Below are 41,955 nucleotides of genomic sequence, written 5' to 3'. Positions count from 1 at the left end.
AGACTGATTCCAACGCCTGAACAAGAAAAAGTGCTTAGAAACCATGCTGGTGCTGCAAGATTCGCTTATAACTATTGTAAAAGAATGAGTGATAGATACTATAAGCTATTTGGAAAATCTGTTTCACAGTTAGCTTTACAGAAACGATTTACAAAGATCAAGAAGCGAAAGAGATATGAGTGGTTACAAGACATTAATGCACAAGTTCCCAAACAGGCTTCAAAAGATTTTGATACGGCTAGAAAACATTCGTTCAAAAAGTACAAAAATGGTTCTCACACTTCTTATAAATCCAAAAAAGATTTGATCCAAGGATTTTATGCCAATTATGAAAGACTGATTATAGGAAAAAAAGTCGTTCATATTCAGTCTATTGGAGAAGTGAAAACAAGCCAACAACTACCAAGAAATAAAAAACCATCCAATCCAAGAGTTACATTTGATGGTCGTCACTGGTGGATTAGTGTGGGGTTCCAAGAAGACTTTGAATCACAAGAACTAACCAATGAGTCAATCGGTGTGGATGTTGGTTTAAAAGAGCTGTTTGTAGCTTCTAATGGTACGAAAGAACGAAATATAAACAAAGACGCCAAGGTTAAAAAACTTTTGAAAAGGAAAAAGTCAGCGCAAAGAGATATGTCTAGGAGATTTAAAAAAGGTGTGAAAATTCAATCTGCTGGATATGAAAAAGCGAAAGATGAGCACCTGCGGTTATCTAGAAAAATTACGAATATCCGAAATAACCATATCCATCAAGCAACAGCTAAATTGGTGAAAACCAAACCAATGAGAATTGTTGTGGAAGACTTATCTATCTCAAACCTGTTAAAAAACAAAAAACTATCGAAAGCATTTTCATTTCAAAAATTAAACTTCTTCTTTCAATGTTTGTCATACAAGTGCGAGAAGTACGGCATTGCGTATGTAAAAGCTGATAAATGGTTCGCTTCAAGCAAGATTTGTTCATGTTGCGGAGTTAAATACGAACATTCAGTTCAACCAGAAGGACAGTGGAGTTTAAAAATACGTGAGTGGTGTTGTGTTTCATGCAATAGCTATCACGATAGGGATGTAAATGCTGCGATAAATTTATCAAGATGGGTAAAATAAATGCTTGATAATAAGAGGTAACGATACTGCCTCGTGTGGAGTGTTATACCCCTCGTCCCTTCGGGGTTGCGAGAACACGATGAAACACTAACTCGTGTAAATTTGATTGAATTGTATAGATTTAGTTAAGTTTATCGTATCGGGACATATAGAATGGAATTTCATGAACAGAAGATTTTGCCGGCAGTGAGGCAAATTAAAGATTTGGAAAAGCTATTACATAGTTCGTATGAATATATCGTTATTTTAGATATTCATGTCGGCCAATTGAAGAGTGTTATATCACTTGCGAAGCAATATTGTAAAAAGGTGTTTTTACATGTGGATTTAATTCATGGCTTGCAGAGTGATGGGCATGCGACGGAATATTTATGTCAGGAGTTTAGACCGTACGGGTTACTTTCGACAAAGGCGAGCGTTATTATGAAGGCGAAGCAAAAAGGTGTTGTGGCAATACAACGCATCTTTTTAATTGATTCGAGTGCGATGGAGAAGAGCTGCAATCTTTTAGATAAGACGAAACCGGATTATATTGAGGTGCTTCCAGGAGCAATGACGGATATTATCGCTGAAGTGAAAGAGCGTACTGGTGTACCGATTTTAGCAGGTGGTTTTATTCGTACTGTAGAAGATGTGGAAAGAGCTTTAAACGCTGGTGCGACAGCAATTACGACGTCAAAACGCGAACTATGGAAACATTACCAAAAAAAGTGACGAAAATGTGAAAAAATTCTGTTGACACCGCTTTCATAAGAGGTTAACATTATAGACAAGTTAATAAACGTGACGGAGAAAAGAAGAGATCCACATTTCATTGTTTCTATATAAATTTATATAGAAGCGTGCAAAGCTGTGGGTCTTTTTCTTTTGACAAAAACGAATGGCCATTCATTTTACCTCTATCACATTTGGAAGCGTTTAAATTGATTGTGGAGGGATACTATGTCAGCATTTTTAGGAGAGTTAATAGGGACTGCGTTGTTAATCGTACTTGGTGGCGGCGTTTGTGCTGGTGTAAGTTTAAAGAAATCGTTTGCGAAAGATTCAGGTTGGATTGTTATTACAATGGGCTGGGGCTTAGCAGTAGCGGTTGCAGCGTATGCGGTTGGATCAATTAGTGGGGCACATTTGAATCCAGCTTTAACGATAGGACTAGCATTTAAGGGAGCGTTCCCATGGAGTGACGTACCAGGTTATATCGTAGCACAAATGATTGGGGCAATTATCGGGGCAGTTATCGTATATTTACATTACTTACCACACTGGAAAGAAACAGAAGATCCAGGAACAAAGTTAGGTGTATTTGCAACAGGTCCAGCAATTCCGAACACATTTGCAAACCTTTTAAGTGAAATGATTGGAACATTCGTTTTAGTATTTGGTATATTAGCAATTGGTGCAAATAAATTTGCAGATGGATTAAATCCATTTATCGTAGGTTTCTTAATTGTAAGTATTGGTTTATCATTAGGTGGGACAACAGGATACGCAATTAACCCAGCACGTGATTTAGGTCCGCGTATCGCACACTTCTTCCTTCCGATTGCAGGAAAAGGCGGTTCAAACTGGAAGTATGCATGGATTCCAGTAGTAGGTCCAATTTTAGGTGGATCACTTGCAGGTTTATTCCATCAAGTTGTATTTGAAGGAAAACAAAATTCAGCACTTATTTATGTGATTATCGCAACTGTGATTGTACTAGCAATCTCTTATATGACAAGTAAAAAAAGCGGAAGCAATACAAATAGTAGAAAAGTAGCATAAGGGGGAAACCGATATGAAAAAATATATTCTTTCATTAGACCAAGGAACAACAAGCTCACGTGCAATTTTATTCAATAAAAAAGGTGAAATTGTTCATTCAGCTCAAAAAGAGTTTACACAACATTTTCCAAAGCCGGGCTGGGTAGAGCATAATGCACAAGAAATTTGGGGATCTATTTTAGCAGTTATCGCAACTTGCTTAAGCGAAGCAGATGTAAAACCAGAACAAATCGCTGGTATCGGTATTACGAACCAACGTGAAACAACGGTTGTATGGGATAAAACAACTAGTAAACCAATTTACAACGCAATCGTATGGCAATCTCGCCAAACAGCTGAAATTTGTGATGAGTTAAAAGAAAAAGGTTATAGCGAAATGGTTCGCGAAAAAACAGGTCTTTTAATTGATGCATACTTCTCTGGTACGAAAGTAAAGTGGATTTTAGATAACGTTGAAGGTGCAAGAGAGAAAGCAGAAAACGGCGATCTATTATTCGGAACAATTGATTCATGGCTTGTATGGAAACTATCTGGTGGTAAAGCACACGTAACAGATTACTCAAACGCATCACGTACGTTAATGTTTAACATTCACGACTTACAGTGGGATGATGAGCTTCTAGACATGTTAACAGTACCAAAGAGTATGCTTCCAGAAGTACGTCCATCATCTGAAATATATGGAGAAACAATTGATTACCACTTCTTCGGTCAAAATGTACCGATTGCAGGTGTAGCTGGTGACCAACAAGCAGCATTATTTGGACAAGCTTGTTTCGGTGAAGGTATGGCGAAGAACACTTACGGAACTGGTTGCTTCATGTTAATGAACACAGGTGAAAAAGCAGTAGCTTCTGAGCATGGTCTATTAACAACAATTGCATGGGGAATAGATGGTAAAGTAAACTATGCATTAGAAGGAAGTATTTTCGTAGCAGGTTCTGCAATTCAATGGTTACGCGACGGAATGCGCATGTTTAAAGATGCAAGTGAGAGTGAAGTGTATGCTTCTCGCGTTGAATCAACTGACGGTGTATACGTTGTACCAGCATTCGTTGGACTAGGAACACCTTACTGGGATAGTGAAGTACGCGGCGCTATGTTTGGTGTAACACGCGGTACGACGAAAGAGCATTTCATTCGTGCAACGCTAGAATCTTTAGCTTACCAAACGAAAGATGTATTATGCGCAATGGAAGCAGATTCAGGTATTGAACTGAAAACATTACGCGTTGATGGCGGAGCGGTTAAAAATAACTTCTTAATGAAGTTCCAAAGTGATATTTTAGATGTTCCTGTAGAGCGTCCAGTGATCAACGAAACGACAGCTTTAGGTGCAGCATACTTAGCTGGTCTTGCGGTTGGATATTGGAAAAACCAAGATGAAATTAAATCACAGTGGCATATGGACAAACGCTTTGAACCAACTATGGAAGCGGAAACAAGCGAAGAGCTATATGCTGGATGGAAAAAAGCAATTGAAGCAACAAAAGCTTTCAAATAATCATAAACAGTGTTATAATGGTGACAAGTTAATAATTCGGTAGGAGATTTGGAGAGACCACAACGCGCTATAGAGGCGAAATCTATAGCGGAGTTTGTGGTCTCTTTTTTCGTTATCAAAGGGAGGAATTACCATGAAATTTTCAAGTAAACAACGTAAAGACGTATTAAACGGAGTAAATAAACAAGAGTTAGATGTGATCGTAATTGGTGGAGGTATTACTGGTTCTGGTATTGCATTAGATGGAGCAACACGCGGGTTATCAACAATTGTGTTTGAAATGCAGGACTTTGCAGCAGGTACATCAAGTCGTTCAACGAAGCTTGTACACGGTGGTCTACGTTATTTAAAACAACTTGAAGTGAAAATGGTAGCAGAGGTGGGTAAAGAGCGTGCGATCGTATATGAGAACGGTCCCCATGTAACAACACCAGAGTGGATGTTACTTCCGTTCCATACAGGCGGTACGTTCGGATCATTTAGTACATCAATTGGTCTTCGTGTATACGACTTCTTAGCAGGTGTAAAACGAAGCGAGCGCAGAAAGATGTTTAACCGTGAAGAAACGCTAAACAAAGAGCCTCTTGTAAAAAAAGAAGGATTAAAAGGCGGCGGTTACTACGTAGAATATCGTACAGACGATGCGCGTCTTACAATTGAAGTAATGAAAGAAGCAATTGAGCATGGTGCGAAAGCTGTTAACTACGCAAAAGTAGACAGTTTCTTATATAAAGATGGAAAAGTATGCGGTGTACGTGTAATCGATTTACTAGACGGTGAAGTATATGAAGTTTACGGTAAGAAAATTGTAAACGCAGCTGGTCCTTGGGTAGATACACTTCGTGAAAAAGATAACTCGAAAAAAGGAAAAGTACTTCAGTTATCAAAAGGTGTTCACTTAGTAATTGATCAAAAACGTTTCCCACTCGGGCAAGCAATTTACTTCGATACACCAGATAAACGTATGGTGTTCGCGATTCCTCGCGGCGGAAAAACATACGTAGGTACAACAGATACGTTCTATGATAAAGACGCAGCTGTACCACAAATGACAACAGAAGATCGCACATACATCATTAATGCGATTAACTACATGTTCCCAAGCGTGAAAATTACAGAGAAAGACATTGAATCAAGCTGGGCTGGTGTTCGTCCGTTAATTTATGAAGAAGGTAAGAGTGCATCTGAAATTTCTCGTAAAGATGAAATTTGGACTTCTGAATCTGGTTTAATTACAATCGCAGGTGGTAAATTAACTGGATACCGCAAAATGGCTGAAATGGTAGTAGACTACGTAACGAACTTACTACAAAAAGAAGGTCATAGCGCATATCCGAAGAGCGACACGAAACATATGCCAATCTCTGGTGGACATGTAGATGGTTCACACGGATTCCCAGCATTCGTTGCGAAAAAAGCTGGCGAAGGTACGAAATATGGTTTAACAACAGCACAAGCAGAAGAATTCGCGAAATTCTACGGCTCTAACGTTGACGTACTATTTGACTTAGCGAAAAAACATAAAGACGAAGCGAAAGAATACAACATGCCACTAGACGTTCTAATCCCGCTTGTATACGCAATGGATTACGAAATGACAGCAAAACCAGTTGACTTCTTCGTACGCCGCAGAGGCGCTGTATTCTTCAACATCCACTGGGTATACGAGTGGAAAGAAGCAGTAATCAACTACATGGCTGCGAAACTAGGCTGGAGCAAAGAAGAACAAATGAAATACACAGCTGAACTAGAAAAAGCACTAACAGACGCTGTAATTCCTGTCGATCAACAAGAACAGGCGGCTGCTTTAGCGTAAAATAGAAAACCACCTGAAGGGGAGCCTTTAGGTGGTTTTTTTATGGAATATTCTTCTAACTATATTGCATAACGACATATGTTGTTATACGATGTATATAAGGTGGTGGTATTGTTGGACAAAGAAATCTTAAAGGGAAGTATAGATATTTTATTACTTTCTATCATTGCAAAACGTGATACATACGGCTACGAAATAGCTCAAAGTTTAAAGGATGCAAGTGAAGATTTGTATAGTATGGGGCAGGGAACTTTGTACCCTGCTTTAAAGAGATTAGAGAAAAAGGAGTTTCTTGAATCTTATTGGAATGAATCTGAGAATGGGATGAAAAGGAAATTCTATACTATTACAGATAAAGGGAAAAAAGAATTGCAGAAGAAAGTGAACTCTTGGGAGAGTGTAACAGCATTAATTCAAGCTTGTCAGAAAGGAGTTATTTATGAGTGAATTTGACGAGTATATTAAGTCTATTTTAGCCTATTCAGAACTTAGTGATATTGAACAGGATGAGTTATTTCTAGAAATGTATGATCACTTGAACAGTTTGAAAGAAGAATATATGGAACAAGGTATGAATGAAAAAGAAGCGATTTATAAAGCGATTCAAAGTTTTGGAGAATCAAAAGTTATTGGCGTAGAGATTAATAAATCGGTATACGAAGTTCCTAGGCCATTAAAGGTATTATCAAAAATTTTATGTATTCCTTATATAATCATTTGTTTTATTGTCTTTTTAGGAACATTTATTTCAACTTCTACATTTGACTCTGTTCGCAGTTTGACAGGTGGGACTGTCTATCATCCCATTGAATTTTGGCAGCAATTTTTACATATATCTGATTTAGAAACGTTATTACAACTTTTTGGAATAACACTTTGGCAAGTTAAAGATTTTATTGCACATCCAGGTCCTTGGGGAAACTCAACTTATTGGTTAAGCGTTTTACAACATATAATATTAGTAGTTCCATTCGGATTTTTCGTTCCAGTGCTGATTAATAAAGTGACTAACTATAAGAAAGCTCGTAAGTGGTATGTTATGACCTTTCTTGTTTGGGAGATATTACATTTACTAACTTTGTCTGATGTTTTTGATGTGTGGCGGATTGCTATAAATATGCTCGGTGCGTCGGTAGGATATCTTTTATTTATAAGCATGATACAAATAGATAATAAACTTAGGATAATGCGCAAGAAGATATTTGAAAATTAGCTTGCTATTCTGTAGTTTAAATTATACAAATTCAGTTTGATGGTAATAGAGTATTGCTGAAAACATAGGTACTATGTAGTGAGAGGATTTTTTATATTCGTAATAGGTGTTGTTCCTTGTTTATTCATCCTGTTATGAAACGGGTACATAATCCGTCTTTATTGGTGCTATAAATGATGAGAGCGGCACAGCTGAACTAGAAAAAGTCTAGAACAACAAGAACAGGCAGCTGCGTTAGCATAAAATAGAGAACCACCTGAAGGAGAGCCTTTAGGTGGTTTTTTCTCTTGACTAAAAATAAATAAAATGTGTTACAATGATGATAGAGTATATAGTATGAATTTTGCATAAAATAAAGAAGACAGAAGCCTGAGAAACTTCTGCCTTGTGTAACCTAACTTGCTATTGTGGTGGTAGTAGGTGCGGTTATAAGACAATTACATTAACGTTTTAGCCGAGAACCGCCCTTACCTTTTCCACGAAGCAGGGTGGTTCTCGCTTTTTTGTATACAGAAATTAGCCATGGACCGACGTATCTTCTACCGATGACAACGCCAGCTCCGGTTAGGATACCATACACTAATTTAATTACAAACATCGCGATCATATTATCACCTCCCCCTTTTTTTAAAAATGGAAGAGATGATTGCCACACCTACTAGTTATAGCTTATTAAGTTACATTTTAATTGTATTATGTTTTAAAATAGGGAACAAGATATATGGATGAAAATTCCTGTTTTTAAGCAGAGCATTAGTGTCAGGGGACAAGAAGTAAATAAATATTCATAAAAAAACGGTATGGACATTACCATCCGTATTTTTTTATGAATTTATAAAACTTTTCCATACAGTGCGTCGTCTAATATATGGGAAGGAGGAAATGATGTGGATGAATTAACGATAGAAGCGTTTGAAATAGAAGATAAGGAGGACCTTATCGACGAAATCATGAACAAGTATGGACAAGAAGTCCTGCAGCTTGTGTATTCATATGTGAATAATAAAGAGGTTGCGGAGGATTTAACGCAAGATATATTTGTAAAATGCTATAAATCTCTTCATACATATAAAGGGAATTCGAACTTAAAAACATGGTTATGGAGAATTGCAATCAATCATTGTAAGGACTATTTAAAAAGTTGGTATAACAAAAAAGTTATTGTGACAGAGGATGACTTTACGTATATGGGGAGTCAAAAAGAAAGTGTGGAACAAACTGTCATTCAAAATGCGGAGGATCGTGAACTGGCTTCTGCAGTAATGAATTTACCGATAAAATATCGAGAAGTGATTTATCTATTTTATTATGAGGAATTATCAATTAAAGAGGTTGCTACGGTAATAGAAGTGAAGGAAAACACGATAAAAACGAGACTGAAAAAAGCGAAGGAGCTTTTGAAGAAAGGATTGGAGGAATAATCAAATGGAAGATCGATTAAAAGGTTTGCGAAAATCAATGGAGAACACAACGTTTAAACATTTGAGTTTTTCTGATCAGCACCAAAAGCGGGTGCGCGAAAAAATCAATCAATCGTCCGAAAAGGAAGAAGACATCCTTTTAGCAGTGTTGCAACTTCTTATGAATGAAAAAACAGGTTATGAATTGATGCAGTTACTGCGGGGGAGGGGAATTCAAAAATTCGAAGGTGATGAAGGGTCTCTATACACTTTATTACATCGTCTAGAACAGAATCGCTTTATCCAATCTAGCTGGGATCACGCAGGAGCTAAATATTATCAATTAACTGATAAAGGAAACAAGATGCTGCGAAAGGCAGAGAAAAATGCTACGAAGGCACGATTTATATTAAAAGGATTAGTACAGGAGTGAGAAAAAATTGAACAAAAAAGGGGAGCGTTTTTTAAAAGAAGTTACGAACCATATTAAATCAAAAGAAGCGAAGGACTTAGTAGCAGCGGAACTAGATTTTCACTTGAAACAGACGAAGAATATGTGGATAGAGAAAGGCTTAAGTGAGGAAGTTGCTGAAGATAAGGCCGTTGAACAAATGGGAAGTCCGATTAAATTGGGACAAGAACTTAACAAACTGCATAAGCCAAAGGTTGATTGGTTCTTACTTATTTTATTAGTGGCTGCTATGGGGTTAGGATTTTTGCCGGTTTTAGTTTTTGGATATACGAATGATGTAATAATAAATAAGGTGATATTTGTTATTCTCGGTGTTGTAACAGCGATTGGAATGATGTTACTTGATTATCGGAAATTAGAGAGAATGGGATGGTTGTTTTATATAATCGGAGTAGTTGTCCTGTTAATGCTATACTGTTTTCCAAACGCTTCAATGATTGGAGAACCGTTAATACAAATCGGCCCAATTGCAATTGACTGTCTAATGGCAGTGCCTTTCTTTTTTCTAGCTTGGGCTTCTTTTTTTAATGATAGTAGGTTAAAGATTATACATCTTGTGGTTTTATATTTATTTTCTTTATATTTATTTTCTTTGTATTTATTTTTGATTGTATCAACCCTTTCGTCAATTTTTGTTTATATGACAATGGTATTCGTTATGCTTTGGTGGAGTAAGTTAGGAAAGAAAACGGCGTTGATTATTACGATTGTACCCATTTGTTTATTTATTATCAGGGCATCGGTATCCTGGTCTTCAGGATACCACTTAGATAGAATTTTAGGGTATTTAAATCCGGAGAGTGATGCAGGTGGTGCAGGATTTATGTATATACGTTTAAAAGAGGTAATGTCATCGGCTGGTTGGTTTGGTACATCTGGAGATACAAAATTCATCCCTGCTGCGGATACTGATTTTGTATTTGCAAGTTTGACTTACTATTATGGGTATGTGCTTGCGTTAATTCTGGTTTCTGTTCTTTCTCTTTTTGTAGCAAGATTAGTAATCATATCTTATAAAATAAATGACCGATATGGTAAATTGCTTCTCATTGGAGGAATGACTCTTTTTGTAGTCCAGTTTATTTATAACGTGGGCATGATTTTAGGCTTATTGCCGATTGCTGCTATATCATTACCTTTTATTAGTTATGGATTAACACCGACTGTATTTCATGCGCTTTTAATGGGGATTGTGTTAAGTGTATATCGACGTAAAGATATGCCATTTAGAATGAAGAGAACACCTTGATAATGATCAAGGTGTTTCTTTTATATGTAAAAAGAATTCACTATTATAATCAAGTACGGCATACTAAAAGAACAACAAAATGATATTTTAGCATCACTTACATATAGGAGGACAAATAAATTGAGTAACCTTACGCGTTTACGTACACAAATTTTAATAACGAACACTTTCATAGAACTATTAAAAGAAAAACCATTCTCAGCCATTACGATTAATCATATTTGCGAAAAAGCAATGATTCATAGAAGTACGTTTTACCGTTATTACGTTGATAAGTATGAGCTCTTTAGTGCCACGATAAATACTATTGCCATAGAGCTATTTGAACAAACGAAGCAAGGTTTGAATTTGGAACGTACATTTTTTGAAGAAGTAATTGACTACATAGATGTGAATCGTGCGTTGTTTTTTAATGTTACGAGTAAAAATAATAGCCGTGAATTATATGATAAGTTGATTCAACTTGGCGGGGAGTCCTTATATGAAAATGCAACGCAATATAACGACCCTCTTTCAAGACAAATCCAAAATTCAGATTATCCAAATGTGTTATGTGATTTTTATTGTAGTGGATTTTTTGAGATCGTAAAAAAATGGGTAAATAATGAATATCCGTATTCAAAAGAAGAACTCATCCATATCGTTAACAATTTTCTCATAAATGAACCAAAATAAGGCATATGTCTCATTTTGAGACGTATATTCATTTTTATTCATCGTTTTCCTCTAAAGCCTATGATAAATTATTGAGCATAGCAAAGGAGGAAAACGATGAATAAGGTTTTTGATACAATTGGACGGTTTATCATCAAGTACGCGAAGATGAATATTGCACTTATATTATGTTTAACGATATTTTTCGTATTTGGTATAACGAAAATTGAGATGAAGATGGGGAATGATGTATTTCTAAGTAATACATCTGATGTTTATAAGGATACAGAAACGTACCAAAAACATTTTGGCGGGGATGGTATATACGTATTGCTTAGTGGAGAGAGTGATACATTGCTTTCACAAGAAACAAATAAAGCAATTGTAGAATTCACTAAAAAAGCAGAAGGTATTAAAGATATTACCGGATCAACACATTATGTTGGCTTATTAAATGAAATGTTATCCGCTCCTGCTCCTTCATTTTCAACATTTGATACAGGAGTAGCAAATGAGAAATTAGAAACAGCTTTGAAAAACTCTATTTCAAGCGAAAAAATGAATGAAATTAATAATAACGTCAAAAGCAGTTTAACGAATGAGCAACGTGAAAAAATGGGAGTGTTTATTCAGCAACAACTTGCAGCTGAACAAATGCAAGAAATACAAAAACAATTAGTCGCGCTCGAACATACTCCTACAGTTGATGAGCAAGAGAAAATAACGCAATCTGTTTTAACGGAAAAGCAAAATGATGAAGTTGCAAAGTATACGCAAAGCATTTTAACAGAGCAACAAAAAGATCATATGCAACGAGCTATTTTGAAAGCTCTACCGAATGTTCAAAATATGAATAATGATTTACTTCATGAAATCGTCTTTTCTAATAAAGGGAAAGTACCAGACCAATTGAAACAACTCATTCCTGGGAATGGAAAACACGTTGTGATTCAGCTTCACACATCAAATAATACAGAGATGACGACGTATGTACGTATGAATAAAGAGCTAAATGAACTTATTAAAGATACGAATTTCAGTCAAGGTGTAACAGTAAAGGTAGCTGGAATGCCTGCGATTTTAGGGGATATTCAAGAAGAGGTCATAACGACATTAGGAATCATGCTCGGTTTAGCGGTTCTATTAATGATTGTTGTACTATTCTTCGTATTCCCTGTAAGACGTCGTATTATTTCATTAGCCTTTGTGTTAATCGGATTAATATGGACATTTGGTTTCATGGGATGGGCCGGAATCCCGATTACACTCGCAACAATGGCGACACTACCAATCATTATAGGGCTCGGCACTGACTTCGGTGTTCAATTCCATAATAGATATGAAGAGGAATATAAAACGAGTGGATGTAATGCGAAGCTTGCAACATTACATGCCGTTCGTCATATTGGACCTGGCGTGGGAATTGCAGTTGTGATTATGAGTTTAAGCTTCCTGACAATGTATTTATCGAAAGCGCCGATGATGCAACAATTTGGATTAACTTTAGCGATAGGTGTTATATTCTGTTACGTTGTTGAACTATTATTGATGTTCTCAACATTCTACTTATTAGATCGCAAAAAAGAAGTACCTACATTAAAAGGTGATGTAGATAAAAACACAATGTTATCACGTTTCTTAAATCAATACGCGAATCTAGCTATGAAACTCGCAATTCCTATTTTAATCGTTTCAGTTATTTTATCTGGTCTTGGATTTATAGCAGAAAAGTCTATACCAACTGAAACAGACTTAACAAAAATGATTCCGCAAAATATGGAGACATTAAAAAATACGAAACAATTACAAAAGATAGTTGGCTCTACAACATATATTACGTATTTAGTAGAAGCAGAGGACGTCACGGAACCGAAAGTAATGTCTTGGATGCATAATGAAAGTGAAAAGATTGAAAACAAATATAAAGATGTGAGTGATGTCATATCACTGCCTAAAGCTATTTTGCAAATCAATGGGAAAAGTGCGTTGCCAGAATCTACTGCACAAGTAGCAAATGAGCTTGAAAACGTGCCAAATTCTCTGAAAGAAACCGTTATAAGTAAAAACAAAAAATACGCAACAGTTCAGTTCCAAGTGAATCCAGATCTGTCTTCGGCGGATCAATTGAAGTTGATGCATAACATATCAAAGGATATGAAGCCGGTCGATGGTGTGAAAATGAAGCCAGCGGGCGCGCAAGTTATGATGCTGTATGGTATTGATAACATTGGTGCAAATAGTGAATTAATGATTTGCGCAGGGCTGCTCATTATTTTCTTATCTTTACTCCTTGTGTATCGCCGCGTAAAACATGCATTATATCCATTAATACCAATTGTTTTAGTATTAGGATTTTCGCCTGGTGCTTTAAAACTACTCGATATTTCATATAATCCGCTAACAACAGCGCTAAGCTGCCTTGTACTTGGAATTGGAACAGAGTTTACGATTCTCATTATGGAAAGATATCGTGAAGAAGAGGCGAAGGGACTGTCTCCCAAAGAAGCAATTCGCGTCTCTCTTTCAAAAGTGGGGCAAGCCATTACAGCTTCAGGATTAACAGTAATTGTTGGATTCTCAACGTTAATTTTTGTTAACTTCCCAGTCTTACGTGAATTTGGTATTACAACTGTTATTGATACAACACTTTCTTTATTCTGCGCTTTAACCATATTACCAGTCTTAATTGTGTTGTTTCAAAAACGTAAATAGATAGTTAGGAAAAATAACATTCTTATTGTAAAAAAACACCTTGATAATCATCAAGGTGTTTTAGTTATTAGTTCAAAACTATCCGAATCAGCCCCAAGCACAAAAGGACTAACCTCGCCAACACTATAAAGTTGCAACTCATGCATCGCGCGCGTACAAGCAGTGTAGAACAATCTACGTACGCTCTCATCACTGTACACAGCTTCAGAAGCATCGTAAATAATAACAGCGTCAAATTCAATACCCTTTGCTAAATAAGCAGGTATCACGACGATGCCTTGCTCATACTCGGCTGAGTTACTCTTCACGAGTTTAATATTCTCGATATGACGGAGTGCTTCGTATGCAGCGGCGCTTTCAGCTGCGGATTTACATATAATTGCGATCGTATTGTGATTTTGTTTTTGTAATTCAGTAACTTTTGCAGTAATGTGCTCGTGCAGTTCGCTGTAATCAGCTACTTTCATCACTGTAGGTTTCTCACCGTCACGTTCAAAGGCGTGAATGTTGTTGCCTTCCGGTACGAGAGCACGTGTAAATTCAATAATCGGTTTTGTTGAGCGATAGCTACGAGTTAAGTTGATGCCGTTCGTTTCATCTGGTCCGTATAAGCTAGTAAGTGTGTTGAAATTCACTGCTTCACTCGCGTGGGCAAATATCGCTTGGTTAAAGTCCCCGAGTACAGTCATTCTTGCGGCAGGGAAGAGGCGTTTTAAAAACTCAAATTGAAACGGCGAGTAATCTTGCGCTTCGTCTACGAGTACGTGTTTAATCGATCTATTCGTTTGGAAGCCTTCAATTAATTCTTTTAAAAGTAAAAATGGCGTCGCATCCTCGTAATATAGCTTTCCTTCATCAAGCATGTTTACTGTTAAGGAGCAAATGTCATCCAATTCTTTCGGTTTTTCTCCAGTAACCCATGATGCATCTGTGAAGAGCTGTTTATATATGCCTGTGAAATTGATGAAACGCAATGTTTGAACGCCTTTACGAAGTGGTTTCAATTTTTTACGGACAATCATACGTCCAAGTACTTTCGTTTCTTTTTCAAAATCATGAAAGGAGTTGTCGTCAAACTCGCCTTTTTTCTGTAAATATTTATAAGCCTTTTGGTATTCATCTTTACTCAGTAATTCAATTTCTTCTTCTACCCAAGGCTTTTTCAGTTCTGCTTTTTCAATTGCATCTATTTGTTTATTTAGCCAATCCGTTAACTTTTCAATTCGATTATGGAAGCGGAGGGAGGAGTCAGTATTATAAAATTGCTCTGTAATTTCTTTAGCAGAAACAATTAATTTTCCTCTAAATTTCATTCCTCTAAATAGCATGCCTGAAGATTCAAGAGATTGTCTGTACGTTCTAATCATCTCAAAAAATTGAGTAGATGCTTTAAATCGAATGCTCGCATTTCTCGTTTTATAGGTAGGGCTATTCGTTTCCGTTAACATATACTCTAATTGTTCATAAGGATCTTCAACGTCAAATGACTTGCTTAGTCTATGGTTTAAATATTCTTGGAACGTCACTTGTTGCATATTTTCTTCACCGAGTTCAGGTAGTACGTTAGATACGTAGCTGTTGAACATAGAGTTAGGGGAGAAGAGAATAATTTGATCCGCTTTTAGCCATTCGCGATATTTATATAGTAAGTAGGCGATTCGTTGCAGGGCAGCTGACGTTTTCCCGCTACCAGCAGCGCCTTGCACGATAAGTAGTCGGCCTTCATCGTGACGGATAATTTCATTTTGCTCGCGCTGAATTGTAGCAACGATGCTTTGCATATGTTTATTCGTACCTTTTCCGAGCGCTTGTTGCAAGATTTCATCGCCAATTGTAAGGCTCGTATCGAACATTGAATCAATCTCGCCATTTTGAATAATATATTGTAATTTTTTCTCCACATTACCGTGGATTACGCCTCCTGGTGTACTGTATTCAGCCGGTCCTGGTGGATAATCGTAGTACACACTCGAAATGGGTGCGCGCCAGTCATATATAAGGAAGTTTTCTCCGCTTGCATCAGTAAGTGTAGCTACGCCGATATAAATTTGATCCGCAGCAGATTCTCCTTCTTCTTTGAAATCAATTCGCCCGAAGTAAGGTGCTTTATGCATGCGTCTTAATGCGGCAAGTCGATTGAAGGTGTGCTTATGGGTGATTTGTGTGACAGCTAGTGACTGAGCTTGTTGTCTTAAGTTGATAACTGTTTCAAGATAATCATCAAAAGTATCCGTGTTCACTTTCACATCATCCCAAAAGTGTTTACGAATATTGATTACTTCTGCCCGGCGTCTGCCGGTTTCGTTTTCCAGTTTATCAATTTGCTCCGTAATTGTCTCGATTACGGTATCCAATCTTTTTTGCTCTAGATCAAGTTTTTTGTTCATACGGTAAGCACTCCTTTAAAAGTGAAAAATAGAGGTTGACTGAAGATGTGTTTTGGTGTAAAATTAAGATACGGATAAATACGTTCCTTTCTTTTTGTAAAACGTGTTTCTGTTCTAATTTAACATAGTTTTTGAATTTAATCAATGATAATAAGATAAACCTTGGTTCTGCGTGGCGTGGATCAAGGTTTTTTTGTGTTTTTCTTTAAGGAAGAATTGCAATTTTATTGAGGAGAATGTAAGTAAAGCAAAGAAGAAAATCAGGAATAGGGGGATACTGATGCAAAAATATTTTGAGGAAGCGCATCGTTTTTGTTCTCGTAATAGAAAGCACTTAGAAAAGGATGTTATATGTGGTTGTTTCTATTGCTTAGAAATTTTTCATCCAGAAAAAATTACAGAGTGGTGGGATGATAACACAGCAGTTTGTCCGCATTGCGGGATTGACTCTATTATAGGAGAAAATTCTGGATTTAAAATTACAGAAATGTTTTTAAGTGAAATGCATAAAAGATGGTTTTAGTTAAACGAATGAAAAAATAAACTTTCATTAACGAAGAGGATACATAAAAAAGCTCGGGCTGAAGCCCAAGCTTTTTACTTCATTATTTCTTTTCGTCTTTTTTCTCTTCAGCTTTTTTCTCTTCAGCTTTTTGCTCTTTGAAAAGATCTTTTAAATCTTTATCGTCAACTTTTACGTCAGCTTTTTTGATTTCTTTCATCATAAGATCGTTCATGAATTGAGCATCTTGCGTTTTTTCTTGAGCTAGTGATTTTTTAATATCAGCTTTTGCTTTATCGAAAGTAGCATCTGCGTGATTATCAGTTACTTTAATAATATGGTAACCAAATTGTGTTTTTACAGGTTCGCTTACTTCACCTTTTTTCAACTTTTGAGCTGCTTCTTCAAATTCTTTTACCATTTTCCCTGGTCCGAAGAATCCTAAGTCGCCACCTTTTTCTTTTGAACCTGTATCTTCAGAGTATTGTTTTGCTAATTCTTCGAAAGATTTACCTTGAGCAAGTTCATCTTTCACTTTTTTAGCAGTTTCTTCATCTTTTACAAGGATATGACTTGCTTTAATTTCCTTTTTATAATCCTCGAATTTTGCTTTTACATCTTTATCAGTAATCGATTGTTCAACCGCTTTTTCTTGAGCTAATTGAGCACGTACACTATTTTTTATAGTTTCTTCTTTAATACCTTGTTGTTTCATTAGGGTATCGAATTGATCACCGTATTGTTTTTTCATTTCATCGAACTTTTTGTCTACATCTTTGTCTTCAACTTTGTAGTTTTTAATAAGTACTTTTTCCATAACCATGTTGTTTAGTACTTGTTTACCAGCTTGTGTCTTCATTTGATCGTAGAATTCTTCTTTTGTAATGTCACCAGCTTTAGATGTAACGATTTTGTCTGATGATGATGTTCCACATGCTGATAATGCGATTACACTTGTTGCGGCTAAGGCAAGCATAGCTTTCTTCATTCGATAAACACTCCTACTATTATGTATTTTTAATTTATCCTACACCGATGAATTTTAAATTCATAAGAGCCCGATTAAGTCTCACTGATACTTTTGCTTTTTGTATTGGTAAAGCGCGCTTAACAGGGCTTACCGTGGCTGAGGATAAAGTTTTGATGAATGTTTTGTTCTATAGTATAAGCAATATGTACAAAATTTAATATATCATATTTCGACGCGTTTTCATATTGATAAAGAAAAATTAACCAGTACGTGTCAGATTTTGAAAGTGTGCCATATTGGGCGTATGCCGCATATACAGAATAGAGGAGGGGATGGGGATGAATTCTCAACTTATTTTATTACTTGTACTGTTTATTTTATTGGTTATTGTAGGTATAATTTGCTTATAGAGGAAAAAAGTGAGGAAGGGGCTTTCCTTCCTCACTTTCCATGAAATATAATTTCTATATAACTAGAAATTAATAAAATTGTTATACATACATTAATAACCCGAAAGACACCGGGCTGGCGGCTCGCAGCTATTTGTTTTCGTTCACACAGTGTATGTGTCATGAAATTCGTGTAAAATATAACAAGAAGTGCGAATGCGACAAAAACAACTGTTATAAGTGTCATGAGGCGAGACCTCCTTTTGGCTAAAATACATATACATATATTGTATCACACGATATTTTGTTCGTGTTACAAAATTCAGAAATAGAAGACTTTGTGTTAGAAAGTGAGGGAGAAAATGGACGTTGTTAGAAGATTAGAACAAGCTGAATACTACGTAGACCTACTATTTAAAATGATTGATGAAGAGAAGTGTCCATTTTATTCTTTGATCATAAAGAAAAAAGCTCGTAAAAAAGATATTGAACGTATACTAAATCTTTGTGAAAAACTGAACGAGCAATATGTAGTGGAGAAAGCAGAAGGGCTTCTTTTGTTCGATGCGCTGTTAGATCAATTTGAAAAAGCGCTTCCACATCAGCTCGAAGTAAACGAAACTGCGGAAGCGCTAGCAAAACAAGGTTTATTTAAGCCGCTTATGAATGAATTCTTAAGCATGATTGCGAAAAAATAAATAGATTATTTCTTAACTAACTTTTGATCGGATTCTGTAAAGTTCTCTTCAATATCTTCTAATGATTTCTCAAAAATATCGATAAAGTCTTGTCCGTAAATATTACGCAGGATTGCAATCAGTTCGATATTTTCTGGGAACTTCCCATAAAAATTACGAAGTGCAAGAGCCCCATTAAACACTGAATTATTTTCAGGATCATACTCCTCCATTAAGCGAAGTAGTAATTCTTCCCCTTTGTCTGTAATTTCAATGTACGTATTTCGTTTATCATCTTCCTTTTTTGAGAATACAAGATAGCCGCGTTCTTCCAGCTTTTTCGAGAAGTTAAACGCTGTTGATACGTGCATAACTCCAAACTTAGCAATCTCAGAAATAGAAGCCCCTTTTAAATGATAAGCGATTGTTAAAATATGATGTTCATTAATATTTAAATCGTAAGGTTTAATCCACTGCTGCCAATCTTTTTCTACACATTTCCATAACGCTTTCGATAATTGAGCAATGCGTTGGCTGAAAATCATCGCTTCTTTTACCGAGTAATCTTTTTCTCCACTTTTCATTTACTCACCCACTTTAACATTCTTTTTCATTACTATCTATTATGCCAGTAAAATAAAAATTAATAAAGTCTTTTTGTAAGAATTGTGAAAATTTTTTAACAAAATGACATTCTATACAAATCATGCATAACTATGGAAGCGTTTTATGAGTCATGAATACATGCGTTGTCCTTACATGTTAATTGATAACATATATTGTAAATGCATAAAAACACGGCATATCTATACGATATGCCGTGTCAAGGTCAATTTATATAAAAAATATTTGTTATATGCAAAAAACTAAGCAGGAATTTGTTTACGCTTTTTCTGGAACAGCTTCTTGTAGTTTCTCAATTGACTTTTGGATGTCCAAAATTTCTTTCTCAATATGGCGCTTGTTTTGAGAAATATCTTGTTTCCAGTTAGAAAGCGTGTCTTGCATGTCATCTTTTAGTTCTTGAAACACTTCTTTACCTTCTGAAGCAGTTTCAACAATTTGACGCTTTAATAATTTCGTATCAGCTGTAATATCAGCTAAAGTCTTTTTAATATCATTTCCTTTTTCTTTTAACTTGCCGCGCATGTCTTTACCAGAAGAAGGAGTTGAGAAAAGAACGGCTAGTCCAGCAACTGCTCCCCCGCAAATAACACCTGTAATAAAGGATTTAGCTTTTGACATAAAAGGAGACCTCCTTATTTTTTGTTCGTATTCATGATGTAAAACAATATGCATATCTTTCTTATATGTGCTATGCACAAACAATCATCCCTGAGCATTTTAAGTGAAAAAACAAGCCATGCGGAATTTGATGACTTCAGGGAAGTGGCTTGTTATGTATTACGCCTTCTTATAGTGTCATTATTTCACACTATTTGCAATTGTACTTGCGATGTTTTGTAAATTTTCCATAGTGTATTCATTTTGGTGTGATTTCCAAACAGCACCGAAACCATCTTTTTCACCGTAGCGTGGAATTAAATGAAGGTGGAAGTGGAACACAGTTTGTCCAGCTTTTTCACCGTTATTGTTAAGTAGGTTAAAGCCAACTGGATTAAACTCTGCTTTAATCGCATTTGCGATTTTTGGAACGACAGAAAAAATGTGTGATGCGATTTCTGGCGTTAACGCAAAAATGTCTTGTTTGTGAACTTTCGGAATAACAAGAGTATGTCCTTTTGTTACTTGACTAATATCTAAAAATGCAAGCACATGTTCATCTTCGTATACTTTTGAGCAAGGGATTTGCCCGTCAATGATTTTACAAAAAATACAATTGTCTGCTGTATGATTCATTGATCTCATCCTTTCAAATATCCTTAGCCGTATTTTACCATAATTACATAAGAGAACAAACACGAAAAACAGGAAGCTGACTCAGCTTCCTGTTTTCTGAAGAGGGATTGAAAAAGCATTATCGTAATTTACGTTTCGCAGACACCTCATTTATTTAAGAAATGCACGGTAAATCGGCTAAAGTTTCTGCCGTAGACACCCCATTTTCAAGTGAAATGAATTGCAATCTTTCATAAAAGGAAATTGTTTATTTTTTAAAACAGTATATGCTCTTTCGGAGACACCCCGTTTCTAAAATGAAACAAATGATCTGGTTATGTGTAAATTTCTTTGTCCAACATGGACACCCCATTTCATGATGACTTAACTATGTTGTTGTACTCATCAATTGGTGGTCGCTTTTTCAATGTGTTCCTTCTTCACTAATTATGATGTCCGCTTTCGGGAAAATATATGCTAATAAATTTAAATTTTTTTTTTGAGTACATGGATACTATGTAGTACAGCATAATTTTTGGTAAGATGAATATAGAATGAATACTAATGAAGAAAGTGGTGTCGTATGAGCGAGTTATTGCGTGTAGAAAATGTTACAGGAGGATATACGAAACGACCTGTATTAAAAGACGTTTCGTTCTCTGTTAATAAAGGCGAACTTGTCGGCTTAATCGGTTTAAATGGAGCTGGTAAAAGTACGACGATTAAACATATTATCGGTTTAATGGAACCGAAAAAAGGAACTGTCACAATTAATGGGAAAACAATTCGTGATGATATGACAGCGTACCGTTCTAGCTTTTCATTCATTCCAGAAACGCCGGTATTATATGATGAATTAACGTTAGAAGAGCATTTGAAATTAACAGCGATGGCGTACGGCGTTGATGAAAAACAATATGAAGAACGTGTAGGACAACTATTACATGAATTTCGCATGAAAAATCGTTTAAAATGGTTTCCATCTCATTTCTCAAAAGGGATGAAACAAAAAGTAATGATTATGAGCGCGTTTTTAGTTGAGCCATCTCTTTACATAGTAGACGAACCTTTCGTTGGATTAGATCCGTTAGCAATTCAATCTCTTCTTCAAATGATGGATCACATGAAAAAGAGCGGTGCAGGAATCTTAATGAGTACACACATTTTAGCGACAGCAGAGCGTTATTGTGATTCGTTCATTATTCTACATCAAGGTGAAGTAAGAGCGAAGGGAACATTAGCTGAACTACAATCACAGTTTAATATGCCGGGTGCAACGTTAGATGATATTTATATTGCATTAACGAAGGAAGAAGATTATGAATAGCACAGCATTATGGAAAGAACGATTTCGTCACTTTCTAAAAGAAGTTCGTACATATAGTAAATACGTATTTAATGATCATTTGAAATTTATTTTTGTATTTATCATCGGCGCAGGAGCGTATTATTACCAGCAGTGGTTACAAACGTTAACACCTTCTTTTCCGACAGCACTCGTTATGGCAGTGTTGCTTGGGCTCGTATTAACGGCCGGATCGATACAAACGTTATTAAAAGAAGCAGATCTCGTTTACTTACTGCCAGTGGAAGAAAGGTTAAAACCTTATTTCACAAAGGCATTTCTCTTTACGTTTATGATTCAGTTATACATAATCGCCATCGTAGCGGCAGCACTAGCCCCGTTATACTTTCAGCAAATGAAACAAACAGGTGCTGGCTACATATGGATTGTCCTCGCATTTGTCATTGTAAAAGCGTGGAATTTATTCGTCGCGTGGGAAAAGTCATTTTTAACAGATCAAAATATACAAAGGGCTGATTGGTTTATTCGTTTTATCTTAAACGGTTTATTTGTATATTTCCTTGTAGAACGTGCTTCAGTTCTTGTTATTGGCGGAATCGTTCTGCTCATGGTGTTATATCTTGCTATCATGCATCAAATGGTAAAAGGAAAGCCGCTAAACTGGGAGTATTTAATTTCTGAAGAAGGTAAGAAAATGATGCTGCTGTATCGAATTGCGAACATGTTCGTTGATGTACCAGCATTAAAAGAAAGAGTATCTCGCCGAAAATGGCTGGATTTTATTCTGTCGATAATCGGCGAAAAGCGTACATATTTATACTTATATACGAGAACATTTTTAAGATCAGGTAACTATTTTGGATTATATGTGCGTCTGCTCGCTCTTGGCGGAGTAATTCTTTACTTCATTCCATTTTTATATGGACGATTTATCGTAAGCCTTATTTTCTTATACTTAATCGGTTATCAGCTATTAACTTTATGGAAGCATCACCGCATGAAGATTTGGCTTGATTTGTATCCGATAGGGGGAGAAGAGAAGAAGAAAGATTTTCTTACTTTACTAAATGCGATCCTTATTACCGGCAGTGTTATATTTACAATTATATTTGCACTTGCGACGAAAGATTTCATGATGACGGGAATTTTACTAGTCGTGAGCATAGTATTTAGTATCGGTTTCGTTTATCAATACGGGGCAAAACGTATTGAGCGTTTAAATTGAAGGGAATGAACCTATGATTACATATGAAGAAAAGGTTATAAAAGAGCTGGAGCAGTGGAAAGCTACATTCATGAAAGATTCTTCTATGATGACACGGTTCTCCAAAAAAGTGCAGACGAAAGTGCAACAGCTCATTCCGGCGAAAGTACAAAAAGTGCTAACAGAGACGATTCGTATGATGGTGCAAACGATCAGCGCCGGGTCAAACTTTATAAAGCCGAAATTAAAAGAGACGAACTGGTCATTGCAAAGACGAGACGATGAAGTACGTAAAAAAATGGATGAGTACAAAAAAATAGCAGCGGCAGAAGGAGCAGGGACGGGAGCAGGCGGTATTCTCCTTGGCCTTGCTGACTTTCCGCTTCTACTCGGCATTAAAATTAAATTTTTATTCGATGCAGCAACATTGTACGGATTTGATACGAGCGACAAAGAAGAGCGCCTTTTTATCCTTCACGTTTTCCAACTTGCCTTTTCAAGTGACGACCACCGAAAAGAAATATGGAAAGCCATCGAAACGTGGGATACAGAAGAAGAAAACCATATGGACTGGGAAAAGTTCCAAACAGAGTACCGAGACTATATCGATTTAGCAAAAATGCTTCAGCTCGTACCAATAATCGGTGCCCCGGTCGGCGCATATGCGAATTATCAATTACTGCAAAGACTTGGGGAAGTAACGATGAATTGTTATCGTATGCGGTTGCTGAATAGGGATTAAAAAGAAAGCATCCTAAATTTGTGATTTAGGATGCTTTTTTGTTTTAATGATTAATACTTCAAAAGAAGAAGGTATAATTCAGATTGTCTTTTCAGTGTTTTAGGCTGAAATTAGTAGTAGAGATAGAACCGATATTATAATCATCCTTATAATCAATTGAAGTAGTAAATTTCTTATTTGTATCATCTTTGATATGACCAGTTATAAAAATAGTTTCGATATCATTAGAAGGAAATCGATGATTCGTAATAGTCACTTCTAAATTCTCTTTTTCTTTGAAATACTGAATGGTTTCTTCTGTTGCTTTATTAACAATTTGTTGTTCCTCATTCTTTTGATCTATAGTACAACCTCCTAAAAGGATAAGTGTAAAAATAAAGAATAATCTTATAGCGTATTTTTTCACGAATAATCACTCCGTTAATAGTGCGTTATATTCCTCTTCAATAAATTTTATATTCACTGGACATTGTGTGGTGAAGCATAAAGGAAAGGCAATCTAAAGTGCCCGGATTATTAGTTTTTAAGCTCTAAATTTTTTGAATGAGACATACAGCTTATATGCTAATCTCCTACATCATATTCTTCGTCCATAGAAAAAACCTTATTTTTGTTATCTTTAACATGTCCGTTTATAAAAACTATTTGAACATCATTGGGAGCATATAGGAATGCCTTAGATAAAAATTATGGGAAGTGTTAGTATTTTAATTTTAAACTTTTACTTTTAGAAATTGAACCTATGGTGTATTTCTCTCCGCTATATTTAATAGTTATATTAAATGTTTTGTCTTTATCATCTTTGACATGTCCAGAAATATAAATGGATTGTAAGTCTTTAGGACCAAACTCATGCCCAGTAATTACTACATCCAAATTTTGCTTTTCCTTAAAGTATGTAATGGTTGTCGCTTTTGCTTCTTTTACTACTTGTTCTTCATTGTTTTTTTGATCCATGGTACATCCCTCTAAAGTACTTAAAATAAGTATAAATAATAAACAAAAACTAAATTTTTTAATAATAATATCCATATGTATCCTCCGAAGATGTTATCTTAATTATAAGAATATATCAAATGTTGTAGGAGAAAAATGTTTTGAGTAATAAAAATGAAGTTTTAGATTCTACTTTTTATCAATTAGCAGAAACTACGTAGGAATCTGATAAATATATTGAAGAAGTTGTTATTACCAATAAAGATGGTCGAAGTTTACAAGTATAGGAAAAGGGAGGAGCATTCCACGATAAATCGGAATGGACCGAGTGGTCTTTGAATGAGATATAAATGGGAAAAAGCAAGTTATGGTATCTTTCCGAGGGACAGAAGGGAATAAAATTATAGAGAAAAACTCTTTAGGCATTCCGATGAAACCAGGGGAAGGTATGAAGGATTTAAAAACAGATACTAATCATTTTGTTAAGAAAAAATTTCATATGCTAAAATATTTTACGTAAAAAGGGACATCTATAAACATATATATTTATATCGTTTATAGATGTCCCTACGGTTTTTAATAGCTTGTATGTTTCTCGATTGTACTTAAGGAATGTAAAAAAGCACTCATAGATACAATTTACGAGTGCTTTTGACGGTATGGATTTGTTTAGGGTTTTCATAAAGAAAAAATATTACAACAAATCGTTAACTAATCATGTTTTAATTCAAAATTTTTGGTGGTTGAAATGGTACTGATATGATAGTTATTAGCGTATTCAACTGCAACACTAAATTCTTTGCTTGTGTCATCCGTTACATAACCGGATATAAAAATTGTTTGAAGATCATTTGGAGTGAATTTATGTTTAGTAATAGTTACATCTACGTTTTCCTCCTCCTTGAAGTATTTAATAGTTTCTTCTTTTGCTGTATTAATGATTTCTTCCTCTTTATTATTTTCCACATTACACCCTCCTAAAATAGTAAATATTAAAGTGAAAAAGAAAAATATACCAATAATCTTCTTTTTTATTTCCATATATACCCTCCAATTATGGTATTTTTATTATTAGGATATCGCATAATTTACAGGAGGGGAAGAATTTGCAACAAAATGAGAAAGTATTAGACACTACGTATTATCAATTAGCTCGTTATGCATACCAAGATGATGAAAATTTAAAAGATAATGTTTACATTAGAGATAATGGGAAGAATAAGATCCAATCCTGGGCAGTAGAAAAAACATTCCACGACAAACAAACCGGAATGGACGCAGTAGTCTTTGAACGAGATGTTGATGGGAAAAAGCAAGTTATGGTATCTTTCCGAGGAACAGAAGGAGATAAAATTATAGAGAAAAACTCTTTAGGCATTCCGATGAAACAAGGGGAAGGTATGAAGGATGCCAAAGCGGATGTAAATCACTTTGTATTACGAGAAGGTGTTCATGAACCAGCAGCACCTCCTGTAGCAGGGACTGAGAATGAAGGTTCAAAGAAATATTGGAATGAAGAGAATCAGCGCTGGGAAACACATAATCAGTTTGAACAAGCTGAAAGGGTCATGAAACAAGTAACGGATACATACAAGGATAGGGATGATGTGGAGATATATACGACGGGTCATTCGTTAGGGGGAGCGTTAGCGGAATATGCAGCGGCATCTAATGACAATGTAAGATGTATGTCATGGAATGCGCCGAGTGCAAAACATTTGTTACCGCCTGATTTACAAGAAAAAGCAAATAATGGTGAGTTTAATAATAGAATTGTAAGTGTTGTTCACGGAAATGATTCAATTGGTTATGGACCATTTGGTGCATATGAAAGTCATATAGGATCGACTTATGCGGTAACCCCACCAATTTCGAAAGAAGAAATGTCAAAGCTATCATTACAGCAAAAGCTTGGGATGGATGTTACTAGATTTTTGAATTCGATAAGTGGCCCTGGTTATCATTATCAAACAGATCAAAACTTCCGATTTGGGGAGAATGGGTCTTTATCAAATAAATACTTGTTAAATGTAGACACGAATGAAAGAGTTTATGATTCACCGGGCGCGTTATTAGGCGGGGGAGAGATTCGTGTAGTTGTAGAGAATTTGGAAAAGGCCGTAAGAGATATGAAGCGAAACGCGCAAGAATTTCAAGATAGAGTACCGAGGTTAATTTCTAATATGATGACATTATTAGAAACGGCTGAAAGTAGACGGGTAGAAGCTAAAGTAAATAATATACGTGCACATGTAGAGCATTTAAGTTTTTGGTACATACGAACAGCAACGGAAATTTCAGATTTTATTGAGAAGAAAGCCGAGGATTATAAGAAGACAGATCAACAATATTAAGGGAGAAGATTAAGATGCCGAGAATTTACTTAAATGAAGAAGCATTGAGCCAAGCTGTACAACAATTTGACCATATGATTCAAGATTTAAACCATAATAAAAGAGTGGTAAGTACTGTACATGATTTACTCTTATCAAGCTGGTCTCAACTTGGAGTAGGGAAAAAAGCCATTAGCGATTTAGAATCTTTTAAAAAAGATATTGAAAGAAGAATGGAAGAATTAGAGTCTGATAAAAGAGAGTTAAAGGGTGCGATTGATTTATTAAAAGCGCTAGATCAAAGTTATGATTACATGGGGCCTAAATATTAAATCACAAGAAGCACTCACAACGGTGCTTTTTGTGATTTAACTGGATTAAAGATTATTGTAGTAATTATTAAGGAATATGATCCAGATTCATAATATAGATTGAAAAAGTAATATATAGTTTTGAATCAAACTTGCAAACGATAATTTTTTATTTTACAATTTACTTACCGACCGGTAAGTAAAAATAAGTGAGGTACAGTATGACGAAGAATTTACAAACATCGCAGAACATTGTAGAGGCATCATTTAAACTTATGGCAGAACACGGCATTGAGAAGATGAGTCTTTCCATGATTGCGAAAGAGGTAGGTATTTCAAAACCGGCTATTTACTATCATTTTTCTTCTAAAGAAGCGTTAGTTGATTTTTTATTTGAAGAGATTTTTTCTGATTATCATTTTGCAAATTACTTCGATAAAGAGCAGTATACGAAAGAAAACTTTGCAGAAAAGTTAATCGCAGATGGTTTACATATGCTCTCTGAGTATGAAGGGCAAGAAGGAATACTACGCGTTATCAATGAATTTATCGTAACTGCATCGCGAAATGAAAAGTACCAGAAACGTTTATTTGAAATACAAGAGGATTTCTTACATGGTTTCCACGATTTATTGAAGAAAGGCGCGAGACTGGGCGTTGTGTCACAGCATGAAACGGAAGAAAATGCTCATACGCTAGCACTCGTGATCGATAATATGAGCAACTATATGCTCATGGGATTCCATTTAAAGTATAAAGAAATTTGGATTCGAAATGTGAAAAACGTCATGAAGGAGGAGTAAAGATGAAAATGCAAAAAAACTGGTGGCTCGGTTTTCTTGGATTTATTGGGATTTATAAAATACCAGGTATGATTGAAGCTTTTCAAGCGGATGGAAGTTGGATGAAGTTAATCGGTTTCATTTGGTTACTTTGGTTCGGATATTTTATTCCTGAGAAGAAAGAAGATTAAATTTCAATTTTCTGTAAAGTTATGTAAAATGTAGATTGAGAGAATTCATATATTAGATTACTAGATTTGGAGTGGTTACATGGATCCATTGAAAAATGAAATTCACCCTGACATGGTCAAGGTGTGGAAAGTTCGTGCTGTAATTGAAGAAGGGATCGGTATACTCGTTATTTTAGCTTACCTTTTCCTCATGATAAAGTTTGATTGGTGGGCGTGGATTTTGTATGTGATGATTGGGCTAACAGTTGTGTTCGCACCATTTGCGTACTTCTTATTCCCGAAACTACGTCAACGTTATTACAGCTACCAACTAAATGAAGAAGAGCTTGAAATTCAGCATGGTCTTTTTGTCGTAAAGCGCGTATTAGTACCGATGATTCGTGTACAGCACGTAACGATTGAACAAGGACCAATTATGAGAAAATATGGCTTAGCAGAATTACACATTTCAACGGCAGCAACTTCTCATAGCATCCCAGGCTTAACGATGTATGAAGCAGAAATGTTGAAAACGAAAATCGCAGAATTAGCGAAAGTGAGTGATGAGGATGTATAAGAGGCAGCATCCAATCACGATGTTATTAGAATTAAAAATAACAGATTTTATACCACTCATTATTTTCATGTTCAGCTTAAACGGAAAATTTCCGTTTTGGTATTTAATTCCCGCAGGATTCGGTTTACTCACCGTTTTTTCAGCATTTGAAAAATGGTATTACACAACATATTGGGTTGAAAATAACGTATTACATGTGAAAAAAGGTCTCTTCGTGAAAAAGGAGAGCTACTTAAATAAAGAACGTGTTCAAACGATTAATACAAGTTCTAACGTGTTATATCAAATGCTCGGCTTGAAAAAAATTCAGATTGAAACAGCTGGCGGGGGCGATGAAGCAGAAGTTAGCTTAGCTGGAATTACGGTAGAAGAGGCGACGGAGTTAATTACTTTGCTAAATGAGCCAACTCCAGAAGTGAAAGTAGAAAAAACATTAGACGAAGCAGCAGAAAATACAGTAGAAAAAGCAATTGTTACAGAGGAAAAACAAACGACAGAGTACAAGTTAACGTGGAAAGAGATTTTAATAGCGTCTGTTACATCTGGTCAATTTGGAGTATTATTTTCTTTAATCTTTTTCGTTTATCACCAAGTAGATGAGTATATTCCGAAATGGATAAAAAATAGTGTGACGTCATATGTAATGGACCACGATATATATGGCTGGATTTACATGGTAGCTATTTTACTTGTCGTTTCTTGGATGATATCTACAATTGGCTACGCGTTAAAACACGGTAACTTCACAGTAAATCGAAAAAATGATGAAGTCCGTATTTCGCAAGGATTACTGGAGAGAAAAGAACTCGTACTAAAATTGCACCGTATTCAAGGGATTACGATAAAAGAAGGCATTTTACGCCAACCGTTCGGTTATTGTGCTGTGCAAGTAGAAGTCATTCAAAGTGAAGGGAAAGAAGAAAAAGTTACACTGCATCCTATCATTCGAAAAGATCGAGTGCAACAGCTACTCGCGCATTTGCAATTACCATACGAACTGAATGCAAATATTACTTCGTTACCAAAAGCAGCATTGCGCCGTTATCTCATTGATAGTTTCATCTTTTTCGCTATGCTCGCAATCCCGCTTACTGGAATAAGCATATACTTTGAAAAGTATTACATCATGTGGGCATTATTACCGCTCGCAATCCTTATCTTTACACTTGGATACGCAACATTTAAAACAAATGGCTACAGTGTTAACGGAGAACAAATTACACTTGTCTATCGTAGCGTCGGAAAATATACAGGACTTATTAGAAGAAGACATGTTCAATCAATGGAGAAGACACAATCATATTTCCAGCGCCGAGCGGATTTATGTACGTATAAGTTTTCTAGTGCATCATCTAGTTATAAAATAGAGCATACGAGAGTAGAAGATGCGGAGAGAATGCAGAATTGGTATAAGAAGAAGTTAAGTGAGAAATAACTTGAGAAAGCTTGCCTATTCTGAAGGGCAAGCTTTTTTGTTATAGGGAAAAGAGTCGTTTAATCCATATATTAGTACAACTACAGAACACATGTATCAATACGTATGCAAAAAGGAGTATGCTTCTATTTCAGGGAAATCTGTGGAATTTTTGATATAAATGGTATACTAAAATATAAATAGTATTAGGAGGTTATATATGATAAGTCAGTTGAAAAGAGAAGCACTTGATGCATTAAAAGGAAGATGGGGATTAGCGGTAGGGGCAACCTTATTAATTGGAATCCTTATTGGAGCTGTTGAAATGCTAACAACAGGTATTTTCTCGATATTTTGGGGTTGGGAAGAGGCAAGTGATTCACTTACAGTAAGTATTATAGTAATGCTTGTTATTGGTCCATTAACAATAGGTGCCTATTATCTTGTTTTAAATGCAATTCGTGGGACTGATGCTCGCATTGGTCATATATTTAGATGGTTTAGCGATGGAAGTAAGTTGATGAAGTCGTTTTTAACATATTTACTAATGTATGTATACTTGACTCTATGGACATTACTTCTTATTATTCCAGGTATTATTAAATCATTTTCTTATTCTATGACATATTTTATTTTGAATGATCATCCAGAATATACAGCGAATCAAGCGATTACTGAGAGTCGTCATATGATGAATGGACATAAAATGGATTACTTTTTACTATGCTTAAGTTTCTTAGGTTGGTTCATTTTAAGTATTCTTACTGTAGGAATCGGTTTCTTATGGTTAGCACCTTATTTCTACGCGACATCAGCCGCATTTTATGAAGAGATTTCAAAAGAATATTATAAAAAAGAAGGCACTACTTTCTAATAAAACATATAAACTATCTACCCTAAAGAATGTAGGGAGCAGATGGTTTAGGTGTTTTGATATTTGTCCTATTTTCGGGATTCACTTCAGGATAAGGTATAGATTTTTATATAGAAATGCTTCCCTCTATGTTTTATCATAGAGGGTTATTTTTTTATGTAAAAATGATAGGAAATAATGAATAATATATGTAAAGAAAAAAGCGAGGTGAATGAGAGTGAGCAAATTTTTAATACCGTATTCATTTTCTATATTAAGTTTCTTTATTTCAGCAACAGCACTTGATTTATATGATAGGATGGGAAACGATAGTGAGCTGGTTTCGCCGAACATAATTGGAAAGATAATTCAATCTACTGCACAAATGGGAGTCCTTACATTGTATTTCGGAGTACCTATTATTTTAGGTGGCTGTCTACTTGGTGAGCTATTGTTTAGAGGTATCATTTTACGATTTAAACTAAGCTATATTATATCTTTATTATTATATCTATTTTTAGCTTTTAGTATTGTTTTCGTAACGGTAGGCATTCCAACTACATATGAAGATTCTAATACATTTTTCATGGGGATAACTATGATTTGTGCTGTTACATTCTTTGTGAGTCGGAATATATGGGAAAACAAGTTAATAATGGAGTGACAAAATGAAATACACCTGTCCATGTTGCGGATATAAAGTTTCACTTTATTGGATCAGTTAGAAAACCGACTAGTGAAGATGTGAAGGATGCTAGTTGGCAGCGAATTTGTTAAGTAAAATGTTATTACTCAATTCAATGGGAGTAATAACATTTTTTATTTAGTGCTGAAAGAATTACTGCCGTCTTATAAAGTAATAAGAAGGACTAAATCGGTAAATTTTATTAATGGATATATTAGGAATGAATATGAAAGTATAGATGTATAGTCAATGTTGTGTATTTGATGTTATCATATTGAATGATATGGAAATTTTTAATAGAATAAGTAACTAAAAATTCAAAGGTAATGAAGCCTTTGTTGAATAAAGAAAATACTTAGTAGTAATCAACAATATTAAAAATAAGATTCGTATTTATATAAATTTAGTAGAAATGGGGTTTTAAAAAGGAATGAGTATCAGCATAACGCGGCAAAAGATTTTGGCGGCCGCTTCTCAAATTGTGCAATGTAAAGGGGTTGCTAAATTAACCTTAGAAGCAGTGGCAAAAGAGGCGGGTGTAAGTAAAGGTGGATTATTGTATCACTTTGCAAATAAAGAAGCTTTAATAGAAGGTATGATAGTCAGAGGGATAGAGGATTATGAGGGCGCTATTTACAATAAAGTAGCGGAAGACTCAGAGAGGAAAGGGAGATGGGTTCGCTCTTTTGTAGAGGAAAGATTAAGTAATGAGAGAAGAACAGAAGAGTTGTCTAGTAGTATGATGGCAGCATTCATGTTAAAACCTGAATTACTTGAGCCATTACAACAATCATTTCAGCAACTGCAAAAGAATATAGAAAACGATGAGATAGATTCAGTTTGTGCAACAATTATTAGATTAGCAGCAGATGGATTATGGTATTCGGAATATTTAGGGGTTGGCAGACTAAGCCCCGAGTTAAGAGAAAAAGTGATTCAAGCTCTTATTGGTAATTCATATAAATAGAATATACGAACTATATAATACGAAAACAATTCACCATTACTTATTTAATGTAGTGGTGAATTGTTTTTTTTATTAGAAAAATAGAACAATTTTATAGAGTATTGAATTATAACCGTCCAGACGGTATAGTAATATTTGGTTTAAGAGGAAAATGAAACAAAAAAGAATAAAAGATATTTTTAGCACACTATTCGAAAGGATAGGCCGCAAAGCTTAGAGTCTACGGTAATACATATTGGTTACTAAGATCGTCTGGTTGCACATTTTTGATGCAACCGGACGGTCTTTTTTTGTTATATAAATATAAGAAAATAGGAGGGAACTATGCAAATGAAAAGTACTAAAAGGCATATTTCAATGGTTTCATTAGTTTTTCTAGTATTATTTTCAGTGCTGAATGTGTGGGCTCCAGTTATTCAAGCTGCTGTGATGAAAAGTCCAGTGGACGAAATTAATATTTCCCGTACTGATGGCACGACATCTGAACCGTATCAAGCCTCAGATGGTATGAAAGTAGAAGTGAAGTGGTCAGCTAAAGAAAAAATAAAAAGTGGAGATCAATTCACAATTGATATGCCAAAAGAGTTTCGAAAAGACCTTATGAATATGAGTTTTCCTTTAAAAGATGCTGAAGGAAAAACAGTTGGTACATGTGAGATGAAAAAGGGTCTATTAACGTGTACTATGGGTGATTACGTAGAAGGAAAGAATAACATTAAAGGTTCTTTATTCGTAGAATTCTACTTTGGTCTAGAAGCATATGATGGTGTTAAAGAAATTCCATTAGAATTTAACGTTGATGGTCAAATCGTAAATAAAGAAGTAAATGTAAGTAATACGACAGAGAGACCGAAGCCACAGCCCAATACAGATAATCTATTGAAATGGGGTTCATATAATCAAGAAGATCCTTCGATTGCTGATTGGCTTGTATATGTAAATGCAACTGGAACAGAAATGCAAGATCTTAAATTAACAGATACATTAGGACCTGGGCATGAGTTAATTACAGACAGCGTAGTATTAGAAGAGGCTGTATTTGAAGATGGTTATGCACCAACAAATATTAAGCCAGCAGATTTATCTAACATTAAAATAAATGCAACGAAGACTGGATTTACAATTGAGTTTCCAGACAGTTCAAAAGGTTATATTTTAAGATATAAAACAAAAATTACTAATCCTGCTGCAAAGCCTCATAAAAATACTGTGAAATTAGAAGGTAAAAATATTAAAACTGAAGAAAAAGTAGGACAAGTATTTGTAAGTGGTGGGGGAGGATCCGGTTCAGGTGACAATAATCCACCTAGCATTGAAAAAAATATAGTTGATGAGAATGGCAAGCTTGTAGAGAATGAGCAGTTAACACAAATGGATCAAGTTATTCAATACCAAGTTGGTACACATATACCGAACGATCCTCCTAAATACACATCTATGGTAATTAGTGATGATTTAGAAGATGTTTTAGAAGTATTAGAGGCAAAAGTGTATGATCAAAATGGCCAAGATATTACTTCTAAAGGAACGTTAAATATAGATAAACAAAGAAGTGAAGTAACATTTACGTTTGGTGAGAGTTTTGACTATAAGTCATATGAAGACCAGATAATTAATCTCAGTATCAAGGCGAAAATCAAAAATAATGCAGACTTATCTTCTTACGTAGATAAGAAGATTCCTAATAAAGCGGAATTGCATTTTGATGATAAAACATTAACATCAAAAGAAGTAACTATTACGCCGCCTGAAGCTCCAAAAGATGGTACAGTATTGATTCATAAAACAGATTCTGAGAATCCGAATAAAGGGTTAAAAGGTGCCGAATTTGAAGTTCGAAATAGTGCAAATGAAGTTGTTGCAACACTGAAAACGGACGAAAAAGGTTTTTCAGTACCTCAAACTTTAGCTCCTGGGACGTATAAAGTTTATGAAACAGTGGCGCCAGAAGGATATCAAAAATTAACAAGCCCAGTAGAGGTTACACTTCAAGCTGGAGAAACAAAAACAATTGAAATTAAAAACACTATGCAAAAGGGTCAAATTGAAGTAAAGAAAATTGATTCGGAAAATGGTGAAAAACCATTAGCAAATGCAGAGTTTGATATAGTAAAAGACAGTGTAGTAGTCGAACATATTGTTACAGATAAAGATGGTAAGGCAATCTCTAAACCATTAGCACCAGGAAAATATATTTTAAAAGAAACAAAAGCACCTGAAGGCTACCAATTAAAAGAAACAGAGTTCGAAGTAAATGTAACAGGGGACGGCATATTCCCAATACAAGTGGAAAATGCAATGGTAGACAAAGGTAATATAGAAATTACAAAAGTGGACAAAGAAAACAGGGCAGTATTAGCCGGTGTCGAATTTGAAGTCCAAGATGAGAAAGATGGCGTAGTAAGAAAAGTAGTAACAGATAAAGATGGAAAAGCAAACGTTTCAGATCTATCAGTAGGAAAGTACAAATTAGTAGAGACGAAAAGCTTACCAGGTTACAAAAATCTAGCAGAACCAGTATTATTTGAAATTACAAAAGGTATGACAAAAGCTTTATCAATAAAAGTAGAAAATGAGCAGTTAGACAAAGGCTCAGTAGAAATTATAAAAATAGATAAAGATAGTCAAAAAGTATTAGAAGGCGTAGTCTTCGAAGTGCAAGATGAGCAAGGAAAAGTAGTAACAGAAGTAAAAACAGATAAAGATGGTAAAGCAAAAATCTCAGATTTATCAGTAGGAAAGTACAAATTAGTAGAGACGAAAAGTTTACCTGGCTACAAAAAGCTAACAGAACCAGTATCATTCGAAATTACAAAAGGTATGACAACAGTCCTATCATTGAAAGTAGAAAATGAACAGTTAGATAAAGGTTCAGTAGAAATTACAAAAGTAGATAAAGACAGCAAAAAAGCATTAAAAGGCGTAGTCTTTGAAGTGCAAGATGAAGCTGGAACAGTAGTAAAGGAAGTAAAAACAGATAAAGATGGTAAAGCAAAAATCTCAGATCTATTAGTAGGAAAGTACAAATTAGTAGAGAAAGAAAGTTTACCAGGCTATAAGAAACTAACAGATCCAGTATTATTTGAAATCAAAAAAGGCATGACTGAAGTTCTATCATTAAAAATAGAAAATGAAATGGTAGATACGGGAAATGTAGAGATAACAAAGATAGATAAAGATAATAAAGCACCGTTAACGGGAGTAACATTCATCGTCCAAGATGAAAAGGGTAATGAAGTTACAAAAGTAACGACAGATAAAGATGGAAAAGCAAATGTTTCAGATTTACCTGTAGGAAAGTATGAATTAGTAGAGGTAGAAAGTTTGCCTGGTTATAAAAAACTCGAAAAACCAGTATCATTTGAAATCAAAAAAGGCATGACCGAGGTTCTATCATTAAAAGTAGAAAATGAAATGGTGAATACAGGGAATGTAGAGATAACAAAAATAGATAAAGATAGTAAAGCTCCATTAGAAAATGTTGTATTTGAAGTACGTGATTCAAAAGGAAAAGTAGTTGCAAAAGTAACGACGGATAAAGAAGGAAAAGCAAACATTTCAGATTTACCTATTGGGAAGTATGAGTTGGTGGAAGTAGAAACACCGGCAGGATACAAACCACTAGAAAAGCCAATTTCATTCGAAATTGAAAAGGGTAGAGTAACAGCGCTAAAGCTAACAGTAGAAAATGAATTAGTGGATACAGGAAATGTAGAAATTACAAAAGTAGATAAAGAAAATAAAGATGCTTTAGCTGATGCAGTATTTGAGATTCAAGATGAAGCAGGACAAGTAGTCGCTAAAATAACGACAGATAAAAAAGGACAAGCACAAGTTACTAATTTATCAGTCGGCACATACAAGTTAGTAGAAGTAAAGGCACCAAAAGGGTATAAACAATTAGTAGATCCGATTACTTTCCAAATTGAAAAAGGCATGACAAAATCTCTTGCTTTAACAGTAGAAAACGAAATGTTAGACAAGGGAAATGTGGAAGTAACAAAAGTAGATAAAGATAGTCAAAAAGTATTAGAAGGCGTAGTCTTCGAAGTTCAAGACGACAAAGGCAAAGTAGTAACAGAAGTAACGACAGATAAAGATGGAAAAGCAACAATTTCAGATTTATCAGTAGGAAAGTATAAATTAGTAGAAAAAGAAAGCTTACCAGGCTACAAAAAATTAACAGAACCAGTATCATTCGAAATTAAAAAAGGTATGACGAAAGTCTTATCATTGAAAGTAGAGAACGAACTGTTAGATAAAGGTTCAGTAGAGATTACAAAAGTGGACAAAGAAAGTGGCGCAGTATTAGCGGGCGTAACATTCGAAGTGCAAGATGAACAAGATAAAGTAGTAACAAAAGTAACGACAGATAAAGAAGGAAAAGCAACAATTTCAGATTTACCAGTAGGAAAATATAAGCTAGTAGAGGTAGAAAGCTTACCAGGATATAAAAAACCAGCGAAGCCAGTATCATTCGAAATCAAAAAGGGTATGACAGAAGTTTTATCACTAAAAGTAGAGAACGAATTAGTAGATAAAGGTTCAGTAGAAATTACAAAAGTGGACAAAGAAAGTGGTGCGTTATTAGAAGGCGTAACATTCGAAGTGCAAGATGAAAAAGGCAAAGTAGTAACGAAAGTAAAAACAGATAAAGAAGGAAAAGCGAAAATTTCAGATCTATCTGTAGGGAATTACAAACTAGTAGAAGTAGAAAGCTTACCAGGCTACAAAAAGCTAACAGAGCCAGTATCATTCGAAATTAAAAAGGGTATGACAGAAGTCTTATCATTAAAAGTAGAGAATGAACAGTTAGACAAAGGTTCAGTAGAAATTACAAAAGTAGATAAAGATAGTCAAAAAGTATTAGAAGATGTAGTCTTCGAAGTACAAGATGAGCAAGGCAAAGTAGTAACGGAAGTAAAAACAGATAAAAATGGTAAAGCAAAAATCTCAGACTTATCTGTAGGAAAGTACAAATTAGTAGAGAAAGAAAGCTTACCGGGTTACAAAAAATTAATAGAACCAGTATTGTTTGAAATTAAAAAAGGAATGACAGAAGTTCTATCATTAAAAATAGAAAATGAAATGGTAGATACGGGAAATGTAGAAATTACAAAAATAGATAAAGATAATAAGGCACCGTTAGCAGGTGTAGTCTTTGAAGTACAAGACGACAAAGGCAAGGTAGTAACGAAAGTAACGACAGATAAAGCTGGAAAAGCAACAGTTTCAGATTTATCAGTAGGAAAGTACAAGCTAGTAGAAGTAGAGAGTTTACCAGGCTACAAAAAATTAGAAAAGCCTGTACCATTTGAAATTACAAAAGGTATGACAAAATCTTTAACGTTCACTGTAGAAAATGAAATGGTAGATACGGGGAATGTAGAAATCACAAAAATAGATAAAGACAGTAAAGCACCATTAGAAAATGTTGTATTTGAAGTACGTGACTCAAAAGGAAAAGTAGTTGCAAAAGTAACAACGGATAAAGAAGGAAAAGCAAACGTTTCAGATTTATCTATTGGAAAGTATGAGTTAGTAGAAGTAGAAACACCGGCAGGATACAAACCACTAGAAAAGCCAGTATCATTCGAAATTGAAAAAGGTAGAGTTACAGCATTACAATTGACTGTAGAAAATGAATTAGTGGATGTAGGAAATGTAGAAATTACAAAAGTAGACAAAGAAACGAAAGGTGCTTTAGCTGATGCTGTATTTGAGATTCAAGATGAAGCAGGACAAGTAGTTGCTAAAATAACGACAGATAAAAAAGGACAAGTACAAGTTACTAATTTATCAGTTGGAACATACAAGTTAGTAGAAGTAAAAGCACCAAAAGGATATAAGCAATTGGTAAATCCGATTACTTTCCAAATTGAAAAAGGCATGACAAAATCTCTTGCTTTAACAGTAGAAAATGAAATGTTAGACAAGGGAAATGTAGAAGTAACAAAAGTAGATAAAGATAGCCAAAAAGTATTAGAAGGCGTAGTCTTCGAAGTACAAGATGAGCAAGGCAAAGTAGTAACAGAAGTAACGACAGATAAAGAAGGAAAAGCAAAAGTTTCAGATCTATCAGTAGGAAAATACAAATTAGTAGAGACGAAGAGCTTACCAGGTTACAAAAAGTTAACGGAACCAGTATCATTCGAAATTAAAAAAGGTATGACGAAAGTCTTATCATTGAAAGTAGAGAACGAACAGTTAGACAAAGGTTCAGTGGAGATTACAAAAATGGCCGCTGAAAGCAAGGAAGTCTTATCAGGAGCTGTGTTTGAAGTTCATGATAACAAGGGAAAAGTAGTAGTGAAAGTAACAACAGATAAAGATGGAAAGGCAAAAATCACAGATCTATCTGTAGGTAAATACACACTAGTAGAAGTAGAAGCACCAAAAGGATATGAAAAATTAACTAATCCAATTCCATTTGAAATTACAAATGGAATGATAAATGTGGTTCAATTAGAAGTATTAAACAAATTGAATCATTTAGCACCACCAGGTCCAGAAACACCAGATCCAGAAAAGCCTGGAACACCAGATCCAGAAAAGCCTGGAACACCAGATCCAGAAAAGCCTGGAACACCAGATCCAGAAAAACCTGGAACACCGAATCCAGAAAAGCCTGGAACACCAAATCCAGAAAAGCCTGGAACACCGAATCCAGAAAAACCTGGAACACTAGATCCAGAAAAGCCAGGGACACCGAATCCAGAGAAACCTGAAAAAGAATTACCGAAGACAGGGCAGAAAATGCCTGTGGAACCATATATGGGAGCACTTCTTGTAATGATGAGTTTTGGGTTACTCGTATTAGGTAGAAAACAGCAGAGATAATAAAGGTGAAAAGGTATCCTCAAAGTATTTGAGGATACCTTTTTTGGCATAAAAAAAAGCATCTAGCAAAAGTACTAGATGCAAATAAAAACACAAGGGAAGACAAAATTCTTCCCTTTTCCCGTATGTAATTATATCAAAAAATTTATAAAAAACTAGCTATATTTAAAATATAATTTTTAAAAAAGTTATATACATAAATAATTGCAATACTCGCAGTTTTGTCTTTCTGAAAAATTCATTTCTTTAATTTTGAATATTAAGACTAATGTTGATAAATCTTCAGATAATTAGAAAAAATATCCAAAAGGATATATAATATTGCTTAAGAAATAGTTTTAATGGATTACATATATTTCATTTGGTGTATTAATTGAATATCATAATTTTAAATTTTATTAAGCAAGAATCTCGGTTACTTATTGCATTTCTAACATAGGGTGAGAAAGAAAAATACAATAGTGTGGAGGTTTTTATAATGACGTTTGTTCTTAGTAAAATGAGTGGCTTTAGCATAGAAGAAAAGGTACATGAATTTGAATCTAAAGGGTTCCTTGAAATCTCAAATGAAATCTTTTTACAAGAGGAAGAGAATCATCGTTTATTAACACAAGCACAGTTAGATTATTATAATTTGGAAGATGATGCGTACGGTGAATGCCGTGCTAGATCTTATTCAAGGTATATAAAGTATGTTGATTCACCAGATTATATTTTAGATAATAGTAATGATTACTTCCAATCTAAAGAATATAACTATGATGATGGCGGGAAAGTTAGACAGTTCACTAGCATAAATGATAGCTTTTTATGTAATCCTTTAATTCAAAATATCGTGCGTTTCGATACTGAATTTGCATTTAAAACAAATATAATAGATACAAGTAAAGACTTAATTATAGGTTTACATCAAGTAAGATATAAAGCTACTAAAGAAAGACCATCTTTTAGTTCACCTATTTGGTTACATAAAGATGATGAACCAGTAGTGTTTTTACACCTTATGAATTTAAGTAATACAGCTATTGGTGGAGATAATTTAATAGCTAATTCTCCTCGGGAAATTAATCAGTTTATAAGTTTGAAGGAGCCTTTAGAAACTTTAGTATTTGGACAAAAGGTCTTCCATGCCGTAACGCCACTTGGAACAGAATGTAGTACGGAGGCTTTTCGTGATATTTTATTAGTAACATTTTCTTATAAGGAGACAAAATGAGAGAGAATAAAATAATTATGATTTCTGGAGCCAATAGCGGTATAGGTCATGCTTGTATAAAATACTTTTTAGAAAAATCATTTCATGTAATAGCTCTTGATATTAATAATAATAACTTAATAGATTATATGAAAACAGATATGCCTTTGAAAGTAGTGCAAATTGATTTAAGTAATAGCGAAGCGATTCATAATCTTTTTACTCAATTAGATTTAGAAAAGCTTTCTCCTGATATATTAATAAATGCAGCTGGTATTCGAGAGATAACACCTGTTTTACATTTATCCGATGATATGTTTAAAAAAGTAATTGATGTAAATTTAGTAGCCCCATTTATCCTTTCTAGGGAAGTAGCTAAGCGATGGTGTGAATCGAAAATAAAAGGTTGTATTGTGAATATAGCATCGGTTTCTGGATTAATGGCTGAACCAGAGCGAGCTGCTTATGTGGCATCAAAGCATGCCTTAATCGGATTGACTAAACAGATGGCTATGGAATTTGGGAAGCAAAATATAAGAGTAAATAGCATTTCTCCCGGTGTTATTAGAACTGAACTTACAGAAGAATACTTTAGTAATAAAGCCTTGATGTCTATGATAAAAAGTAATCAATCTTTAGATACTTGGGGATTGCCGCAGGATATTGTTTCATGTATTGAGTACTTGATTTCTGATCAGGCCCGCTTTATTACTGGTTCTAATTTTGTAATTGATGGTGGTTGGACTGCAGGGAAAAATTTGTAATTGAGTGTTTTTGAGGAAAAGCACCTGTCCTTTTTTAGGCTGGTGTTTTTCTCACTATAAACCGAGTTTTTATTGGAGGGGGATTAATTTGCTTCAAAAAAGTTTTAAGCAAGAGAAAACGGTACCGGCCTTAAAGATGATAGCATCAATGGTTATCTTTGGATCAGTTGGATTTTTTTCTGTTCAAACAAACTTACCTTCGTTTGAATTAGTGTTTG

The 41,955-nt window shown here is 34.9% G+C and carries 40 protein-coding genes, 1 pseudogene and 1 riboswitch (1 of these 42 cut by a window edge); of the genes and pseudogenes, 31 read left to right on the top strand and 10 right to left on the bottom strand.

All coding sequences use genetic code 11. The features are described 5' to 3' along the window. The 7 genes from ACTJJY_RS19050 to ACTJJY_RS19020 all read left to right on the top strand — a co-directional run. Positions 1-1,110, top strand: a 1,110-nt coding sequence (locus ACTJJY_RS19050; protein ID WP_440606275.1) for an RNA-guided endonuclease InsQ/TnpB family protein, incomplete at its 5' end; no start/stop codon positions are given. A gap of 153 nt (positions 1,111-1,263) precedes the next feature. Next, positions 1,264-1,824, top strand: a complete 561-nt coding sequence (gene glpP, locus ACTJJY_RS19045; RefSeq protein ID WP_000394286.1) for a glycerol uptake operon antiterminator GlpP — start codon at positions 1,264-1,266, stop codon at positions 1,822-1,824. A 228-nt stretch (positions 1,825-2,052) separates the two neighbouring features. Then, entirely contained in the window at positions 2,053-2,874 is an 822-nt protein-coding gene (gene glpF / locus ACTJJY_RS19040; RefSeq protein ID WP_001272200.1) for a glycerol uptake facilitator protein GlpF, read from the top strand. Between the two features lie 13 nt (positions 2,875-2,887). Then, positions 2,888-4,378 (top strand): glycerol kinase GlpK, encoded by a 1,491-nt coding sequence (gene glpK / locus ACTJJY_RS19035; RefSeq protein WP_000760007.1) that lies wholly within the window; start codon positions 2,888-2,890, stop codon positions 4,376-4,378. A 133-nt stretch (positions 4,379-4,511) separates the two neighbouring features. Next, positions 4,512-6,194, top strand: a complete 1,683-nt coding sequence (gene glpD, locus ACTJJY_RS19030) for an aerobic glycerol-3-phosphate dehydrogenase (protein WP_000672831.1) — start codon at positions 4,512-4,514, stop codon at positions 6,192-6,194. Positions 6,195-6,308: 114 nt separating this feature from the next. Continuing rightward, positions 6,309-6,641 (top strand): PadR family transcriptional regulator, encoded by a 333-nt coding sequence (locus tag ACTJJY_RS19025; protein WP_000356630.1) that lies wholly within the window; start codon positions 6,309-6,311, stop codon positions 6,639-6,641. After that, positions 6,634-7,407 (top strand): VanZ family protein, encoded by a 774-nt coding sequence (locus tag ACTJJY_RS19020; RefSeq protein ID WP_324659346.1) that lies wholly within the window; start codon positions 6,634-6,636, stop codon positions 7,405-7,407. The genes ACTJJY_RS19025 and ACTJJY_RS19020 overlap by 8 nt, the downstream gene beginning before the upstream one ends. Positions 7,408-7,849: 442 nt before the next feature. Here ACTJJY_RS19020 and ACTJJY_RS19015 read toward each other — a convergent pair whose 3' ends face one another. After that, positions 7,850-8,014 carry a hypothetical protein gene (locus ACTJJY_RS19015; RefSeq protein ID WP_000561154.1) on the bottom strand — a complete coding sequence of 55 codons (165 nt, stop codon included), beginning with the start codon at positions 8,012-8,014 and terminating at the stop codon, positions 7,850-7,852. A gap of 280 nt (positions 8,015-8,294) precedes the next feature. Between ACTJJY_RS19015 and ACTJJY_RS19010 the strand changes: the two genes are divergently transcribed. From ACTJJY_RS19010 to ACTJJY_RS18990, 5 genes are all read left to right on the top strand, one after another. After that, positions 8,295-8,828 carry a sigma-70 family RNA polymerase sigma factor gene (locus ACTJJY_RS19010; RefSeq protein WP_000343998.1) on the top strand — a complete coding sequence of 178 codons (534 nt, stop codon included), beginning with the start codon at positions 8,295-8,297 and terminating at the stop codon, positions 8,826-8,828. Between the two features lie 4 nt (positions 8,829-8,832). After that, complete coding sequence (locus tag ACTJJY_RS19005) at positions 8,833-9,240, top strand: PadR family transcriptional regulator (protein WP_078993482.1); 408 nt, start codon at positions 8,833-8,835, stop codon at positions 9,238-9,240. A 7-nt stretch (positions 9,241-9,247) separates the two neighbouring features. Then, on the top strand, positions 9,248-10,528 hold the full coding sequence (locus ACTJJY_RS19000; RefSeq protein WP_440606274.1) for an FtsW/RodA/SpoVE family cell cycle protein: 1,281 nt from the start codon (positions 9,248-9,250) through the stop codon (positions 10,526-10,528). A gap of 120 nt (positions 10,529-10,648) precedes the next feature. After that, a complete protein-coding gene (locus tag ACTJJY_RS18995) occupies positions 10,649-11,203 on the top strand; it encodes a TetR/AcrR family transcriptional regulator (protein ID WP_078993484.1) in 555 nt (184 codons plus the stop codon). A 96-nt stretch (positions 11,204-11,299) separates the two neighbouring features. Continuing rightward, positions 11,300-13,894: an efflux RND transporter permease subunit gene (locus ACTJJY_RS18990; protein WP_440606273.1), complete on the top strand. Its 2,595-nt coding sequence runs from the start codon at positions 11,300-11,302 to the stop codon at positions 13,892-13,894. A gap of 50 nt (positions 13,895-13,944) precedes the next feature. Here the strand turns inward: ACTJJY_RS18990 and helD are convergent, their stop codons facing one another. Then, positions 13,945-16,281 carry an RNA polymerase recycling motor HelD gene (gene helD, locus ACTJJY_RS18985; RefSeq protein WP_440606272.1) on the bottom strand — a complete coding sequence of 779 codons (2,337 nt, stop codon included), beginning with the start codon at positions 16,279-16,281 and terminating at the stop codon, positions 13,945-13,947. A 280-nt stretch (positions 16,282-16,561) separates the two neighbouring features. On the opposite strand from helD, the gene ACTJJY_RS18980 reads away from it, so the two are divergent. Further along, on the top strand, positions 16,562-16,804 hold the full coding sequence (locus ACTJJY_RS18980) for a cytoplasmic protein (protein WP_440606271.1): 243 nt from the start codon (positions 16,562-16,564) through the stop codon (positions 16,802-16,804). An 82-nt stretch (positions 16,805-16,886) separates the two neighbouring features. Here the strand turns inward: ACTJJY_RS18980 and prsA are convergent, their stop codons facing one another. Together prsA and ACTJJY_RS18970 are read right to left on the bottom strand one after the other, a co-directional pair. After that, positions 16,887-17,771, bottom strand: coding sequence for a peptidylprolyl isomerase PrsA (gene prsA, locus ACTJJY_RS18975; RefSeq protein ID WP_440606270.1), 885 nt, complete (start codon positions 17,769-17,771; stop codon positions 16,887-16,889). A gap of 423 nt (positions 17,772-18,194) precedes the next feature. After that, positions 18,195-18,389 (bottom strand): hypothetical protein, encoded by a 195-nt coding sequence (locus ACTJJY_RS18970; RefSeq protein ID WP_000172690.1) that lies wholly within the window; start codon positions 18,387-18,389, stop codon positions 18,195-18,197. Between the two features lie 115 nt (positions 18,390-18,504). Here ACTJJY_RS18970 and ACTJJY_RS18965 point away from each other — a divergent pair, with 115 nt between their 5' ends. Beyond that, positions 18,505-18,840 carry a DUF1878 family protein gene (locus tag ACTJJY_RS18965; RefSeq protein WP_000383656.1) on the top strand — a complete coding sequence of 112 codons (336 nt, stop codon included), beginning with the start codon at positions 18,505-18,507 and terminating at the stop codon, positions 18,838-18,840. 5 nt (positions 18,841-18,845) lie between these two features. Here the strand turns inward: ACTJJY_RS18965 and ACTJJY_RS18960 are convergent, their stop codons facing one another. From ACTJJY_RS18960 to ACTJJY_RS18950, 3 genes are all read right to left on the bottom strand, one after another. Beyond that, complete coding sequence (locus ACTJJY_RS18960; protein WP_000834924.1) at positions 18,846-19,403, bottom strand: HTH-type transcriptional regulator Hpr; 558 nt, start codon at positions 19,401-19,403, stop codon at positions 18,846-18,848. 298 nt (positions 19,404-19,701) lie between these two features. Then, the gene (locus ACTJJY_RS18955; protein WP_000030302.1) at positions 19,702-20,064 is read right to left on the bottom strand and encodes a YtxH domain-containing protein; all 363 of its coding nucleotides are present in this window, start codon (positions 20,062-20,064) and stop codon (positions 19,702-19,704) included. A 180-nt stretch (positions 20,065-20,244) separates the two neighbouring features. Next, positions 20,245-20,679 carry an HIT family protein gene (locus ACTJJY_RS18950; protein WP_001016835.1) on the bottom strand — a complete coding sequence of 145 codons (435 nt, stop codon included), beginning with the start codon at positions 20,677-20,679 and terminating at the stop codon, positions 20,245-20,247. 562 nt (positions 20,680-21,241) lie between these two features. Between ACTJJY_RS18950 and ecsA the strand changes: the two genes are divergently transcribed. The 3 genes from ecsA to ecsC are packed head-to-tail and all read left to right on the top strand — an operon-like array spanning position 21,242 to position 23,910. Further along, a complete protein-coding gene (ecsA, locus tag ACTJJY_RS18945) occupies positions 21,242-21,985 on the top strand; it encodes an ABC transporter ATP-binding protein EcsA (protein WP_001292596.1) in 744 nt (247 codons plus the stop codon). Beyond that, on the top strand, positions 21,978-23,189 hold the full coding sequence (gene ecsB, locus ACTJJY_RS18940; RefSeq protein ID WP_440606269.1) for an ABC transporter permease EcsB: 1,212 nt from the start codon (positions 21,978-21,980) through the stop codon (positions 23,187-23,189). Before ecsA ends, ecsB begins: the two co-directional genes overlap by 8 nt. A gap of 13 nt (positions 23,190-23,202) precedes the next feature. Further along, on the top strand, positions 23,203-23,910 hold the full coding sequence (gene ecsC, locus ACTJJY_RS18935) for an ecs operon protein EcsC (protein WP_000634126.1): 708 nt from the start codon (positions 23,203-23,205) through the stop codon (positions 23,908-23,910). Between the two features lie 91 nt (positions 23,911-24,001). Here ecsC and ACTJJY_RS18930 read toward each other — a convergent pair whose 3' ends face one another. Both ACTJJY_RS18930 and ACTJJY_RS18925 read right to left on the bottom strand, forming a co-directional pair. After that, a complete protein-coding gene (locus ACTJJY_RS18930) occupies positions 24,002-24,316 on the bottom strand; it encodes a hypothetical protein (protein ID WP_000759576.1) in 315 nt (104 codons plus the stop codon). A 293-nt stretch (positions 24,317-24,609) separates the two neighbouring features. Continuing rightward, the gene (locus ACTJJY_RS18925) at positions 24,610-24,867 is read right to left on the bottom strand and encodes a hypothetical protein (protein ID WP_003269744.1); all 258 of its coding nucleotides are present in this window, start codon (positions 24,865-24,867) and stop codon (positions 24,610-24,612) included. A gap of 278 nt (positions 24,868-25,145) precedes the next feature. On the opposite strand from ACTJJY_RS18925, the pseudogene ACTJJY_RS18920 reads away from it, so the two are divergent. After that, a pseudogene (locus tag ACTJJY_RS18920) lies at positions 25,146-25,339 on the top strand (lipase family protein); the annotation flags it as partial. Positions 25,340-25,557: 218 nt separating this feature from the next. On the opposite strand, the gene ACTJJY_RS18915 reads toward ACTJJY_RS18920, so the two are convergent. Then, positions 25,558-25,887 (bottom strand): DUF1433 domain-containing protein, encoded by a 330-nt coding sequence (locus tag ACTJJY_RS18915; protein ID WP_440606268.1) that lies wholly within the window; start codon positions 25,885-25,887, stop codon positions 25,558-25,560. Positions 25,888-25,952: 65 nt separating this feature from the next. On the opposite strand from ACTJJY_RS18915, the gene ACTJJY_RS18910 reads away from it, so the two are divergent. The 13 genes from ACTJJY_RS18910 to ACTJJY_RS18850 all read left to right on the top strand — a co-directional run. After that, entirely contained in the window at positions 25,953-27,200 is a 1,248-nt protein-coding gene (locus tag ACTJJY_RS18910; protein WP_440606267.1) for a lipase family protein, read from the top strand. Between the two features lie 14 nt (positions 27,201-27,214). Continuing rightward, the gene (locus ACTJJY_RS18905) at positions 27,215-27,511 is read left to right on the top strand and encodes a hypothetical protein (protein ID WP_440606266.1); all 297 of its coding nucleotides are present in this window, start codon (positions 27,215-27,217) and stop codon (positions 27,509-27,511) included. Between the two features lie 200 nt (positions 27,512-27,711). Further along, positions 27,712-28,293, top strand: a complete 582-nt coding sequence (locus ACTJJY_RS18900; RefSeq protein ID WP_016082590.1) for a TetR/AcrR family transcriptional regulator — start codon at positions 27,712-27,714, stop codon at positions 28,291-28,293. Between the two features lie 2 nt (positions 28,294-28,295). Further along, on the top strand, positions 28,296-28,463 hold the full coding sequence (locus ACTJJY_RS18895; RefSeq protein WP_000783808.1) for a hypothetical protein: 168 nt from the start codon (positions 28,296-28,298) through the stop codon (positions 28,461-28,463). Between the two features lie 79 nt (positions 28,464-28,542). After that, positions 28,543-29,019, top strand: coding sequence for a PH domain-containing protein (locus ACTJJY_RS18890; RefSeq protein WP_000371357.1), 477 nt, complete (start codon positions 28,543-28,545; stop codon positions 29,017-29,019). Further along, positions 29,012-30,454: a PH domain-containing protein gene (locus ACTJJY_RS18885; protein ID WP_440606277.1), complete on the top strand. Its 1,443-nt coding sequence runs from the start codon at positions 29,012-29,014 to the stop codon at positions 30,452-30,454. The genes ACTJJY_RS18890 and ACTJJY_RS18885 overlap by 8 nt, the downstream gene beginning before the upstream one ends. Positions 30,455-30,653: 199 nt before the next feature. Beyond that, a complete protein-coding gene (locus ACTJJY_RS18880) occupies positions 30,654-31,307 on the top strand; it encodes a DUF975 family protein (RefSeq protein WP_000625400.1) in 654 nt (217 codons plus the stop codon). 217 nt (positions 31,308-31,524) lie between these two features. Further along, on the top strand, positions 31,525-31,950 hold the full coding sequence (locus ACTJJY_RS18875; RefSeq protein WP_002098741.1) for a hypothetical protein: 426 nt from the start codon (positions 31,525-31,527) through the stop codon (positions 31,948-31,950). A gap of 451 nt (positions 31,951-32,401) precedes the next feature. After that, positions 32,402-32,938 carry a TetR/AcrR family transcriptional regulator gene (locus ACTJJY_RS18870; RefSeq protein ID WP_043935323.1) on the top strand — a complete coding sequence of 179 codons (537 nt, stop codon included), beginning with the start codon at positions 32,402-32,404 and terminating at the stop codon, positions 32,936-32,938. Positions 32,939-33,109: 171 nt separating this feature from the next. Then, a riboswitch (cyclic di-GMP riboswitch) is annotated at positions 33,110-33,202 on the top strand. Between the two features lie 60 nt (positions 33,203-33,262). Then, positions 33,263-39,778: a SpaA isopeptide-forming pilin-related protein gene (locus tag ACTJJY_RS18865; RefSeq protein ID WP_440606265.1), complete on the top strand. Its 6,516-nt coding sequence runs from the start codon at positions 33,263-33,265 to the stop codon at positions 39,776-39,778. A 478-nt stretch (positions 39,779-40,256) separates the two neighbouring features. Continuing rightward, positions 40,257-40,994: a 2OG-Fe dioxygenase family protein gene (locus ACTJJY_RS18860; RefSeq protein ID WP_141538191.1), complete on the top strand. Its 738-nt coding sequence runs from the start codon at positions 40,257-40,259 to the stop codon at positions 40,992-40,994. Continuing rightward, the gene (locus tag ACTJJY_RS18855; RefSeq protein ID WP_001208940.1) at positions 40,991-41,737 is read left to right on the top strand and encodes an SDR family NAD(P)-dependent oxidoreductase; all 747 of its coding nucleotides are present in this window, start codon (positions 40,991-40,993) and stop codon (positions 41,735-41,737) included. The genes ACTJJY_RS18860 and ACTJJY_RS18855 overlap by 4 nt, the downstream gene beginning before the upstream one ends. An 88-nt stretch (positions 41,738-41,825) precedes the next feature. Beyond that, a protein-coding gene (locus tag ACTJJY_RS18850) for a DMT family transporter (RefSeq protein ID WP_000939632.1) crosses the window boundary here: on the top strand, positions 41,826-41,955 show its 5' end (the start). 812 nt of this gene lie beyond the right edge of the window; the window shows 130 of its 942 coding nt (coding positions 1-130); its start codon is at positions 41,826-41,828; its stop codon lies off the right edge, out of view.

The organism is Bacillus sp. 22475, assembly GCF_052044835.1.
GTDB lineage: Bacteria > Bacillota > Bacilli > Bacillales > Bacillaceae_G > Bacillus_A > Bacillus_A cereus.
The sequence above is the reverse complement of the archived record's forward strand: the minus strand, read 5'-3'. Positions and strand labels throughout refer to the sequence as shown.

What these genes read in the sequence shown, in the direction of transcription:
- ACTJJY_RS19020 (WP_324659346.1), top strand. Translation starts at nt 6,634, where the DNA reads ATGAGTGAATTTGACGAGTATATTAAGTCTATTTTAGCCTATTCAGAA.
- ecsC (WP_000634126.1), top strand. Translation starts at nt 23,203, where the DNA reads ATGATTACATATGAAGAAAAGGTTATAAAAGAGCTGGAGCAGTGGAAA.
- glpF (WP_001272200.1), top strand. Translation starts at nt 2,053, where the DNA reads ATGTCAGCATTTTTAGGAGAGTTAATAGGGACTGCGTTGTTAATCGTA.
- glpP (WP_000394286.1), top strand. Translation starts at nt 1,264, where the DNA reads ATGGAATTTCATGAACAGAAGATTTTGCCGGCAGTGAGGCAAATTAAA.
- ACTJJY_RS19015 (WP_000561154.1), bottom strand. Translation starts at nt 8,014, where the DNA reads ATGATCGCGATGTTTGTAATTAAATTAGTGTATGGTATCCTAACCGGA.
- ACTJJY_RS18980 (WP_440606271.1), top strand. Translation starts at nt 16,562, where the DNA reads ATGCAAAAATATTTTGAGGAAGCGCATCGTTTTTGTTCTCGTAATAGA.
- glpK (WP_000760007.1), top strand. Translation starts at nt 2,888, where the DNA reads ATGAAAAAATATATTCTTTCATTAGACCAAGGAACAACAAGCTCACGT.
- ACTJJY_RS18990 (WP_440606273.1), top strand. Translation starts at nt 11,300, where the DNA reads ATGAATAAGGTTTTTGATACAATTGGACGGTTTATCATCAAGTACGCG.
- ACTJJY_RS18905 (WP_440606266.1), top strand. Translation starts at nt 27,215, where the DNA reads ATGCCGAGAATTTACTTAAATGAAGAAGCATTGAGCCAAGCTGTACAA.
- ACTJJY_RS18955 (WP_000030302.1), bottom strand. Translation starts at nt 20,064, where the DNA reads ATGTCAAAAGCTAAATCCTTTATTACAGGTGTTATTTGCGGGGGAGCA.
- ACTJJY_RS18880 (WP_000625400.1), top strand. Translation starts at nt 30,654, where the DNA reads ATGATAAGTCAGTTGAAAAGAGAAGCACTTGATGCATTAAAAGGAAGA.
- ACTJJY_RS18970 (WP_000172690.1), bottom strand. Translation starts at nt 18,389, where the DNA reads ATGACACTTATAACAGTTGTTTTTGTCGCATTCGCACTTCTTGTTATA.
- ACTJJY_RS18950 (WP_001016835.1), bottom strand. Translation starts at nt 20,679, where the DNA reads ATGAATCATACAGCAGACAATTGTATTTTTTGTAAAATCATTGACGGG.
- ACTJJY_RS18960 (WP_000834924.1), bottom strand. Translation starts at nt 19,403, where the DNA reads ATGAAAAGTGGAGAAAAAGATTACTCGGTAAAAGAAGCGATGATTTTC.
- ACTJJY_RS18965 (WP_000383656.1), top strand. Translation starts at nt 18,505, where the DNA reads ATGGACGTTGTTAGAAGATTAGAACAAGCTGAATACTACGTAGACCTA.
- ACTJJY_RS18860 (WP_141538191.1), top strand. Translation starts at nt 40,257, where the DNA reads ATGACGTTTGTTCTTAGTAAAATGAGTGGCTTTAGCATAGAAGAAAAG.
- ACTJJY_RS18925 (WP_003269744.1), bottom strand. Translation starts at nt 24,867, where the DNA reads ATGGATCAAAAAAACAATGAAGAACAAGTAGTAAAAGAAGCAAAAGCG.
- helD (WP_440606272.1), bottom strand. Translation starts at nt 16,281, where the DNA reads ATGAACAAAAAACTTGATCTAGAGCAAAAAAGATTGGATACCGTAATC.
- ACTJJY_RS18870 (WP_043935323.1), top strand. Translation starts at nt 32,402, where the DNA reads ATGAGTATCAGCATAACGCGGCAAAAGATTTTGGCGGCCGCTTCTCAA.
- ACTJJY_RS18900 (WP_016082590.1), top strand. Translation starts at nt 27,712, where the DNA reads ATGACGAAGAATTTACAAACATCGCAGAACATTGTAGAGGCATCATTT.
- ACTJJY_RS18855 (WP_001208940.1), top strand. Translation starts at nt 40,991, where the DNA reads ATGAGAGAGAATAAAATAATTATGATTTCTGGAGCCAATAGCGGTATA.
- ecsB (WP_440606269.1), top strand. Translation starts at nt 21,978, where the DNA reads ATGAATAGCACAGCATTATGGAAAGAACGATTTCGTCACTTTCTAAAA.
- ACTJJY_RS19005 (WP_078993482.1), top strand. Translation starts at nt 8,833, where the DNA reads ATGGAAGATCGATTAAAAGGTTTGCGAAAATCAATGGAGAACACAACG.
- ACTJJY_RS18865 (WP_440606265.1), top strand. Translation starts at nt 33,263, where the DNA reads ATGCAAATGAAAAGTACTAAAAGGCATATTTCAATGGTTTCATTAGTT.
- glpD (WP_000672831.1), top strand. Translation starts at nt 4,512, where the DNA reads ATGAAATTTTCAAGTAAACAACGTAAAGACGTATTAAACGGAGTAAAT.
- ecsA (WP_001292596.1), top strand. Translation starts at nt 21,242, where the DNA reads ATGAGCGAGTTATTGCGTGTAGAAAATGTTACAGGAGGATATACGAAA.
- prsA (WP_440606270.1), bottom strand. Translation starts at nt 17,771, where the DNA reads ATGAAGAAAGCTATGCTTGCCTTAGCCGCAACAAGTGTAATCGCATTA.
- ACTJJY_RS18915 (WP_440606268.1), bottom strand. Translation starts at nt 25,887, where the DNA reads ATGGAAATAAAAAAGAAGATTATTGGTATATTTTTCTTTTTCACTTTA.
- ACTJJY_RS18895 (WP_000783808.1), top strand. Translation starts at nt 28,296, where the DNA reads ATGAAAATGCAAAAAAACTGGTGGCTCGGTTTTCTTGGATTTATTGGG.
- ACTJJY_RS18890 (WP_000371357.1), top strand. Translation starts at nt 28,543, where the DNA reads ATGGATCCATTGAAAAATGAAATTCACCCTGACATGGTCAAGGTGTGG.
- ACTJJY_RS18885 (WP_440606277.1), top strand. Translation starts at nt 29,012, where the DNA reads ATGTATAAGAGGCAGCATCCAATCACGATGTTATTAGAATTAAAAATA.